Raw genomic sequence first — 57,149 nt, forward strand, 5'->3', positions numbered from 1 at the left:
TCGCCCGGTCGTACCCCACGAGGTCCATCTTGTTCACCGCCAGCACGAGATGCCGGATGCCGATCAGATGCGCCAGATAGCTGTGCCGCTTGGTCTGCGTGAGGATACCCTTGCGCGCGTCGACCAGAATCACCGCGAGATCGGCGGTCGACGCGCCGGTGATCATGTTGCGCGTATATTGCTCGTGCCCCGGCGTATCGGCGACGATGAACTTGCGCTTCTCGGTCGAGAAATAGCGATAGGCGACATCGATCGTGATGCCCTGCTCGCGCTCGGCGGCGAGCCCGTCGACCAGCAACGCGAAGTCGATCTCCTGGCCTTGCGTGCCGACCTTCTTCGAATCGCTCTCCAACGCCGCAAGCTGATCCTCGAAGATCATCTTAGAGTCGTACAGCAAGCGTCCGATAAGCGTGGATTTTCCGTCGTCCACCGACCCGCAGGTGATGAAGCGGAGCAGGCTCTTATGCTGATGCTGGAGCAGATAGGCGTCGATGTCCTCGGCGATGATGTCCTGCACCTGATAGGCGGACTCTTGGGCGCGCGTAGCCATCAGAAATAGCCCTCCTGCTTCTTCTTCTCCATGCTCGCCGAGCCCGCGTCGCGGTCGATCGCGCGGCCCTGGCGTTCGCTGGTGGTGGTCAGCAGCATTTCCTGGATCACTGCGGACAGAGTGCCGGCCTCGCTCTCGACCGCGCCCGTCAGCGGGTAGCAGCCGAGCGTGCGGAAGCGGATCGAGCGCTCGACCGGCACCTCGCCGGGTTCCAGGCGGAAGCGATCGTCGTCGACCATCAGCAGCATGCCGTCGCGCTCGACCGTCGGGCGCGGTGCGGCGAAATAGAGCGGGACGATCGGGATGTCCTCGAGCTGGATGTATTGCCAGACGTCGAGTTCCGTCCAGTTCGAGATCGGGAAGACGCGGATGCTCTCGCCCTTGGCTTTCCGCGCATTATAGAGGTTCCACAGCTCGGGACGCTGCTTCTTCGGATCCCAGCGATGATGCGCCGCACGGAACGAGAAGACGCGTTCCTTCGCGCGGCTCTTCTCCTCGTCGCGCCGTGCGCCGCCGAACGCCGCATCGAAGCCGTGGAGATCGAGCGCCTGCTTGAGCCCCTCCGTCTTCCACATATCGGTGTGGAGCGCGCCGTGGTCGAACGGGTTGATCCCGCGCGCCTCGGCCTCGGGGTTCTTGTAGACGAGCAGTTCCATGCCGCTCTCCGCCGCCATCCGGTCGCGCAGATCGTACATCGCCTTGAACTTCCACGTCGTATCGACATGCAGCAGCGGGAATGGCGGCGGCGACGGATAGAAGGCCTTCCGCGCGAGATGCAGCATCACCGCGGAGTCCTTGCCGACGCTGTAGAGCATCACCGGGCGCTCGCACTCGGCGACCACCTCGCGCAAGATATGGATGCTCTCCGCCTCGAGCCGCTGGAGATGCGTGAGCGACACGGGGCCGGTATCTGGAAGGTTCGTCATCCCCCTCGACGTAGGGCGTCGGGGGCGCGCACAGCATCGTATTTCTCGCCCGCCCCAAAGATCGAGCATTAGCCCCCGATCGGATCCATCATCAGCGGGGCGTGGCGATCCACCAGCGTGGCACTCGCCGTGTTGAGGCCGATGACCTCGACCTCGCGGCCGTGGCGGCGTAGCTTGCCGACGACATCTTCAAGCGCGGCGACTGCCGTGACGTCCCAGAGATGCGCGTTGGTCAGATCGATGCGGACGGCGCGGGCTGTCTCGCGGAGGTCGAAGCGGTCGGCGAAGATGTCGGCGCTGGCGAAGAAGATCTGCCCGCTTACCCGGTAGATGCGCGTGTCGCTTGCCGCGTCGTGATCGATCGCGACGTCCATCAGCCGAGTGACCTTCCACGCGAAGAACACGCCGCTGAGCAGCACGCCGACCCCGACGCCGAGCGACAAATCGTGAGTCGCCACGGTGACGACGACGGTGGCGACCATCACCACGCTCGACATCTTGGGATGGCGCGCGAGGTCGCGGAGCGAGCCCCAGGAGAAGGTGCTGATCGACACCATGATCATGATCGCGACCAGCGCCGCAACCGGCACCTGCGCGACCCACGGCCGCAGCGGGACCATGACGATCAAGGAACACACCCGCGACCATCGTCGAGAGCCGCCCGGTGCCGCCGTAGCGGACATTGCCGACGGTCTGACCGATCATCCCGCACCCGGCGATGCCGCCGAACGCGCCCGCCGCGATGTTGGCGAGGCCGAGCCCGGTGCATTCGCGCGCCTTCGAGCTGGTGGTCTCGGTGAGTTCGTCGACGACGCTGGCGGTCATCATCGATTCGAGCAAGCCGACCGCGGCCATCGCAAACGCATAGGGCGCTACGATCCGCAACGTGTCCCAGGTCAGGGGCACGTCAGGCAGCCCGAACGAGGGAGCGAGATCCGGCAGGCGGCCGAGATCGCCGACGGTCTTGAGCGGCATCGGGACCCACATCGCGATCGCGGTGAGCACGACGATGCAGATCAGCGGCGACGGGATCGCGCTGGAGATGCGCGGGACTAGGTAGATGATTGCGAGGCCGCCGGCGATCATCGCATAGGCCTGCCAGCTGACGCCGACCATCTGCGGCACTTGCGCCGAGAAGATCAGGATCGCGAGCGCGTTGACGAAGCCAGCATGGACCGACTTCGACACGAACCGCATCAGTATGTCGAGCTTGGCGAGCCCGAACGCGATCTGGAGTGCGCCGGCGAGGATCGTGGCGACGAGCAGATATTGCAGGCCATAGGCGTGGACGAGCGCAGCGGCGACGAGTGCGACGGACCCCGCCGCGCCGGAGATCATCGCGGGGCGGCCGCCTGCAAACGCGATGACGATGCCGATCACGAATGAGGCGAACAGGCCAACTTCGGGATCGATGCCGGCGACGAACGAGAAGGCGATGACCTCGGGGATCAGCGCGAAGGTGCCGACCATACCGGCTAGGACGTCACGGCGCGCAGCCGTGGGGCCGCTGAACCATTCGGCCCGGTAACGAGAAAGTGATGTCATGTGTAAATCCGCAAAGGACGCGAGAACCGCGGCGATTGCGCGGGCGGTTCTTTAATGAAGGCGTCGGTGCGTTGTCCGGCGGATCGGCGGCCGGAATAGCCACCCGGAATTGCACCGGGTCCAAGCGAGTGGAGGTGCGTTAGCGTAGGGAGTGCTGCAATGCAACATGCTAGGTGGAGAGACTCGCCACCCACATACCTCCGTCATGCCGGGCTTGTTCCGGCATCCACCGTTCCAGGTAGCCAGCGGTGTGAAGTTCGCGGAACCGTGGTCCCCGGAACAAGTCCGGGGTGACGGTGCGCTCCGGTCGTCTTCACCTAAGCCCTCCTAAAGTAGCCTCTACGTAAACAGATCCACCACCTCGGCCCCCTCGCCCACCGCCCGCAACAAAAGCGTCCGGTGACAATGACACGGGTCGCGCTCGTAGCAGAGTAGCGCGCTCGGCTTCTCCGCCGCCAACCCCAGCATGATCGCGGCTTGTGCCTGAGCCTCGGGGAGTTCGAGTTGCTCGTCATACACCGCGGTCAAGGTCGCCACATCGCCCTTCTTCGCCGCATCGCGTCCCCGCTTCGGCGTGCCGAGCGCCTTCAGATGCACGTAATCGATCTCGGCTTCGCGCAACGACGCGGCCAGCGAGGTCTTCGAAAACCCCGGCCGCCGCGACAACGGCAGCGCGCGGACGTCGATCACCCGCTCCACCCCCGCCGCCTTCAGCGCGCCGAGGAAATCGGCCATCGTCGTGGCTTCATAGCCGATCGTGAAGATCTTCGTGGGATGGGTCATGAAGGCGAAGTGGTATTGCACCGCTGGCACGACAACCGCTGACAGACCAGGCGTCCCGCGCTATCTGACCGGAATGACCCACGATATTCACGTCATCGGCGGCGGCCTCGCCGGTTCCGAAGCCGCCTGGCAACTCGCCGAAGCCGGCCTCAAGGTCCGTCTGTCCGAAATGCGCGGCAGCGGCGAAGGCACGCCCGCGCACCAGACCGACGGCCTCGCCGAACTCGTCTGCTCGAACAGCTTCCGCTCGGACGATGCCGAGAGCAACGCCGTCGGGTTGCTTCACCAGGAACTGCGCACGCTCGGCTCGCTGATCATGCGGCAGGCGGACATCCACCGCGTCCCCGCCGGCTCGGCGCTCGCGGTCGATCGCGACAATTTCTCGAACAGCGTGACGGAGGCGATCGACCGGCATCCGAACATCACGCTGGTCCGCGAACGCGTCGACGCACTGCCCGACGGCCCGACGATCATCGCCACCGGTCCGCTGACGGCCGCCTCGCTCGCCGCCGGGATCGGCGCGGAGACCGGCCGCGAGGCGCTTGCGTTCTTCGACGCGCTCGCCCCGATCGTCCACCGCGATTCGATCGACATGGACACCGCCTGGTTCGCGTCGCGCTGGGACAAGGGCGAGGGCAAGGATTACATCAACTGCCCGATGAACAAGGACCAGTATCTGGCCTTCCACCAGGGGCTGGTCGACGGCGAGAAGACCCCATTCAAGGAGTGGGAGAAGGACACGCCCTATTTCGACGGCTGCATGCCGATCGAGGTGATGGCGGAACGCGGCATCGACACGCTGCGCTATGGTCCGATGAAGCCCGTCGGGCTCGACAACCCGAAGACCGGGCGTTGGCCGCACGCGGTCGTCCAGCTTCGGCAGGACAACGCGCAGGGCACGCTGTGGAACATCGTCGGCTTCCAGACCAAGCTCAAGCACGCCGACCAGGTCCGCCTGTTCCGCACGATTCCCGGTCTGGAGAACGCCGAGTTCGCGCGGCTCGGCGGGCTGCACCGCAACACGTTCATCCGCTCGCCCGAACTGCTCGACGAGACGCTGCGGCTGAAATCACGCCCGAACATCCGCTTTGCCGGCCAGATCACCGGGTGCGAGGGGTATATCGAAAGCTGTGGGATCGGCATGCTCGCGGGGATGTTCGCGGCGGCCGAACTCACCGGCAAGACATTGACGCCACCGCCCTACGCGACCGCGCTCGGCGCGTTGCTCGGGCACATCACCGGCGGCGCGGAGGCCGAGACGTATCAGCCGATGAACGTGAACTTCGGCCTGTTCCCACCGATCCCCGGCCGGACCAAGAAGACCGACCGCAAGAAGATGTACACCGACCGGGGCCGTGCGGCGCTCGCAGAGTGGCTCAAGTCTCCTCCCCAACAGCCTGAACCGGTGGACAATTCACCCGAGCTGGCCCCTTCCGCTTGACCGCCGTGGTGGCAAATTCGGGCGCGGTCATCGCCCCGGATTTGTTACGGTCCGCGTCGGCGAACTTGGTCGTCGCCTTCACCGCCCACTCGTCGAACGAGAGCTTGCCGTCGCCGTCCACGTCCAGCCGCGCATAAGCCTTGCGCCGCTGAACGAGATATTCCTCGCGCGTGATCTGCGCGTCGCGATCCTTGTCGTAGCGATCGAACCGCTTCTGCTCGCGCGTCTTGGCGGTCGCCTCGGGCGCGGCATCGGGTAGCGGATCGGTTGGGACCGCCGCGCTGCCCGCTTTCGATATCGGTTGTGTAGGCAGCAGCGGCCTGGGCCGCGCGCTCCCGCTGAACAGCATGAACCCTGCGACGATCAACGCGATGACCGCCGCCCCGCCTGCCAGATATCGCCACATCGCTGCCGCCCCCATTGCCCAAGCCTGCACGCTAGGCCCCGGAGGCGACGATCCCCATCCGATTGGTCAGTATCCGGTCAGTCTGTGCCACGCCAACCGCCCGACCCGCTTCGGGCTGCCGGGTGGCGGCGGTGGATCCGACACGTCGAACCGCGCCGATAGCGCCATCGCCCCGAGCGCCCGTGCCCTGCCCGGCCAGCGACCCCGCAATGCCGCGTCGAGCGCCAGCTCCGCCCTCGCACGTGCCAACTGGCGGCTAGGCGCGTCGGTCAGCCGCTGCGACAGATCGGCCATCGCCCAGCCCTCGCCTGCGAGCCCAACGCGCGCATCCGTCACCGACAGCAATGTGCCGGCCAGTTCGAACACTCTGCGCCCCCGATCGCGCGCGAACCGTTCGACGGCCGCGGCATCGAGCACCGGCTCCAGCAGAGCCTCCCACCCATCGGTCATCGCCGCCAGCATCGTCCCCGATACCCCAGCGGGCAGCACGCACGCCTGGAGCGCGGTCAGCACGGGCTCGGCCGGCGCTGGCGCACCATCCAGTCGCTCCAGCGCCTCGTACCACCACGTCAATCGCATCTGGCCAACCAACGGCTCCCGCGTCGTCCGCAGGATCGCGCCGAGTGTATCGTCGAGCGCGAACAGGGCGTCGAGCGCGGGGCGCACCGCGGCGTCGGCATAGCTGAGCGCCAAATGGTGATCTAGGTCGGGTCGGGTCATGCCTGGCTCGATAGCGCACGGCCAGCCGATCCGCACCCCCACCGATCAGCGGTTGGCACGGTTAATAGCCGGATAACCATGTTCCTTGAGCAGCGCTTACCGGGTCGTGGCGCAAGGAGAGGCGACACCGATACCGTCTGAACCCCACCGCACCTTACTACCCGCATCGAGTCAGGACAGCATGAGCGCCAAGCACGGCCTAAAACGACAACGGCCGACGACCTTTCTTGGGCGGCTGCGTACCGATGTCCGCGGCAATACCTTGATGATCGTCGCGTTCGCGATGATGCCGTTGATCGCAATGGTCGGGTCGGGCCTGGACATGGCACGCGCTTACGTCGCGCGCGACCGCCTCCAGCAGGCGTGCGACGCGGGATCGCTGGCGGCGCGGCGCTTGCTGTCGGGTACCACCCTGACGCCCGCCGTCGAAACCGAAGCCACGAATTACTTCAACTTCAACTTCCCTCAGGCATCGTTCGGCACGGCTGCGTTCATGCCGGTCGTTACCGTACCGTCGATCGGCACGGTGAAGATCACCGCTGCGACGACGATTCCGACGACGGTGATGAAGCTATTCGGCTTCTCCAACTTGAACCTGTCGACGAGCTGCTCCGCGACACAGGATTTCGTCGGGACCGACATCATGCTGGTGCTCGACATGTCGGGTTCGATGAACTGTCCGACAAACCGGCCAAACGACGCATGCGGCGAGATTGAACAATATAATTCGAAGATGCAGGCCCTGCGCGATGCGTCGGAATCACTCTACGACACGCTCCAGTCGGCTCAGGATCAGCTGCATGCCAACAACCTCCGGCTCCGTTACGGGTTCGTGCCCTATAATGCGACCGTGAACGTCGGAAAGCTCGTCTACGCGGAGAATCCGAACTACATTCGCAGCAGCGCTCCGTATCAATCGCGAACGATCACAACGGGCTGGTTTGGCGCTTACGCGACCTACGGGCAGATGACGCTCGACACCTCGTTGTTCAAGACGGGCGCGCTGGTCAATACGCCTGGCACATATCCGACAACCAAATCCCGGTGGGCTGGCTGTATCGAGGAGCGCCAGACCGATAATGTCACGATCGATGGAGGATCCGCAACGACCGCGCCTGCCAGCGCTTGGGACCTCGACATCAACATGCTGCCGACCTCAGATGCCAGTCGCTGGGCACCGTGGTGGCCCGAAGCAGAGTTTAATCCAAGTTCAAATCCGGCAGGTCAGTACACCGACGAAAAATATTGTGCGAGTGCCGCAAGTCGGCTGAGGGAATACTATAACGACAAAACTTCGTTCATGTCCTATATCAACAATCTGAAGCCTTTGGGCGGCACCTATCACGATATCGGCGTTATATGGGGCGCGAGATTTATATCGCCCGATGGCATATTCGCATCCGCGACACCTGAAACAAACGATCAAAACGACCCCGACAATCCCAAGAAATTGCGTGGGTTCAGCGTTCCGCAAATACATGATCTTCATGACCGACGGCGATCTTTCGCCGTACCTCAACGTATACACGACCTATGGCGCCGAAGAGCGCGACAAGCGTGTGCTTGGAACGTCAGCTGGCAATGCTACGCAGCTCGCGGCTGAGCAGTTGCAGCGGCACCTCCAACGCTTCCGCATGGCCTGCAATGCGGCCAAGAGTCAGGGCATTCAGCTCTACGTCATCGCATTCTCGACCACGCTGACCTCCGACATGCAGAACTGTGCTACCACGCCGGCGATGGCGTCCGGCATCACGACCGCGCCCGCACTGATCGCGAAGTTCCAGGAGATCGGCAGCAAGATCGGGTCGTTGAGGATAAACCAGTGATCGCGACGTCGTCGAGGCTCCACGCGCTCAGGCACGACAAGCGCGGTGCGACGATCGTCGAGTTCGCGCTGATCGTACCGGTGCTTATCGGACTGCTGCTCTCGATTCTCGAAATCGGGTATCAGGGGTATGTCACCGCTGTCGTCCAAGGTGCGCTGTCGAAGGCATCGCGGCAGGTTACGGTCGGCAACAAGACGGCCGCCGACGTAGTGACGACCATCAAATCCGAAGTTCAGGCGATTGTCCCCGCGCAATATGTGACGGTTTCGACCCGGCGCTATTACAACTTCTCGAACGTCGGCAAGCCGGAAAAGATCACGTCGGACACCGATCCCAAAGGCGTGTTCAATCTTGGCGACTGTTTCGAAGACGCGAACAACAACGGTGTTTATGACGCAACGCCGGGCGACACCGGCGTCGGCAGTGCTGACGACGTAGTTTATTACACGGTCAACGTTGCTTATCCGAACCTGACCCCGGTCGGCGCACTGCTGTCCTGGGGAGCGACCCGCAGCGTTGCCGCCACGACGGTAATCCGTAACCAGCCTTTCACCTCGCGCGCAGAGCCGACGAACATATGCACCAAGGTGACATGAGCCGTCTCCAAACCCTCGCCCGCCGGTTTCGAGCAGACGTTCGCGGCCTTGCGATGATCGAGTTCGCGATCGTGGCACCGGTCCTGCTCACGCTCGGACTAGCCGGCGCAGAGATCCACACATGGCGGTCGCGGTGATGCGCGTGAACCAGATCTCCACGGCCATCTCCGACAACGTCGCACGCGTCCGAGACTTGATCGACGAATCCGACGTCAACGAGGCATTGCTCAGCGCGAAATTCATCGGTGGCGGTATCGATTTCAACGCCAACGGGCGCGTGGTGGTCTCCAGCGTCGAGCCGAACGGCGAGGAAGCACCGAAGGCCGGCCAGTATATCCGCTGGCAACGCTGCACCGGCGCGCTGAACATTGCTGACTCGCAACCGAAATACGGTACGGAAGGCAAGGGCCAGAACGACAACACGCTGCCCTATATGGGTAGCAGCACGCGCAAGATCGTCGCCGGTCCCGGCTCCGCGCTGATCTTCGTCGAGGTGACGTACCGGTATCAGCCGCTGGTCTCGTCACGCTTCTTCGGTACGCCGACCCTGCGTTCCGAGTCCGTGTACAACGTTCGCGAGCGCAATACGCAGGTCCTGGCGACGGTACCCGGTACCACAGCGAGCGTTTGCACGACCTACGCAGCGTGAACGCACCGGCCGGATGTTCCGGCCGGTGCGTCGGGATTACTTGCAGGTAACCTTCTTCACCGCCGTCACGACCTTCGCGACGTCGACCAGCATCAGCTTTTCGAGGTTTGCCGCATAGGGCATCGGGACGTCTTCGTTGGTCACGCGGAGCACCGGGGCGTCGAGGTCGTCGAAGCCGTGCTCCATCACTACCGACACGATCTCCGAGGCGATCGAGCAGGTCGCCCAATTCTCCTCGACGATGATCATGCGGTTGGTCTTGGCGAGGCTCTTCAGGACTGTCTCGGTGTCGAGCGGGCGCAGCGTTGCGCAGGTCGATCACCTCCGCGTCGATGCCCTCCTCGGCCAGCTTCTCGGCGGCTTCGAGGCTGATGCCGACGCCGATCGAGTAGCTGACGATCGTGACGTCCTTGCCCTCGCGGACGATCCGCGCCTTGCCGATCGGCAGGACGTGGTTGTCGAGCTTGGGGACGTCGAAGCTGCGGCCGTACATCAGCTCGTTCTCGAGGAACACGACCGGATCCTCGGTGCGGATCGCGGCCTTGAGCAGGCCCTTCGCATCCGCCGCGTCATAGGGCGCGATCACGATCAGGCCGGGGACGCTCGCATACCACGCCGCGAAATTGTGCGAATGCTGCGCACCCACGCGCGACGCAGCGCCGTTGGGACCGCGGAACACGATCGGGCAGCGCATCTGGCCGCCCGACATGTAGTTGGTCTTGGCGGCCGAGTTGATGATGTGGTCGATCGCCTGCAACGCGAAGTTGAAGGTCATGAACTCGACGATCGGGCGAAGGCCACCCATCGCCGCGCCCGCGCCGATGCCGGCAAAGCCGTATTCGGTGATCGGCGTATCGATCACGCGACGGTCGCCGAACTCGTCGAGCAACCCCTGCGTGACCTTGTAAGCGCCCTGATACTGCGCGACTTCCTCGCCCATCACGAAGACGCGGTCGTCCTCGCGCATTTCCTCGGCCATCGCGTCGCGCAGCGCCTCGCGGACGGTCGTCTTGACCATCTCGGTGCCCTCGGGGATCGCCGGGTCGGAGATACCGACCTTCTCGGCCGACGCGACGAGCGCTTGCGTGCCGCTCTCGGCCTTGGCGGGCGAAGACCCTTCCGGAACTGGCGGTGCCTTGTCGTCTGACGGCGTTTCCTTCGGCGCGGCGTTGGCTGCGTCGCCGGAGCGCGCCTCGGCCGGCTTCGCAGCCTTGGCGTCACTGGCGCTCTCACCCTCTTCGAGGATCGTCGCGATGACGGTGCCGACCTTCACGTTGTCGGTGCCCTCGGGCACGGCGATCGAGCCGATCGTGCCTTCGTCGATCGCCTCGAACTCCATCGTCGCCTTGTCGGTCTCGATCTCGGCGAGGATGTCGCCCGACTTGACGCTGTCGCCTTCCTTGACGAGCCATTTGGCCAGCGTGCCCTCTTCCATCGTCGGGGAGAGCGCGGGCATCTTGATCTCGATCGCCATCAGTACTTCTCCACCAGAACGTCGGTGTAGAGCTCGGCAGCATCCGGCTCCGGGGTCTGCTCGGCGAAATCCGCGGCTTCGTTCACGATTTTCCTGATTTCCTGTTCAAGGGATTTGAGATCCGCCTCGGTCACGCCCTGCGCGTTGAGCAGCTTCTTCATGTGATCGATCGGATCCGACTTGTCGCGAACTGCCTGGACCTCGTCGCGCGTGCGGTACTTGGCGGGATCGGACATCGAGTGGCCACGATAGCGATAGGTCTTCATCTCGAGGATGACCGGGCCCTTGCCCGCGCGGACCCACGCCAGCGCTTCCTCGGCAGCACCGCGGCAGGCGAGCACGTCCATGCCGTCGACCTGGATACCGGGAATGCGGAAGCTCTCGCCGCGGCGATACAGCTGGTCCTCGGCCGAGGCGCGGTTGACGCTGGTGCCCATCGCGTACTGGTTGTTCTCGATCACGAAGATGATCGGGAGCTTCAGAGCTCGGCCATGTTGAAGCTCTCGTACACCTGGCCCTGGTTCGCGGCGCCGTCGCCGAAATAGGCCATGCAGATGCCGCCGTCGTTCGAATATTTGTGCTTGAACGCGAGGCCGGTGCCGAGCGACACCTGCGCACCGACGATGCCGTGGCCGCCGTAGAATTTATGCTCGGTCGAGAACATGTGCATCGACCCGCCCTTGCCCTTCGAGATCCCCGAATTGCGCCCGGTCAGCTCGGCCATGATCACCTTCGGGTCGATCCCGTAGGCGAGCATGTGGCCGTGATCGCGGTAGCCGGTGATCACCGAGATCGGTCTCGCCGTTGAGCGCGGACTGAAGGCCGACAGCGACGGCTTCCTGGCCGATGTAGAGATGGCAGAAGCCACCGATCAGGCCCAAGCCATAGAGCTGGCCCGCTTTTCCTCGAAACGGCGGATCAGCAGCATCTGCCGATACATTTCGAGCAGTTCGTCTTTCGACGCCTCGTACGGCTTGGGTTCGGCCGGTCGTTCGCGGTTCGTAATCGGCGGTTCGGCGATTGCGCGTGCTGGTGGGGGTCTTGGCCACGATGTGGGAAACCTCGTTTTCCGTAGGGGAGTTGAGGGAGCCTATAGGCGCGGACGGGGCGGAACATCAATTCCCGTCTGGGGTATGTTGGTTTTGGGGGCTTGGGATGGAGGCTTCTCCGTCATGCCGGACTTGTGCCGGCATCCACGGTTCCGCGTTCTCTTAGGCCGATGAGTGTGCGGAACGGTGGGCCCCGGAACAAGTCCGGGGTGACGGAGTGTGTTTGGCAAGACAGCTGCCGTTTCCCTGTTCTCCCGCGAAAGCGGGAGGACAGGGGGACGAGCGAGCCACTATCCCCACCCCAAGCAAAGCTCCGGTTGCCCTCCCCTCGCGCCCGAGCCTAAAGCCCATCGCAATGGCTCCCACGACAGACCCCAACCAGCATCCCTTACGGATCGCCAATTTCCGCGCCTATTGGCTGTCCCGCTTCACCGGCACGATCGCGGTCAGCGCGATGTCGATCGTGATCGGGTGGCAGGTCTACAATATCGCCCGCGAGACGATGGACATCCGCCAGGCGGCCTTCATGCTCGGCATGATCGGGTTCGCGCAGTTCGTGCCGCTGTTCCTGCTCACCCCGATCACCGGCCTCATCGCGGACAGCTTCGACCGCCGCTGGATCGTCCGGGGCACGACGACGCTGCTGGTGCTCACGGCCGCGACATTGTGGTTGCTGACGTGGACCGGCCACCTGACGCTCGGCGTGCTGTTCGTCGCCGCGGTCGCGTTCGGCGTGGCGCGCGCCTTCTCCGGCCCGGCGTATTCCGCATTGGCCCCGAACCTCGTCCCCCGCGCCGTGCTCCCGACCGCGATCGCGATCAGCTCGATCGCGTGGCAGGTCGGCACGATCGCCGGTCCCAGCGTCGGCGGGCTGCTCTACGCGATCCACCCCGAGGTCGCGTACGGCGTCGCCACGCTGCTATTCCTCGTGGCGCTCGTCTTCATGTTCATGATCAGCCCGGTACCGCAGCCCGCGACGCAGACCGATCACCGCCCGCTTGCCCGGATCATCGAGGGCTTCACCTATGTCCGCCGCAACCGCCTCGTCCTCGCGACCATCACGCTGGACCTGTTCGCGGTACTGCTCGCTGGCGCGACCTCGCTGCTGCCGGTGTACTCGCGCGACATCCTCCACGTCGGATCCCAGGGGCTGGGCGTGCTCGCGGCCGGCATGGGCATCGGCGCGGCGATCACGGCCGTGTGGTTCTCGGTGCGCCCGATGAGCACCAATGTCGGCGTGAAGATGCTGATCGCCGTCGTCGTATTCGGCCTCGCGATCCTCACCTTCGGCGTCGCCACCCCGATCGTCGACCTGCTCGGCATCGCGCCCGGCACGATCGCGGGCTTCCCCATCCACCCGGCCTTCGTCCTCAGTCTGATCGCGCTCATCGTCGCGGGCGGCGCGGACATGATCTCGGTCTATGTCCGCCAGTCGCTGATCCAGCTCCATACGCCGGATGCGATGCGCGGCCGCGTGAGCGCGGTGTCTCAGCTTACCATCTCGGCCTCGAACGAGCTCGGCGAATTCGAGAGCGGGGTGATGGCGTCGCTGCTCGGCCCGGTCGGCGCGGTGGTGTTCGGCGGCGTCGGTGCTATTGCGATCACGATCGGCTGGGCGCGATTGTTCCCGGAACTAGGCCGCGCGAAAACCTTTGATCCCCAGAGATCCTAGAGACCGAACCTCAGCACGGAGAAGCCAAGCCATGAAGGCCAACTCGATCCTCGACACGATCGGCAACACGCCGCACGTCCGCCTGTCGAAGCTGTTCCCCGATTCCGAAGTCTGGGTGAAGTCCGAGCGGTCGAACCCCGGCGGGTCGATCAAGGACCGCATCGCGCTCGCGATGGTCGAGGCCGCGGAGAAGGACGGCCACCTCAAGCCCGGCGGTACGATCATCGAGCCGACCAGTGGCAACACAGGTATCGGCCTGGCGCTGGTCGCCGCGGTGAAGGGCTACAAGATCGTCCTCGTCATGCCCGAGAGCATGTCGATCGAACGCCGTCGTCTGATGCTCGCATACGGTGCGACCTTTGACCTGACTCCGCGCGAGAAGGGCATGAAGGGCGCGATCGAGCGCGCCAAGGAACTGGTCGAGCAGACCCCCGGCTCGTGGATGCCGCAGCAGTTCGAGAACCCTGCGAACATCGCCGTGCATGTGGCAACGACGGCGCAGGAAATTCTCGCCGACTTCCGTGATACGCCGATCGACGTCATCATCACCGGTGTCGGCACCGGCGGCCATATCACCGGCGTCGCCGAGGCGCTGAAGAAGGAATGGCCGTCGCTCAAGGTCTACGCGGTGGAGCCGGCTGCTTCGCCGGTGATCGCTGGCGGCCAGCCGGGGCCTCACCCGATCCAGGGGATCGGCGCGGGGTTCATCCCGGTGAACCTGCATACCCAGGCGCTCGACGGCGTGATCGAGGTCGATGCCGCGGTGGCGAAGGACATGGCGCGTCGCTCGGCTACCGAAGAAGGCATGCTGGTCGGCATCAGCTCGGGCGCGACGCTCGCGGCGATCCTCCAGAGCTGCCCGATCTGCCGGACAACGTTCGTGTTCTCGGGTTCAACTACGACACCGGCGAGCGCTATCTGTCGGTTCCGGACTTCCTGCCAGAACAGTGAAGACCGATCTTTCCGCGCGCGGCACTCGGGTGCTGCGCGCCACTCTCGTCGGCATTTCCGCGCTGGCGATCATCGGGCCTGCGCTGGTCGTCGCCAACGCGCCCACGATCGTTCACGTCTCAAAGCGGGTGAAGCTCCCGCCCGGTCAGGTCGTGCCGCAAGCCGAGGTGCCTGAAGTCGAGCCCGTCAAGTTCGTCGACCTCAGTCCGAGGACGCGCGCGCGTTCAATGCGACGGTGCCGTTTTCGACGGCCCCCAACCCGGCCGCACGCCCGTTCCGCTTTGCCGGCGGACCTGAAGATTTGGCGCGCGCCACCGATTGTATGGCGGCGGGTATACTGTACGAGGCCGGCGACGACACGCTCGGCGAACGTGCGGTCGCGCAGGTCGTGCTCAATCGCCTGCGCCATCCGGCCTTCCCGAAGACCGTGTGCGGCGTCGTGTTCGAGGGGCAGGACCGCGCCACCGGTTGCCAGTTCAGCTTCAGCTGCGACGGTGCGATCACGCGCTGGCACCCGACCGACGATGCCTGGCGTCGGGCGCGAGACGTGGCCACTGCGTCGTTGTCCGGGGCGGTGTTCAAACAGGTCGGCTATGCCACGCATTACCATACCGACTGGGTCGTGCCGTACTGGCAGTCGAGCCTCGACAAGATCGCCGCAGTGAACACGCATTTGTTCTTCCGCTGGTCCGGCTGGTGGGGCACACCCGCGGCGTTCGGCCGTCACCCGGAAACGGTCGAGCCGGTGATCACACAGCTTGCCGACCTGTCCGACGCGCACAAGACGGGCGCTGCGCTGGCCGAGGCGGATGCCGCACTGGCGGAAGCGTCGATCGCTATGGGGTTTGGCACGGCGGGGTTTGGCACGGCTGCCGAGGGGCGTCTGCGTCCGTGACGCCGCTCGATGGCGATACGATCTTCGTGACGTTGCCGCGCAACCAGAGTGCCGACGGCTTGACCCTGCTTGCGGCCCAGGCGTGCGGCGACAAACCCTTCTGCCGCTACATGGCGTGGACCGACGGCACGAAGATGGCGACCGCGATCCCGCTGGAGCCCGCGCAGACGGCCGCATTGAGTTTCAGCTATTTGCGCGATCGGGCGAGCAACTACGAGCGATCGCTGTGGAACTGCCGTCAGTTCAAGCGCGCGGATCCGACCCAGTGCATGGTGGCGCGGGCGGCGATGACTGCCGTACCACCGCCACCCGCCGTTGCGCCGAACGCGCCTGCCGCGGCCATCGAACTGAACGGCGTTCGGCGGAAACCGAACCCCGCCGCGCCGCCGGTAACGGCAACCCCAGCGTCGGCCGCGCCGATCACCAAGTAGTCCGATCAGGCTCCCCTCCCTGGAAGGGAGGGGTTGAGAGTGGGTCGGCCAGCTGAGTCACTACCGTCTGGAGCTTGCGGAAACCAACCCACCCCTGCCCCTCCCTTTCAGGGAGGGGAGCAAGGGCCCCGATCAAGCCGCCATGAACATCTCGGGCGGAAGCGCCATCAGCGACTCCGCGCCCCCTCGATCTTCCGACGCAGCGCGCCGGCATCCGGCAGGATCCGCTCGGCATAGAAGCGTGCGGTGACCAGCTTGGCGTCGAGAAACGCAGCCTCGCCCTCGCCCGCCGCCTTCAGCTTGGTCGCCGCGACCGCCATCCGCAGCCACATGACGCCGACCGCTACGATCCCCATCAGGTGCATGTAGCTGACCGCGCCGGCACCGACGTTCTCAGGGTTCTTCATGCCGTTCGCCATGAACCACATCGTCGCCGCCTGAAGCTGGCCGTTTGCCTTCTCCAGCGCCTCGGCGAACGCCGCCGTCGCCGGATCGCCCTTCGCCGCCGCGACGTCGTCCGCCACCAGCTTGAAGAACGCCTGGATCCCGCGACCGCCATTCTGCGCGAGCTTGCGCCCGACCAGATCCATCGCCTGCACACCGTTGGTGCCCTCGTAGATCATCGCGATCCGCGCATCGCGGACATACTGCTCCATGCCCCATTCGGCGATGTAGCCGTGGCCGCCATAGACCTGCTGCGCGTTGGTCGCGATCGCATAGCCCATGTCGGTGCCGTAACCCTTGATGACCGGGGTCAGCAGCGAGATCAGGTCGCCGGCGAGCTGACGCTCTTCCTCGCTCTCGGCGTTGTGCTCGAGATCGGCTTGGAGCGCGGTCCACAGGATCAGCGCGCGCAGACCCTCAGTCAGCGACTTGCCCTCCATCAGCATGCGGCGGATGTCGGGGTGCACAAACAGCGTGTCCGCCTTCTCCTGCGGCTCCTTCGGCCCGGTCAGGGCACGACCCTGGCGACGATCCTGCGCATACTGAACCGCGTTCTGGTACGCGACCTCGGCCACGCCCAGCCCCTGAAGCCCGACGCCGAGGCGCGCGGCGTTCATCATGATGAACATCGCCGCGAGGCCCTTCATCTCCTCGCCGACCAGCCAGCCGGTCGCCGAGATCATAGTTCATCACGCAGGTCGAATTTGCGTGGATGCCCATCTTGTGCTCGATCGAGCCGCAGGTGACGCCGTTGCGCGCGCCGAGCGACCCATCCTCGTTCACCATGACCTTCGGCACTACGAACAGCGAAATGCCCTTCGAGCTGTCCGGCGCGCCCGGCGTCTTGGCCAGCACGAGGTGGATGATGTTCTCGGTCAGATCATGCTCGCCCGAAGAGATGAAAATCTTGGTGCCGGTGATCGCGTACGAGCCATCAGCCTGCGGCTCGGCTTTGGTGCGGATCAGGCCGAGATCGGTGCCGCACTGCGGCTCGGTCAGGTTCATCGTCCCGCCCCATTCGCCGGACACCATCTTGGGCACGTACATCGCCTTCTGCGCGTCTGAACCCTTGGCGATCAGCGCGGCGATCGCGCCGTGCGTGAGCCCTGGATACATCGCGAACGCCATGTTCGACGAGATCATGTATTCCTGGAACGCGGTCGACACGACGTGCGGCATCCCCTGCCCGCCATACTCCGGCTGGTTGCCGAGCGTCGCCCAGCCGCTCTCGACATACTGCTTGTACGCCTCCTTGAAGCCGTCCGGCGTCGTTACCGAGCCGTCCTCATGCCGCGTGCAACCCTGCTGATCGCCCGACAGGTTCAGCGGGAACAGGACTTCGGCGACGAACTTGCCGCCCTCTTCGAGCACCGCGTCGACGACGTCAGGCGAGGCCGCATCGAAGCCGGGGAGATTGGAATAGCGTGGCAGGCCAACGACATGCTCGAGGACGAAACGCGTGTCGCGGACGGGGGGCGTATACTGGGGCATGGTTTATCCTTGCGGGGTGTCTTGGGCGCGGCTGGCTTCGAGAAGGGCCACGAAACTGGTGAGTTCATCGATGGCGAGATCGATGTCGCGCTTCTGCGCGGTCAGCAGCGCGATCCGGGCTTGGCTGCGCTCGATCACGACCTGGCGCTGCGCACGGCGACCGTCCCCGAGATCGTAGAGATCGATCATCTCGCAGATCTCGCCGAGGCTGAACCCGACGCGCTTGCCGCGCAGGATCCACGCGAGACGCGCGCGGTCGCGGTGCGAATAGATGCGCTGCGTGCCGCGACGCTCGGGCGCGATCAGCCCCTCGTCCTCGTAGAAGCGCAGCGCGCGCGCAGTCACGTCGAACTCGGCCGACAGGTCGGAGATCGTGAAGCTCTCACGGTCGTGCCGCGGTTCGATTACCGCGTAGGACTCGGGAGAAACCGGGGAAGGAGATGCTCGTGTCGCCATCCCCGAACAAGTAACTCTCGTTTACGTCAACGTCAATTAGCGCAAAGCAACTTCCCGGCAGATGATTGCCCACCCGTTGAGCGCAACGTCGAAGCCTCCGAGCGCGATTCGCTGATCCGATCGACGGTCAGCGCAGCGAGCGAGGCACGGCCGGTGCAGAGCGACTCGCAGGCCTCGGGCATTTCGGCTGGGAAGACGATTCGGTCTCCGTCAAACTTCGCGTCGAATTTGCACGTGCCGAACACGACCTTGAGTGCGTCGCCCGAGCGCTCGACCGTGCCCGACGCGGTACAGCCCTGTGCCTCGCCATAATCGACGCTGACCCCGGTCCGGGCAATCTTGTCCGTCCCGACGACGCAGACCCGGTCGGTATCGCGCGCCCAGGATCCTTGCAGCGGCGCGTTCGGATCCGGCACGATCCCCGCCGTCTCGGCCGCCGCCTCCAGCCGAGCCCCCGCGCTGTCCGCCACGACATTGGACGGCTCTCGCCCACATCCGCCCAACACTAAAGCGAGCAGCAGCGCCCGCCTCATCCAGCTGGCACCAGCTTATCTCCATCGATCCGCCGGAAGAAACAGGTGCGTTCACCGGTATGGCACGCCGGGCCCGCGGCATCGGCGATCACCCACACCGCATCCTGATCGCAATCGATCCGCAGCTCGGCGACGCGCAACACGTTCCCAGACGTCTCGCCCTTCTTCCACAGCTTCTCGCGACTCCGCGACCAGAAATGCGCCTCGCCGGTTGCCTGCGTCTGCGCCAGCGCCTCCGCATTCATATGCGCGACCATCAGCACGTCGCCCGACACGCGGTCGGTGACGACCGCGGTCAGAAGCCCGGCGGAATCGAATTTCGGATCGAGCGTCAGGCCCGTGTCGCGGCTGTGTGTCATGCCCCGGATATACCCGAAACCCGGCGCGATGCGACCAGCGGCACGCAATGTTATTACAAACAGGCGACAAGCCCGCCAACCGCTCGTATAGGGCAGCTTCCGCACGACGTGAGATCCGGCATGCAGACGACCAATCCTTTCGATGACGACAAACTCCGCGAAGAATGCGGGGTGTTCGGCGTCTCCGCCACCGATGGCGCGGCCGCGCTCGTAGCCCTGGGGCTGCACGCGCTGCAGCACCGCGGGCAGGAAGCCGCCGGCATCACGACCTTCGACGGCGCCAATTTCCACACCCACCGCGCGATGGGCCACGTCGCAGGGAATTTCGATCGCGACGACGTGATCCGCGCCCTCCCCGGCACCGTCGCCTGCGGCCATGTCCGCTATTCTACGACCGGCGAGACGGCCTTGCGCAATGTCCAGCCACTCTACGCCGAGCTGTCGACCGGCGGCTTCGCGATCGCGCATAACGGCAATATTTCCAATGCGATGCGGCTGCGGCGCGAGCTCGTCCGGCGCGGTTCGATCTTCCAGTCGACCAGCGATACCGAGACGATCATCCATCTCGTCGCGACGTCCAACTACCGGACGCTGCTCGATCGCTTCATCGATGCGCTGAAGCAGATCGAGGGCGCCTATTCGCTGATCGTGATGACGCCGGAGGGCATGATCGCCTGTCGCGATCCGCTCGGCATCCGTCCGCTCGTGATGGGCAAGCTCGGCGACGCGGTGATCTTTGCCTCCGAGACGGTCGCGCTCGACGTCGTCGGCGCCACCTTCGTCCGCGCGGTCGAGCCGGGCGAACTGGTCATCGTCCAGGGGGCCGAGATACGCTCGATCCGGCCGTTCGCGCCGATGGCGGCGCGGCCGTGCATCTTCGAATGGGTGTATTTCTCGCGGCCCGATTCGATCGTCGACGATCACTCGGTCTATTCGGTGCGGAAGGCGATCGGCGCGCAGCTCGCGATCGAGATCGCCGGTCGATGCGGATCTCGTCATTCCGGTGCCCGATTCGGGGACGCCGGCGGCAATCGGCTATGCGCAGCAGTCGGGCATTCCGTTCGAACTCGGCATCATCCGCTCGCATTATGTCGGCCGCACGTTCATCTCGCCCGGCGACAAGGTCCGCCATCTCGGCGTGAAGCTCAAGCACAACGCCAACCGTGCGCTGATCAAGGGCAAGCGGGTCATCCTGGTCGACGATTCGATCGTCCGCGGCACGACTTCGCTGAAGATCGTCCAGATGATGCGCGAGGCGGGCGCCGCCGAAGTGCACATGCGGATCGCCAGCCCGCCGACGCGGCATTCGTGCTTCTACGGCGTCGATACGCCCGAGCGCGCAAAGCTGCTCGCGGCTAAGCTGGATCTCGGTGGCATGACGGGCTTCATTCACGCCGACAGCCTGAACTTCATCTCGATCGACGGCCTCTACAAGGCGCTCGGCGAGGCGAAGCGCGCGGATGTCCGCCCGAAATACTGCGACGCGTGCTTCACCGGCGACTACCCGACCACGCTGACCGACCATGACGAAGGTTCGGAAGTCGACCAGTTCGCGATGCTCGCCGAACGCGTCATCTGATATCCCCGGAGCGATTATGACGGACAAGCCTCTCGACGGCCGGCTAGCCCTGGTCACCGGTGCGAGCCGCGGCATCGGCGCGGCGACCGCGATCGCGCTGGCGGCCAAGGGCGCACACGTCGTCCTGACGGCGCGCACGCCCGGCGGTCTCGAAGAGGTCGAGGCGACGATCCACGCGGCTGGCGGTTCGGCGACGATCGCCCCGCTGGATCTGGCGGAGAGTGAAGCCATCGGGCGCTTGGCGACCGCGATCGGCGATCGCTGGGATGCGCTCGACATTCTGGTCCTCAATGCTGGCATGCTCGGCTCGCTGTCGTCGGTCCCGGCGATCGATCCGAAGGAAATGGCGCAGGTCCTGACACTCAACGTCAGCGCGCAGGCCGCCCTGATCGCGGCGTTCGATCCGATGCTGAAGAAGGCGAAGTCGGCCCGGGTGATCGGCGTAACCTCCAGCGTCGGCCGCAAGCCCCGCGCGTATTGGGGCCTCTACGGCGCGTCGAAGGCCGCGTTCGAAACGCTGCTCGGCGCGTATGGCGACGAGATGGCGGAGATCAGCGCGATCCGTACCGCGATCGTCGATCCCGGCGCGACCCGGACCAAGATGCGCGCGCGCGCCTATCCGGGCGAGGATCCGAACTCAGTCAAAGAGCCGACGGTGGTAGCGGACCGGATCGTGGCGCTGGCGATCGAAGGCTTCGAACCCGGCCATTTCGAGCGGGTGAACTAACGGGATCCTCCCCCGCCAGGGGAGGTGGCTGGCGCTTGCCAGACGGAGGGGAGGTAAGCGACCACGTAGGCTCCGTGTCCTCCCCTCCGTCGCCTTTGCGCCACCTCCCCTGGCGGGGAGGATTTTAGTGCTTCACCAAAGTAACCTGCGCGACATCGATCCCGCCGCCGAGAAACCCGCCCTCGCAATACATCAGATAGTAGCGCCACAACGCCACGAACCGCGCATCGAACCGCGCCGGCAAGCGCCCCTCCGCGACTGCCGCATCGAACGCCACGCGCCACCGCCGCAACGTCTCAGCATAGTGCAACCCGAACCCGCGCCGATCCTCCCAAACCAACCCACGCGCCTCCGCCAGCGCGCGAAACCGCGGCTCGGACAACAGCATCCCGCCCGGAAACACATAACGCTGGATGAAATCGACACTCCGCGAGTAGGAGTCGAAGATCGCATCGTCGATCGAGATATACTGCAACGCCGCACGCCCGCCGGGCTTCAGCGCGCGCGCGATCGCGTCGAGATACACCGGCCAATATTCCTCGCCGACCGCCTCGACCATCTCGATGCTCGCCACCGCGTCATAGGTGCCGGTGACGTCACGGTAATCGGTCAGCGCCACGCGCACGCCGTCGAGCCCAGCCGCCGCGATCCGGTCGTCGATCTGTCGCTTCTGCTCGACCGACAGGGTGAGCGCATGCACGCCGACCCCCGCCCGCGCCGCCATCTCGGCGAAAGACCCCCAGCCACAACCGATCTCCAGGATCGTATCGCCCGCCCGCGCCCCGGTCCGATCGAGGATCGCACGCAGCTTTCTACCCTGCGCCGCCTCATGCGGTTCGGCATCGTCGAACGGCTCGGCGAAGATCGCGCTCGAATAGGTCAGGCTCGGATCGAGCCACGTCTCGTAGAAATCGTTGCCAAGGTCGTAATGCGCCGCGATGTTCCGGCGCGAGCCGGTCAGGTCGTTCCGCCGCATCCTGTGCCACGCCCGCGCCGCCAACCGCACCACGCCCCTGACCGCGCCGAGCCCCCCAACGACCGCCGGTTGCGCATGAACAGATCGAACAGCGGGACCGGATCGGGGCTCGACCAGTCGCCTGCCGCCCAGCCCTCATACCAGCCGACCGACCCCGCCGTCGCGAGCCGGACCAGCGCGCGCCAACGATGGACGGTGACGACAGGCAAAGGCCCAGGCGCGCATCCGCCGATCAGCCGTCGCGTGCCATCGGGCAATCGCGCGTCGATCCCGCCGCTCTCGAGCCCCGCGTCGATCCGGTCGAGCAATCGGTGGAACACCGGCGCGACGACGCGCGCAACCGGGGAAACCTGCGTGGAGGGCGCATCATCGAAAGCGGGAACGGCAGTCATCGCGGCGCTCCATGCAACAGGGGCCGCGGCTAGGAAAGAGGCGGCGGTCTGGAAACGGCTGGAAGGCGATGCCTGCGTTACGTCAGGACCACAACACGCTCCCCTCCCTGGAAGGGAGGGGTTGGGGATGGGTAGGCCGGTTCGTGCCACTGGTGGTCCATCATGCGGAACCCAACCCACCCCCAGCCCCTCCCTTCCAGGAGGGGAGTAGACGTGGCCCTACCGCGCGTGCCGCCCCGCCTCGAGCGCTCTCTCTCGCCCTTCACGATGCCCGATGATCTTCGCCGGATAGTCACCCGGCCGACACCCGGATTCCTCCGGATCGTGTATCGCCGCCCCGGAGACCTTCGCCAGTTCCGGCACCCACTCCCGGATATAGTCCCCCGCGTCGAACTTCTCCGACTGCGACAACGGCGCCATGATCCGCCCGAACATATTCGAGATCCACCCCGGTCCCGGCCACCCACTGCCAGTTCACCGCATTATTCCCGTAATCCGCATCGACCAGGCAGTCCCAGAACCACCGTTCTCCCTCGCGCCAGTCGATCAGCAAATGCTTCACGAGGAAGCTCGCTGTGATCATCCGCACGCGGTTATGCATCCACCCGGTCGCCCAGAGCTGGCGCATCCCGGCGTCGACGATCGGATAGCCGGTCCTGCCCTCCCGCCACGCCTTGAGGTCCGCATCGGCGGCCTTGCCCGACCGCCAAGGGAGCTTGTCGAACTTCGGCCGCCCGTTCGTATCGCCGTAATCCGGCATCGTCAGTACCACGCCATCGGTGAAATCCCGCCATGCGAGTTCCTTGCGGAACGTCGTCGCGTCGCCGTGCCCGTCGACCGCATGCCACACGGTACGCGGCGATATCTCCCCGAAATGCAGATGCGGCGACAGCCGCGACGTGCCCTCGATCGACGGCATGTTGCGATCGACGTCATACGCCTCGACGATCGGCGCCATCGCCTTCGCATTCTTCAACGCCTGCGCCTCGCCCGGCGTCCAGTCCTTGAACCCCGTCGACCAGTCCGGCTTGGTCGGCAGCAGGTCCCAGTCCTCGAGCTTCTCGCTCTTCGGCCACTTCGACGGCGCCGGGATGGTCCGCGGTACAGGCTCGGGCTCGCCCGGCGGCATCATCTGGTTGAGCGCCTTCCAGAACGACGAATACACCTTGAACTGCCCGCCCGACCCCGTCTTCACGTCCTCGACGCGCGCCAGATGATTGCCGTCATGCAGGCACAATCGATCGCCAAGCGCGGCCTCGGCCTTGCGCCACCACGGCTCGTAATGCCGGATCGCATGCACCTGCCCGGCGCCGGTTTCCTCCATCAGCGCCGTCAGAACCTCGACCGCGTCCCCGCGCCGCAAGATCAGCTTCGATCCCTTGTCGGCCAACGCCTTGCTGAACGCGTCGAGCGTATGATGCAGCCACCAGCGCTGCGCCCCGCCCATCTTCCATTTCCCCGGCGCATCGTCGTCGAGCACATAGACCGGGATCACCGGTCCCGCATGCGCGGTTGCGATGAGCGCGGGTTGATCGTGAAGGCGGAGGTCCTGGCGCAGCCAGAGCAAAGAAGGTGTCGTCATCGCGCGTTCAATGCACCAACCCGCAGTCCGGCGTCACGCGCAGCCGCAAAAGTTTCGCCGAGCGTCATGATCGCGGCGACGTGCCGTTCCGCGATCGCCAGCGCATCCTCGCCGTATCCCCCGCCGACCGTACTCGCGAGCGGCAAGCCCCGCGCGATCGCGAGGCTGCCGACCAGCCGCTCGCGCTGTGCCAGACCGTCCAAGGTCAAAGACAACCGCCCAAGCCGATCGCCATCAAACGGATCCACCCCCGCCTGATACAGGATCAGCTCCGGCCGAAACTCGTCGAGCAACGGCACCAGCGTCGACTCCAGCGTCGCCAGATAAACCTCGTCGCCGACCTTGTCGGGCAGCGGCACGTCGACCGTTGATCGCGCTTTCCGCACCGGGAAATTTTTCTCCGCGTGGATCGAATAGGTCGCGATCTCCGGCCGTCCCGCCAGCAGCGCCGCGGTCCCGTCGCCCTGATGCACGTCGCAATCGACCACTAGCACGCGCGCCACGCGGCGCTCGTCGATCAACCGCGCCGCCGCCACCGCGAGATCGTTGAACACGCAGAACCCGGCGCCGGTATTCGACAGTGCATGATGGCTCCCGCCCGCCGTATTCGCTGCAAACCCGTGCTCCAGCGCGAGGCAGGCCGCGAGCCACGTCCCGTGCGGCACGATCGCCGCGCGCGATGCCACCGCCTCCGTCACCGGGAACCCGATCCGCCGCTCCTTCTCCTTCGGCACGTCCGCGCGAAGCACCTCGGCGACATAATCCTCGTCATGCACCGCCTCTAGCCACGCAGTCGGCGTCGTCTCGGCGCGATGCCATGCGACGGCATCGCCTTTGTCGAGCAGCAGGTCGCGGATCAGCCCGTTCTTGTTCCAACGGTAGGTCGAACGCGCAGGCGCTGGCGTGACATAGTCGGGATGGTGGACGACATGGATCATGCTCCGTAGGTAGGAGCGCGATGCCCGAGACCCAAGCTGCCCGAGCCCCAAGTACCTGCGTTGCGGAGACTATTTTGACCGACGTTTCGACCCTCCCCTACCGTCCCTGCGCCGGCATCATGCTGATCAACGCCGAGGGCAAGGTCTTCGTCGGCCAGCGCAATGATTCGCCGCTGGAGGCATGGCAGATGCCGCAGGGCGGGATCGATCCCGGCGAGGACGCCGAAGCCGCCGCGCTGCGCGAACTCGGCGAGGAAACCGGAGTCACGCCCGACAAGGTCGAACTGATTGCGGAGGCCGCCGGCGAGTTCGTCTACGACCTCCCCCAGAACTGCTCGGCAAGGTCTGGAAGGGCAAATGGCGCGGCCAGACGCAGCGCTGGTTCCTGTACCGCTTCCTCGGCACCGACGCCGACGTGAACATCGCCACCGAGCACGAGGAATTCCGTGCATGGCGCTGGAGCGATCCCGCCGACCTGCCGCGGCTGATCGTGCCGTTCAAGAAGGCGCTCTACGAACAGGTACTCGCCGCCTTCGCGCCACATCTCGGCGCAACCGGCCAGCGCTGAGCAGTTCCCAATATGCTGCACTGCCGCTACGGAACGGCTGTGCTTCGCTTATCCCTTCTCCTTCTCGCCCCGCTGCTGCTGGCGAACGCGCCCGATCCGCAATCGGTGATGATCCCAGAAACGATCCGCGCGATGCTCGATGCGGCGCTGGAGTCGGGGAACGAGGCGGACGTCAACACGGTCGCAAAATACGCTCGCGCCGCCGATCCGCTCAGCGGCGACGCGGTGTTGGCGATCGCCGAGAAGTGGAAGGCCGACCGCGCAGCGCAGCGCACACAGGTTATCCGCCAGGCGAGCTTTCTCGACTTGTGGAGCGGTAAGGCGGAGGTCGGCGGCTATCTGACGACGGGCAATTCCGACACCGCGGGCGGGACGGCGGTGCTGGACCTGAACCGCGAAGGTCTTCGCTGGCGGCATAAGTTCCATGCGCAGGCCGACTATCAGTCGAACCTCAACATCACCACGCGCGAGCATTACCTCGCTTCGTACGAACCCAATTACAAGGTCGACGATCGCGCGTATATCTACGGCGTCGCCCAGTATGAAAGCGACCGCTTCCTGGGCTATTTCAACCGTTACTCGACGTCGGTCGGTGCCGGCTACAGCGTAATCAAGACCGCGGGCACTAAACTCGATCTCGAATTGGGGCCTGCGTATCGCGATACCGAGTTCACCGACAATACCGTGCAAAGCAGCATCGCGGCACGTGGCACCGCGAACTTCAGCATCCGCATTCTCAGCGGACTGTCGGTCAGCCAGGTCGCGTCCGCCTATGTGCAGCGCTACAACAGCACGCTCAGCGGTACGACGTCGCTCAACGCAAAGCTGATCGGGCCGCTATCCGCCGCGCTGTCATACAGCGTCCAGTATGAAAGCGAACCGCCGGTCGGCTCGGTTTCGACCGACACCACCAGCCGCGCATCGCTGGTCTACAGCTTCTGACGCTGTTCCCACGCGCGCCCGGCCTCGCTAGGGTTAGGCGATGAGGGGACTTTCAACGATAGAGCGCGATGCCGTCGACACGGCGAGCGCTGCACCCATGTTGGCCCAGGTCGAGACGTGGGCCGCTATCAACAGCGGCACGCGCAATCTGACGGGGCTCGCGACGATGGCGGGATTGCTCGGCGATGCGTTCGCGAGCCTGCCGGGCGAGATCACGATGGTCGAGCCGACCCCGGTCGACAGCGTTGGTGCGCAAGGCGTGGTCTCGGCGATCGAGCACGGCAAGCACCTGCATCTCGTCGTGCGTCCCGACGCGCCGGTCCGCATGCTGTTCACCGGGCACATGGATACGGTCTACCCGGTCGATCACGCGTTCCAATCGCTCCAGTGGCTCGAAGACGGCCGGCTGAATGGCCCCGGCGTCGCCGACATGAAGGGTGGCCTCGCCGTCATGCTGGCGGCGCTCCGGGCGGTCGAAGCCAGCCCCTCGCCGCCCGGATCGGCTATGACGTGGTCATCAACTCGGACGAAGAGACCGGCTCCTTCTCCTCGGCCGCGCTGCTGGCCCGCGCCGCGCACGGCAAGGTCGCCGCGCTGACCTACGAACCGGCGCTTGCCGACGGTACGCTCGCCGGTGCGCGTGGCGGCACGGAAACTTCTCGATCATCGTCCATGGCCGCAGCGCGCATGCTGGTCGCAACCCGGAGGACGGCCGCAACGCGCTGGTCGCAGCGGCCGACATCGCGGTGCGCCTGTCGAAGGTGCGCGGGCCCCGCCTCGCCGTGAACCCGGCACGGATCGAGGGCGGCGGCCCGAACAACGTCGTGCCCGACCTCGCCATCCTGCGCATCAACTTCCGCCCCGCGACGCTCGACGAGATCACGCGCGCACAGTCGCATATCGACTCCGCCGTCGCGATGGTCACTGCCGAGCATGACGTCCGCATCGAGGTCCATGGCAGCTTCAATCGCCCCCGAAGCCGATCGACCCGGGCGCCGCGCGGCTGTTCGATCTGGTCAAGGCATCGGGTGCGGACCTCGGCCTCGACATCGCCTGGAAGGCGACCGGCGGCGTTTGCGACGGCAACAACATCGCCGCCGCCGGCGTGCCGGTCGTCGACACGATGGGCGTTCGCGGTGGCGCGATCCATTCGACCGACGAATTCATGATCCCCGACAGCCTGGCCGAGCGCGGGGCGCTGTCGGCCGTCACCATTTTGCGTATCGCGGAGGGCCGCTTGTGAGCTTCAGGATTCGAGCCGCGGTCGATGCCGATCTCCAGCATCTCTACGAAATGGCCAAGCTCACCGGTGGCGGCTTCACTAACCTGCCGCCCGACCGACGCGCGCTGACCGCCAAGCTCGAACGCAGCCACGCCGCCTTCGCGCGCACCGATGGCCCGGTCCAGGACGAGCTGTTCGTCCTCATCCTCGAAAACATCGAGACGCAGGAGGTGCGCGGCACCTGCCAGATCTTCACGCAGGTGGGACAGAGCTACCCGTTCTACAGCTACCGGATCGGCCAGCTCACCCAGCATAGCCGCGAACTGAACCGCACTTTCCGCGCGGACATGCTGACCCTCGCCACCGACCTCGAAGGCGCGAGCGAAGTCGGGGGCTGTTCCTCCATCCCGGCGAACGCGCCGGTGGCCTCGGGCTGCTGCTCGCACGAAGCCGCTACCTCTTCATCAAGATGCACCGCGCGCGCTTCGCGGACCGGATCCTCGCCGAACTGCGCGGCGTGATCGACGAGGCCGGCGGCTCACCGTTCTGGGACGGCCTCGCGGGCCGCTTCTTCGGGATGAATTTCCAGGACGCGGACCAGTTCAATGCGATCAACGGCCACCAGTTCATCGCCGACCTGATGCCGAAACATCCGATCTACACCGCGATGCTGACCGAGAGCGCACGCGCGGCGATCGGCCTGCCGCATCCTTCGGGTCGCGCAGCCATGCGGATGCTGGAGAACGAAGGCTTCGCGTTCGAGAATTACGTCGACATCTTCGACGGCGGCCCGACCATGACCGCACGCACCGATCAGGTCCGGTCTATCGCCGACGCGCGGACCAGCAGCGTGGTGGCGATCGACGGTGACGACGGCAAAGACGCCTTGGTTGCGGCAGGCCATCTCGCCGACTTCCGCGCGGCGTTCGGCAAGGTTCGCGAGACCGACGACGGCGTCGTGCTAGCCGAGGCTTGCGCGCGCGCCCTGGACGTCCGCGAAGCCGACCGCGTCACCCATGTGCCGCGTCTCTGACAGCCAGAAATCCGCACTCGATCGTCGGGTTAATTTACAGTTAACCACGCCGGCACCGACCGAAACCGCGCAGAACCGCCACTGGTACGTATCTTGCTGAGATGCCCGCCATGTGGACCCGCTTTACTCGCCTGTTCGTCATCAAGACCAAGTTCGAGGCTTTCCTCGTGATCTACGGCCTCGGCCTCGGCGCAGTGGAGCGTGGGATGCACTATCTCCAGCAATACCCCGGATATGGCGGCTGGCTCCTGTTCGCGGCGTGCCCGATCGCCGTTTTCATGGCGGGCGGCCGGATCATCGATTCGGTTTCCCATACCCGCGACGATTGAGTTCGGGCGCTAGATCTTCTGCTGGGCGAGATGCAGGTACCGGCTGGAAAAATCGGCGAGTTCGCGCAACGCGTCCCATTGGGGAAAGCTGATCCTGCGCCGGTTACGGCTGATCAGGCCATCGGCTTCGAGCGACTTGATCGTTCGGTTCACATGTACCGCGGTCAGGCCCAGTGCATCGCCAAGCTGTTCCTGGCTCATCGGCAATTCGTAATCGCCCGCTCCGGTCAGCCCCTGCATGTCGAGACGGATGGCGAATTCGCATAGGAAATGCGCCAGTCGCGACCGCGCATCGCGGCGCCCGATGTTCAGGATCCATTCGCGAAAGATCGACCCCTCCACCAATGTGTTGACGAAGATCGCATTGCCGATCGAAGCACGTTTGCGGGCCAGGTCACGCAACGCCGTCCTGGGGATCGTTGCGACCTCCGCGCGGGTCAGCGTCTGGACGTTGTGGTCGGCGACGTCGAGGAACAAATGCTGGAAATCGAGCGCATCGCCCGGGATATGCAGCGAGACGATCTGGCGCATCCCCGAACCCGTCAGCTTCTGGCGATAGGCGAACCCGGACAACAGCACCGCACATTGCTCCGGCGCGTCGCCCTCGCGAACCAGATACGAGGACGGCTCGTAGGTGCGGAGCGTATAGGGCAGCGCGAGCAATGCCGCACGGTCGTCTGCGTTCAGCGTCGCATGGGTTTCGAGCTTGCGCACCATCAGGGCCAAGGGACTGGATGTCGAGATCATAGCGTATTCCCGCAAATATCGGGGCGGGAGCACATGCATCTCTCGGTCGTCAGGGCCCAAAAAACGGCTAACGATGAACGGCAATAACATAGTCCGAACAAAGGCGTTTAGATATATGTCAGCACTGAACCGCAAACATGGATCAGGATTTAAGTGTAAATTTCAGTTCAGACGTGCCCGATATCGAGCACGCGGTCATCCGGATCACCTAACCAACGTATAAATCAAGCATTCGTTGTCAGATCGCGAGTGATGCAGGCGCCATCGGCAGGGAATCCTTGATGATTCGACGACCGACTTCGACCTGCGATCCGATTTTGACGAGCGCGGTCTGAAGGTTATCGATACAGTCACTGAGTTTTGCGCCGAGCAACGCATTATCCCCTCGTCGGCGATTCGAAGCGCTTCTTCGATAAGAAAAACCATCGATTTCAGCCGCGCGATCGTTTGCACCTTGCTATGCATAGAACCCCCCAATATTGCGTCATCTACCTATGCTCGCGATTAGAGCGAAAAGCCAATTGCAATCGAGGAAGGTTCGGCGTCTTCGATTGCATGCCGCTACGGACGCGGCGGTCCTTTCCAGCGCTGGACGAGGCCTGCCATCACCAGATCGACCGAATCCATCTCAGCGGCGATGCGCTGATGGAGAAACCCCGCGGCATCCCGGAACCGGCGGGCCAATGCGTTGTCCGGCACGATCCCGAGCCCGACCTCGTTCGACACCACGATGATCCGCCCTTCGAGCCGACCGATCGCATCCAGCAGCGCATCGGTCCGCGCCGCGATCGGCGCATCGTCGAGCAGCAGGTTGGATACCCACAAGGTCAGGCAATCGACGAGCAGGACGGTATCGATCGCGTCGGCGGCAAGCAGGGCGTCGGGCAGCGCCAGCGGTGCCTCGATGGTCTCCCACCGGTCGTCGCGATCGGCGCGGTGGCGCGCGATCCGATCGGTCATCTCGCCATCGAACGCCTGTGCGGTCGCGACATAGACGAGCTTGAGTTGCTGGGCCGTCGCGATCGCCTCGGCGGTTTGCTGCGCATGACGGCTCTTGCCCGAGCGCGCGCCACCGAGCACGAACAGGCTCTTACCGAACGCCGCTCCAACTGATTGCACCATGTCATGTCCTTCGTGCTTGCGGCCGCCACCCGGAATGACGATGACGCCGCGAAGATCAAGCAAAAGCCCATGGGACTGACGACGGAATGAAGGCCCTGCGCATCCATGGTGGACGGATCGACATCGCCGCCACCTGCTATCCGGGTGCGCCTCAGCCGTGGCTCGATCTGTCGACCGGCATTAATCCATGCCCCTGGCCCGCCGACCGCGCGCCACCGGTCGATCTGCAACAACTACCCTCCCCGGCCGCCATCCGCGATCTCGAAGCGGCCGCGGCGGCGATGTTCGGCGCCAGCGTGGATCGGGTCGTCGCCTTGCCGGGCAGCGAGATCGGCCTTCGCGCGCTCGATAGCCTCGACCTGCCGTCGCCGGTCCGCTTCGTCACGCCCAGCTACTCCACGCATGAGGATGCGATCGGGGGTGCGACACCGATCCCGCGCGACGCGATCGACACCGATCCGCGACGGCACGCTCCTGTTGGCCAACCCGAACAATCCCGACGGTGCCCTCGATACGCCCGATCGACTGTTGCGGATCGCCCGGTGCGGCACGTGGCTGGTCGTCGACGAAGCCTTTGCCGATATCGCACCGGCGTTCAGCCTCGTCCCGCGTCTCGATCCCGACGACCGGGCGATCATATTCCGTTCGTTCGGCAAGTTCTTCGGGCTCGCGGGCGTGCGACTGGGCTTCATGATCGCGCCGCCCGTGCAGGCGGAAGCGATGCGGCGTCGTTTGGGCAGTTGGCCCGTCTCCGCGCTCGCGGTCGCCTACGGCACGGCGGCCTACCGGGATACCGCGTGGATCGCGGAGGCTCGGCGATCAATCGTCGCGCGCGCCGGCCGGCTTGACACGCTGCTCGGCCGGCACGGTCTGCAAAGCCTCGGCGCGTGCCCGTTGTTCCGGCTGGTGGAAAGCGACGATGCCCCAGCGGTTTTCGAACGCCTCGCGCGATCGGGTATCCTCACGCGTCCGTTCGATCATGCGCCGCGCTGGCTCCGCTTCGGCGTGCCGGGGGACGACGCCGCATTCGACCGCCTCGACCGGGCTCTTGCCGATGGCTGAGCCGATCGCAGCGCTGGCGATCCTGGTGGACGTGGTGATCGGCTGGCCGCCGGCGCTTTATGCCCGGATCGGTCATCCGGTCGGCGGGTTCGCGCGCGTGATCGGCTGGGCGGAGACGCGCTGGAATATCCCCGCCGCATCGAGCGCCCATCGTCGCGCCGCAGGAATCGCGACATTGGCCTTGGTCGTCGCCATCGCGATTGGAGTGGCGTGGGCGACGACGCTGCTCGCCCGTCACGCGCTGGGCTCGGCGGCATGGATCGCGATCGGCCTCATGGCCGCGCCGGGGCTAGCGATCCGCAGCCTGTACGATCATGTCGTTCCGGTGGCACGTGCGCTGGCCGCGAGCGATCTCGAGACTGGCCGCGCGCGCGTCGCGATGATCGTGGGCCGTGACGTCGCCTCGCTCGACGAAGCCGGCGTCGCACGCGCAGCGATCGAGAGCCTTGCCGAGCGTGTGTGACGGCGTCGTCGCACCGCTGTTCTGGCTGCTCGTCGCGGGGCTGCCGGGACTGTGGGCCTACAAGGCGATCAACACGGCCGATAGTCTGATCGGGCATCGCGAGGAACGTTGGCGCGCGTTCGGCTGGGCGGCAGCGCGGATCGATGATGTCGCGAACCTGATCCCCGCGCGGCTCAGCGGCGTGCTGCTGTGCCTTGCCGGGCTCGGCGGATGGCGGACGATGTGGCGCGACGCGGGGAATCACGCGTCGCCCAACGCTCGGCTGGCCCGAAGCGGCGATGGCCGGCGCGCTCGGCCTGCGGCTGGCCGGGCCGATCGCCTATGACGGGGTCAGCGTCGCCAAGCCGTATATCGGTGACGGCCGTGCCGACGCGACCGCCGTCGATCTTCGCGCCGCGCTCGGCATCTGTCGCCGGGCGTGCGCGCTGCTGTTCGTCATCGTCGGAGGGATCGCATGGGCGCTCTGATGCTTCAGGGGACCGGCTCGGACGTCGGCAAGTCGGTGCTGGTCGCGGGGCTATGCCGCGCGTTCGCCAATCGCGGGCTGTCGGTTCGCCCGTTCAAGCCACAGAATATGTCGAACAACGCCGCCGTCACCGCCGATGGCGGCGAGATCGGCCGCGCGCAGGCGACGCAGGCGATCGCCTGCCGGGTCGAACCCAGCGTCGACATGAACCCGGTGCTGCTCAAGCCTCAGGGCGACCGCACCTCGCAACTGATCGTCCGCGGGCAGGTGCGCGGCACGCTTCGCCGCAGCGCGCTGGCGCGAGGGACGCGAGGGATTACTGGTCGACGTGCTCGACAGCTTTGAGAGGCTGTCGGCAGGCTGCGATCTCGTCGTCGTCGAAGGCGCGGGCAGCCCGGCGGAGATCAACCTGCGCGCCGGCGACATCGCCAACATGGGGTTCGCGCGGGCTGCCGACGTCCCCGTGGTGCTGGTCGGCGACATCGACCGCGGCGGCGTGATCGCGGCGATCGTCGGCACGCGCGCGGTGATCGATCCGGCAGATGCGGCGATGATCCACGGCTTCCTGATCAACAAGTTCCGCGGCGACCCGGCGCTGTTCGACGACGGCTATCGCGCGATCGAAGCGCGGAGCGGATGGCGCGGCTACGGCGTCGTGCCGTGGCTGGCCGACGCGGTACGGTTGCCGAGCGAGGACGCAGTGATCCTCGAACGCCCCGCCGCCAGTGCCCAACGCCGCGTCACGATCGCCTGCCCGATCACGCCGCGGATCGCCAATTTCGACGACCTCGATCCGCTTCGGCTCGAGCCCGGTGTCGCGTTGGTGATGGTGCCGCCGGGCACACCGATCCCGGAGGTCGACATGATCGTGCTCGCGGGATCGAAGGCGACGATCCCCGACCTCGCCTTCGTTCGCGCGCAAGGCTGGGACATCGATATCCGCGCGCATCACCGCCGTGGCAAACCGGTGCTCGGGCTCTGCGGCGGCTATCAGATGCTCGGTCGCAGCATCGCCGACCCTGACGGGATCGAGGGCCGGCGGGGCGCGTCGACGGGCTCGGGTTGCTCGACATCGACACGGTCCTCACCGGCCGCAAGACGCTGGAAAGGGTGCGCGGCCGGACGCAGGGCGCGGCGTTCGAGGGCTATGAGATGCACATGGGTGCTACCACCGGCCCCGCGACCGCACGCCCGGCCGGCCACCGCGCCGATGGCAGCCCCGAAGGCGCGACGAGTGCAGACGGGCTGGTGTCGGGCAGCTACGTCCACGGCCTGCTCGCGCTCGCGGAGCAACGCGCGGCGTGGCTTGCGCGGCTCGGCGTCGCGTCCAGCGGACCCGATCATAGCGCGTCGATCGATGCCGCGCTCGATGCGATCGCCGCAACGCTCGAGCGGCATGTCGATCTCGATGCGCTACTTGCGCTAAGCGAGCGCGCCGGCCATCGCCAACGCGACTAGCAGCCCGATCTCGACGATTTCGATTCCCGCGCCATGCGCGTCGCCGGTCACGCCGCCGAGCGTCTGCCGGAACCATGCCGCGACGCCGAGCACGAGCAGCGGGAAGGCGATGAGCGCCGGCTCCCCAACTGCGGTGAGCGCGAGCAGCAGGCCCCATCCCAGCAGATCGCGCGCGCGTACCGCGCCGACAACCGCAGCGCCGAGCCCGCTGGGCCGCAGTGGCGGCAACAGTCTCGCCCATGCCAGCGGCCCCATCCTCGCCGCGAACGGCACAAGGACCAGCCCCAATCCACCCCTACGGCATGCAGCAGCACGAGCTTGGCGAGCATCTGACCGGCGATCGCGACGACGCCGAAGCTCCCGATATGCGGATCGGCCATGACAGCAAGCAGGCGCGTCCGATCGCCATGCGCTGCGCCCAGCCCGTCGGCGAGGTCGGCAAGCCCGTCGAGATGCAGCGCCCCCGTCACCGCGATCCAGGTCAGCAGGGCAGCACAGGCCCCCATCCACGGATCGACCAGCGCACCCAGCCATCCGGCCGCAGCGACGATCAGGCCGATCACGAGACCGACGATAGGGTAGAACCGGATCGCCGCGGCGAAATCCGCTGGCCCCATTTCGACCCGCGGCATCGGCAGGCGGGTCAGAAAGCCGAACGCGATGATCAGCCCTTTCACGTAGCCAGCCCGACGATCTGCACGGTCCGCGTCGGGCCCGGCCAGATGCGCAGCGAGGCCAGCGCGGCATAGGGCAGGTCGAACGCCCAGATCTGCCGTCGATCGAACCCGCACAATTCCGCGAGCGCCGCCCGGATCGCGCCGCCATGCGTCACCACCAATGTCGAAACCGGCGGCATCGCGGTCAACGCCTTCGCGACCCGGTCCTGCAACGCGGACCAGCGTTCGCCATCCGGCGGTGGTGACGCATCGGGATCGTCGTAGAATGCGGCCAACTCGGCGGGGTATATCTCGGCTGGGCTCAAACCGTCCCAGGTGCCGAAGTCGAGTTCCCGCCAGCGTGGATCGACCTCGACCGAAACGCCGCGCGGCTCACCGATCGCCGCCGCACAGACACGCGCGCGAACCAGATCGGACGCTGCGATCCGTTCCGCCGCGATGCCCTCCGCGCGTGCGACGCAGGCGGCGATCCCCGCCTCGGTCGCCGGGTCGTCGGTCCGTCCGAGCATTCGCCCCGCCACTTCGGGCGCCCCGTGCCGCATCAGGTGCAGCATGTACGCGCTCACGCCGCCGAAACGCCCGCCTCGGCGAACGTCGCCATCTCGGCATGCACGGCCAGCGCGGCTCGAACCAGCAATGTCGCGGTCGCAGCGCCGCTGCCCTCGCCCAGCCGCATCCCGAGCGACAGCAATGGTTCGATGCCCATTCGCTCAAGCAGAAGACGATGCCCCGGCTCGGCCGACACGTGCCCGGCAAGGCAATGCGCGAGAATGTCGGGGCACGCCGCCGCCAACGGCGCCATGGCCGCACAGCAGATAAACCCATCGAGCATCACCGGCAGGCCCGCCAGTCGCGCGGCAACCACCGCACCTGCAATCGCTGCCAGTTCGCGTCCGCCGAGCCGCCGCAAGATCTCGAACGGTGTGGTCAGCGCGTCCCGGTGCAGCGCGACCCCAGCTTCGACGACGGCGATCTTCCGTGCGATGCCCTCGCCATCGACGCCGGTACCCGGCCCTACCCAGTCGCTCGCCGACCCGCCGAAGCTCGCCAGACACAGCGCCGCGGCGGTCGTCGAATTGCCGATCCCCATCTCGCCGAGCACCACCAAGTCCGGCGCATCCGCGACCGCTGCCGCGCCAGCGTTGATCGCGCCGAGGCACTCCTCCTCCGACATCGCCGGGGCTTCGGTGAAGTCTGCGGTCGGCCGGTCGAGATCGAGCGATACGATCTTCAGCTCAAGGCCCGCCGCCCGCGACAGAGCGTTGATAGCCGCGCCGCCATGCTCGAAATTGGCGACCATCTGCGCGGTCACCGACCCGGGGAACGCGCTGACACCCCGCGCCACGATGCCGTGGTTGCCCGCGAACACAACCGCGCTACTGCGATCGAGCCGCGGCAGCGGGTTGCCTTGCCATCCGGCCATGAAGACCGCGATATCCTCCAGCCGTCCGAGCGAGCCCGGCGGCTTGGTCAGTTCCCCCTGCCGGGCGATCGCCGCGGATCGCGCCGTCGCGTCCGCCTGCGGCAAGCCGCGCAAGGCCGCCAGAAACGCGGCGGGCGTCGCGAATGCGGTCATTCGACGACAAACCCGGCGGGCGGCGTGCGGGTGATGAAATGGCCTTTCACGCCTTGCGGCCATTGCTTGAACGGCACCTGCCCGAACGCGCTCTCGCCGTAGAGCCGCGCGTAATCGAGGATCGCGCGCGCGGAATCCTCGGTCGGTTCGAACCGGCCGAGCACATAGCCGACCTTGGCGGGTGCGCGCAGGTGGATCGTGCAGAAATCCTGGCACGCGAACAGGCACGGCATCTCCTGCACCGCGACGTCGGCATAGGCCGGATCGCTTGCCTGCACCGTCTTCAGCGCCTGCGCGAGCCGCGCGCCGCCGCGCTGGCCCTGCTCGTCATCTCGCGCGTCGACGGAATGGCGGCATGTGTTGCACGCGACCACCGCGACGCCGTCTTCGACCGGCTTCAGCATGTCCGTTCCCGGACGGTAGTAACATGATGTGAACTTGGCATAGTTACCCCTTCGGACAGTCGATCCCGCATCGCGCGAGGGGCAAAAGGCGCACGCCTCCAGCCTCCGCGCGACGCGAAGCGATGTCGTCGCTCGGGGTGTTACCCGTCCGTTCGGCGCACCCTGGCCGGACGAAAGACGACCGCGACGGGCAGGTCTCCTGGCTCGCGGGTCAACGCCGTCCGCGCCGCCTTCTCGGGAGTATCCCAATCGGCATGAGGCACGATGGCTCGCCGCGTACAGTTGCAGGGGCAGCCGGGTGTTTCCGTTCCCATTTTCATTTCCCTACGCGTTGCCGCATCGGGAAAACCTGTCGCAGATCGAGCGATACGCGGGCGGTGCGTCGCGTGCAATACACGCCATCTCACCAAACCCTCCGTCATGCCGGGCTCGTTCCGGCATCCACCGTTTCCCAGGCTCGACAGGTTGGATTGCGCGGGACGGTGGCCCCCGGAACAGGTTCGGGGTGACGGAATGGGTGCCGTGCCGAAGCGTCAGAACTCCACGCCGGCCTGCGCCTTAATCCCGGACCGGAACGGATGCTTCACCTGCGTCATCTCGGTTACCAGATCCGCCCGCTCGATCAGTGCATCCGGCGCGTTCCGCCCCGTCACCACGACATGCGTCATCTCGGGCTTGGCCGACAGCACCGCCAGCACCTCGTCGACCGGCAGATACTCATACCGCAACACGATGTTCAGCTCGTCCGCCACGACCATCGCATAAGTCGGATCCGCGATCATCCGCTTGACCTCGTCCCACGCCTCGCGCGCCACCGCGATATCGCGCGCACGATCCTGCGTATCCCAGGTGAACCCCTCGCCCATCGGCTTGAATTCGCACAGGTCCGGGAACGCATCGAAGATCGCCTTCTCGCCGGTCGCCATCGCACCCTTGACGAACTGCACCACGCCGACTTTCCGCCCGTGCCCGATCATCCGCACCGCCATGCCGAACGCGGCGGTCGACTTGCCCTTGCCCTTGCCGGTGTGGACGATGATCAGCCCCTTCTCGATCGTCTTGCTCGCGACGATCTTATCGTGGACCTCCTTGCGCTTCGCGCTCTTCGCATTCTGCTCGTCGTCGGTCCGCATGATCATGTCCTCTCGCGCTCGCGCCCAGTACTGCCGATGGCGGATCGCGCCGCGCGGCGCTAGAGGAGCGGGCATGCTCCGCATCACCGATCTCAAGCTCCCGCTCAACCACGCCGACGAAGCGCTCCCCGCCGCGATCCGCGACCGGCTGCGCGTCACGCCGCGCGACCTGATCCGCTACACCATCGCGAGGCGGGCGCACGATGCCCGCGACAAGATGGACATCCAGCTCGTCTATTCGGTCGACGTCACGCTGAAGAACGAAGACACCGTCCTCACCCGCTTCCGGAAAGATCGCCACGTCCAGCGTACGCCGGATACAGGGTACCGCTTCGTCACCAAGGGCGGCCCGAGCTACACCGGCCCCCGCCCGGTGGTCGTCGGCGCCGGACCGTGCGGCCTGTTCGGCGGCCTGATCCTCGCGCAGATGGGCTTCCGCCCGATCATTCTCGACCAGCGGCAAGGTCGTCCGCGAGCGGACCAAGGACACCTGGGGCCTCTGGCGCAAGAGCGTCCTCAACCCCGAATCCAACGTCCAGTTCGGCGAGGGCGGCGCCGGCACCTTCTCCGACGGCAAGCTCTGGAGCCAGATCAAGGACCCGCGCCATCTCGGCCGGAAAGTCCTGACCGAGTTCGTCAAGGCCGGCGCGCCACCCGAGATCCTCACCGAAGCGCACCCGCATATCGGCACATTCCGCCTCGTAACGATGGTCGAGAGCATGCGCGAGACGATCGAGGCGCTCGGCGGCGAATACCGTTTCTCGACCCGCGTCGACGGTCTCGACATCGTCGAGGAGGCCGGCACTCGGCAATTACGCGGCGTCCACCTGAGCAACGGCGACTATCTCGAAGCCAACCACGTCGTCTTCGCGGTCGGCCACAGCGCTCGCGACACGTTCGAGATGCTCCACGCGAAGGGCGTCCACGTCGAGGCGAAACCCTTCTCGATCGGCGTGCGCATCGAGCACCCGCAATCGTGGATCGACGAAGCGCGCTTCGGCCCGTGCGCGGGCCATCCCGATCTCGGCGCGGCCGCGTACAGCCTGTCGCACCACTGCAAGAACGGGCGGACGGTCTACAGCTTCTGCATGTGCCTGGGCGGCACGGTCGTCGCCGCGACCTCCGAAGAGGGCCGCGTCGCTACCAATGGCATGAGCCAGTATTCGCGCAACGAACGCAACGCGAACTCGGGGATTGTCATCGGCATCGACCCCGAGCGCGATTATCCCGGCCATCCGCTGGCGGGGATCGAGTTGCAACGCCACTGGGAATCTACGCGCCTATGTCGCCGGCGGCTCGAACTACAAGGCGCCCGCGCAACGCATCGGCGACCTGCTCGCTGGGCGCACGTCAACGGCGCTCGGCTCGGTGATCCCGTCGTACAAGCCGGGCGTGCACATGACCGACCTCGCCGAATGCCTGCCCGAGTTCGCCATCACCGCATTGCGCGAGGCGCTACCGGCGTTCGGCCGCGAGATCCCCGGTTACGATCATCCTGACGCCGTTCTGACCGGGGTGGAGACGCGCACCTCCTCCCCAGTGAGAATCACACGCGGCGACGATTTCGTCAGCCTCAACACCGCCGGCCTGTTCCCGGCGGGCGAAGGCGCTGGCTATGCAGGCGGGATACTCTCGGCAGCGGTCGACGGCATCAAGGTCGCGGAAGCGGTCGCGTTGAGCTTGATGGCCTGATTGCCAGGATCAACTTTCAGATTACGGCCCCGGCGAAAGCCGGGGCTCAAGTGGGGAAAGTCGTTGGCGACGGCTGCACTCCGTTACTGCAACCTCTCCATCTGGGCCCCGGCCTTTGCCGGGTGGTTATCGTGGTTGATCGCGATCGCCAAAGAACCGTCCGCGAAGACGAACAAGTCACTTCTTCTGGTCAGGCCTCGTCTTGATCAGCCAGGCCCGCGGCAACCCCGTCGGCTTCGCCACCCCGTCCAGCCGTCGCGCGCTGACCAGCGTGACGCGCTTCAGGATCATCTGGTCCTTGAACGCGTCCATTCCACCGCCGGTCGGCTTTGCAAGGATACGTTTCACCACGTCCATCCCCCGACGACGTGCCCGAACGCCGCATAGCCCGGATAGCCCGCGCGCGCGTCCATCGCCGGCGCCGGGCCGACCGTTATGAAGAAATTGCCGCCCGCCGACGCCGGGGTCATCCCGCGCGCCATCGAGATCGTCGCGTTGAGATGCTTGATTCCGGTCATCGCGGTCGTCTCGAGCGGGAACGGCGGCAGGATGCGGCGGGCGTCGGTGCGGATCCCCCTGGATGAAGCCAAGCTTCGGCGACGATTTCTGACGGCTCGCGCGGTAGAAGTCGGTCCCGTCGAACCGCCCGTCATCGACATAGGCCAGAAAATTCGCGGTCGTCTTCGGCGCATGGCGGGTGTCGAGTGCCAGCAGTATCGGCCCCTCCGACGTCACGAAGCGGACACGGACGATGCCGGGTTTCGGTCCTGCTCGGTTCGCCTGCTGCGCGGATCCCGCCGTGGCGAGCGCCGCAACGGCCATCAGCCCCATCATCACACGCCGCATGTTCGCTTACTCACGCCTTTACCGATGAGGGTCGGCTAGCGGTCGGGGTCGGGTGAAGCAAGCGAGGGTGATCGGGTGTGAGGTTGGATCGACGGTCGTTGCCGCGTTGAGCAACACCACCCCGGCGCAGGCCGGGGCCCAATGGGGACGGCAATAACAAAGTATCGCCCGCCATTACTGCGGCCTTGCCGATTGGGCCCCGGCCTCCGCCGGGGTGGTGGTACACGCGGATAAACCGACGCAAACAAAGCCTACCCCTCGTTAAACATACCGCGGAATAGGCCCCCATTGCGGCGTCTGGTCGGGCAGGTCGACCATCGTCTCGTCGACGAAACACCAACCCCATCCCTCGGGCGGATCATAGCCCTCGATGATCGGATGCCGCGTCGCATGAAAGTGCGCGGTCGCGTGGCGATGCGGGGAATCGTCGCAGCATCCGACATGCCCGCATGCCCGGCACAGCCGCAGATGCACCCATTCGCTCCCGATCCGCAGGCAGTCCTCACATCCTTTGGCGCTCGGTGTGACCGACCGGATAGTATCCCTATGCGTGCAGCCGTAACTCATGACGCCTCCCGTTCGGCCATGTCGGCGAGCGCGACATGGACCTGCGCGACCACCGCCGCCCCCTCGCCGACCGCCGCCGCGACTCGCTTGGTCGAGCCAGCGCGTACGTCGCCGATCGCGAACACGCGCGCCCGGCTCGTCTGCAACGCGAGCGCCGCTTTGCCCGTGACGATGAACCCCTTGTCGTCGGTATCGACGCAGCCTTGTAGCCAGCCGGCATTGGGATCGGCGCCGATGAACAGGAACAGGTGACGCATCGCGCAGGGCTTGGTCGAGCCATCTGGCTGGCGGAACACAGCTCCGGTCAGCCCGGTCGCGCGGTCGCCTTCAAGGCCTACGATCTCCGTGCCGACATGCAGGGTGACGTTGGGCAGCGCCGCGATCCGGTCGATCAGGTACTTCGACATCGTCGCCGCCAGTGCCTGTCGCACGATCAGATGAAGATGTTTCACGCGAGGGGCGAGGAAGACCACGGCCTGCCCCGCCGAGTTGCCGCCGCCGACCAGCGCGACCTCCTCGCCCTCGCACAGCCGCGCCTCGATCGGCGATGCCCAACAGGACACGCCTGCGCCCTCGAACATCGCCAGATCGGGGATGTCGGGTCGGCGATAGCGCGCGCCCGACGCGACGATCACGGTCCGCGACCGGACTCGCTTGTCATCCGGCAGCGCCAGCACCAGCGGATCGTCCGCCGGCCGCGCCTCATCGCAGGCGAGCCGCGCAACCTCCAGCGGCACCGCGATCTCCGCGCCGAACTTCAGCGCCTGGTTGAACGCGCGACCCGCCAGCGCCTGCCCGGAGATACCGGTCGGAAACCCGAGATAATTCTCGATCCGCGCGGACGCCCCCGCCTGCCCGCCGATCGCGCGCTCGTCGAGCACGACCACCGAAAGTCCCTCGGACGCCGCATACACCGCCGCCGCCAGCCCCGCCGGCCCCGCCCCGACGATCGCGACGTCGTACACGATGTCCGGATCCAGATCGGGCGTGATCCCCAGGCACGCCGCGACCTCGACGTCCGTCGGTCGCTTGAGCACCGTCCCGTTCGGACAGACCACTAGCGGCAGATCGCCGCGCAGCACGCCGATCCGGTCGACCAGCGCGCGGCCTTCCTCGTCCGACGCCGCGTCGAGCACGATGTTCGGATAGCCCGACCGCGTGAGGAACCCCTGCAACCGGACGATGTCCGGACTGCCGGGCACGCCGACGATCACCGTGCCGCCGCTGCCCTGCTCGATCAGCCCGACGCGGCGGAGGATCAATGCGCGCATCACGATCTCGCCGACGTCCGCCGAACCGACCATCAACGCCCGCAGATGCGCCGGATCGAACGGCAGCGCGGTGCAGCCATCGGGGCCGGCGCGCCCGCCAGCGAGAGACGGGCGTCCGGCGAGCTGGTTGACCTCGCCGGTCAGCTGCCCCGCGCCATGCGTGGTGATCGCCGCCTCGTGGCTCAGCCCGTCACGCCGGACGACGTCGATCGATCCCGCCAGCACCAGCCAAGCCGGCGCCCCCAGTTCGCCGATCGCGTAAACCTGCCCCCGCCGCGAAGGTTCGCGCGGGACCGCTCGCGAACCGCTTTGCCGTTTCGATCTGCTCGGCGTCGAGCACCGGAAACATCTGGTGCTCGCGCGAGGCGACGCTGTCGTTCGGAATCATCGCGGCACCACCGGTTCGAGACCGAGCAACAGCGTCGGGATCAGTTCGGACACGGTCGGGTGGATCGGCACCGCCCAGCGCAGCGCCGACACCGGCTGGTCCGCGTTCATCATGTCCAGGATGCCGTGGATCGCTTCGTCGCCGCCCGTCCCGAGGATCGCCGCGCCGAGGATCCGCTGTGTCTCCGCATCCGCGACGATCTTCATGAAACCCTTGGTCTCGCCCTTCTCGATCGCGCGCCCGACCCGCGTCATCGGCCGCGTCGAGACCAGGATCGGTCGCCCGCTCTTCTCCGCCTGCGCCTGGGTCATCCCGACCCGGCCGAGCGGAGGATCGATATAGAGCGCATAGCCGACCAGCCGCTGGCTCAGCGTCCGATCGTCACCGTCGAGCAGGTTCGCAGCGACGATCTCGAAGTCGTTATACGCGGTATGCGTGAACGCGCCGCGCCCGTTGCAGTCGCCCAGCGCCCATATGCCCGGCACGTTGGTCTGTAGGAATTCGTCGACGACGACATAGCCCTTCGCATCGGTCGCGATCCCGGCGCGGTCGAGCCCGAGATCGTCGGTATTCGGCCGCCGACCGACCGCGAGCAGCACGTGACTGCCGACCACGACCGGCTCGCCCGCCGAGCAATCGACCGATACCGCGACGCCGGCGTCGTGCGCCGCGAAGGCGATGCAGTTCGCCCCGGTACGCACCGTTACGCCCTCGTCCTCCAGGACCCCGTGCACCGCATCGGACACGTCGGCATCCTCGTGCGCGATCAGCCGCTCGCCGCGCTCGACCACCGTCACCGCCGCGCCGAACCGGCGATACATCTGCGCAAATTCTAGCCCGATATAGCTCCCGCCGACGACAACGAGATGCTCGGGCACCGTCTCCAGCGCGACCATGTCGGTATTGTCGAGATGCGGAACGTCGCCGACCCCGGGCATGTCGGGCACGCTCGCCCGGCCACCGACGTTGAGGAAGATGCGCGGTGCGGACAGTTCCTCGCCGTCGACCGCGATCGTCCCTGGGCGGGTAAACCGCGCATGACCCCGCAGCAGGGTAAGCCCCGCCATCCCCTCCAGCCACGTCTCGTTCCCGGTCCGCGCGTCCATCACGACTTTCCGCGCCCGCGCCGCTACCGCCTGCATGTCGATCTCGACTTCTCCGATCCGCACGCCGAACTCCGCAGCCCGGCGCGCCAGATGCGCGGCGTACGCGCTGGCGACGAGCGTCTTGGTCGGCATGCAACCGGTATTGACGCAGGTGCCGCCAACCAGCTTCCGCTCGATCAGCGCGACGTTCATTCCGGCCGCGGTCAGCCGCCCGGCGAGCGGTGGTCCGGCCTGCCCTGCGCCGACGATGATCGCATCGAACCGGCGCATCAGAACGACGAGACCATCAGCACCGCACCGAGGATCGCGACCGCATCCTCGACCAGCGCCGCCGGACGATCGTTACAGAACGCCGCTGCTATCCTCGCGCGTAAACCCGCGACGATACCGATCACCAGGGTGAGGAGGTCGTGGACGAGCGGTGGAACGAGCATGGCAGTCTCCGATCCGTTATGGCCATGATCGTCCCACGCACCGCCATCGCCGTCAAACCGTTACGCGCCCGATCTGGCTCCGAAACGCAGTCCCCGACGGACGTCGACGGCGTCCGCGCCGTTCGGTTGCGCTATTTGGCCGCGGTCGCCTCGATCTCGACGAGGAACGCTGGTCCGGCCAGGGCGGCTACTTGTACGGTTGAGCGTGCGACCGTGTTCGGGTTCTCCGCCGTGCCGAAGAACATCCTGAAGGCATCGTTCATGCCGGCAAAGTCCATCTTGCCGCCGAGCTTGGGATCGCCCGCGACGAACACGGTCAGCTTGATGATGTCGCGCATCGCATAGCCCTGCGCCGCCAGGATCGTCTTGATCTTGGTGAACACGCTGATCGTCTGCGTCTTGGTGTCGCCGAAATCGGCGATCGTTAGCTGCGCCGAGGAGTCTTGCTGGCCGGGTCGATCGGTGCGGCCAGCTGCCCGCTCAGATACAGCATCTTGGCGCCCGCCGGGACGGTGACCCCCTGGAGGATCAGCCCCGGGGCGTGTTGGCGTGGCGGACGATCGCGGTTTCCAGGCGTCTGCGCGCTCGCGACCGATGCACCTACCAGGGCCGTGAACCCGGTCGAGACGGTGAACAGGGCGAGCGATGTAACGAAGGTCTTCGACATGGATATCCTCTCGTGAAGACCGGGCGCCGAAGGGATCCGGCGCCCGGCAGATGATCAGAAACTGACGTTCATGCGTGCATAATAATAGCCGCCGTTGATCCCGTACGGGCTGAACGTCAGCGGCGCGTCGAGCTGGTTGCCGCCGCCGACCAGCGTGTTGTTGGTCGTCCCCGGCACCAGGCCGAGCGTCGGCGGCCGCTTGTTGAAGACGTTGTTCGCCCCGATCGACAGTTCGAGCTCGTCGGTCGCCTTGAAGTTCAATTCGACGTCGCCGATGAACGCGGTGCCGATCTTCTGCGTATAGAACGTCCCGCCGTCCGGGCTGTATTTGGACGAACTCTTTCCGTAGACCGTACCCCGCAGCGTCATCGAGAATTTGTCGATCGAGTAGAAGGTCGACCCGATCACCTTCACCCGCGGCGATGCGGTCTCGATATTGGCACGCGCACCGGCGTCGAACAGCGAGATGTTGCCCAGCGCTGCGGGGGCCGTGGCGAGCTTGGTGATCTTGGTCTTGTTGTAATTGCCCGACAGCGTCCAGGTCGCCTTGCCGTAATCGCCGAAATCGCTGGCGTAGCTCGCGACGAGGTCGATGCCGCGCGTCCGGGTATCGGCGCCGTTGGTGAAGATGTTGATGCCGGTCTGGCTGACGGTCGGATCGAGGACGTTGCCATTGGCCAGGATCGCCGCCGTGACGATCGGGAAATTGCTCGCCCCACCCTGCCCGAAGATCGAGCCCGTGCCGAGAATGCGATCCTCGATCTTCACCTGATAGGCATCGATCGTGATCGTCAGCCGCGGAACCGGCCGGATGACCGTGCCGAGGCTGTAGTTGGTCGACTTTTCAGGCTTCAGATTGTCGAAACCGATCAGCTTCGCCGCGGCGGAATTGGCCGGCAGCTGGACGAAGGCCGCGGTTGGCGAGACGTTGGTCGCCGAGTAGAACGACTCCGCCAGCGTGGGTGCGCGGAAGCCGGTCGAGAAGGTGCCACGCAGCGCGAACGCATCCGAGAAGTCGTAGCGCGTCGTACCCTTGTAGATGAACTTGCTGCCGAAATCGGAATAATGCTCGTAGCGCCCGGCGACGTCAACCTTCAGCCCCTCGATCGGCATCAGCGCGACATCGACATAGGCCGCCTGGGATTCACGCCCGTTGACGCCCGCATCCGAAGGCCGGAAACCGGGATAGGATTGCCCGCCCTCCTTGTAGATCGAGGCGGCATCGCCTGAGCCGATCTCGTACACGTTCTTGCGATATTCGCCGCCGAAGGCGAGGTTGATCGGAGCGGCCATCCCCGCCTCGACCTCATGCGTGAAGTCGGCGTTGGCGGTGAATTCGCTCGATTTGAAGAACCCGTTGTAGAACGTCGTCGGGGTGAAACCGGTATCCGCGTAGAGCGACGCGTTGGCGGAATCGATCGTGTAGATCTCGTTCTTGTCCTGCCCGAACGTCGTCGACAGGTCGTAATGGAAGCCGCTGACATCGCCGCGCAGACCGCCGGTAAACGCCATGTCCTCCTCGCGGATCTTCTCGCGTGGCGAGAAGCCGTTGACCGGGCTGTCGCCGTCGGGATCGAAATAGGTCGTCACGCCGCCGACGGTACGCGACACGCGGGTCGGCACGCGGACATTCTCGTAAGCGCTGGCGACCCGGCGCGAATAGGTGCCGAAACTATAGGCCTCGACCCCGCCGAAATCATATGCCGAGTTGTATTGGAGGTTGGTCAGCCGCGACTGCGCATCGCCGCTGATCTTGTTGACGTAAGGAAGCCCGCCATCCCCGGATACAGACTCTGCTGGACCGCGGTGATCGACGGCGAGGACGTGCTGGTCAGCAGATTGCCGTTGATGTCGGTGACACGGCGATCGAGCCCGCCGACCTGCGTGAAGTCGTGATAGCGGTAGAAGCCGGTGACGTTGATGAAGCCGGCATCGCCGAGCCTGGTCGCGAGGTGCAGCGTGCCCGCATAGGTACGCCCGCCGGTGTCGTAATTCTCGCCAGCGGTGATGTAACCGTCGCCGCCCTCCTTGTCGTCCTTGAGGATGATGTTGATGACGCCGGCGATCGCGTCCGAACCATATTGTGCCGCCGCGCCGTCCTCGAGCACTTCGATCCGCTTGATCGAGGAGGGCGAGATCAGATCGAGATCGGCGGTCGCCGCGCCCTGGTACGGTCCGCCGAGGACGGCGAGGTTCGAGGTGCCATGCCGTCGCTTGCCGTTGATCAGCACCAGCGCGTGATTCGGGCTCAGCCCGCGCAACCGTGCCGACAGCGTGAGGTTGGCGGTATCGCCACCAAAGGCCTGCGCGGTAAACGACGGCACGAGTTGTGTCAGGACCTGGTTCAGGTTCGGCTGGCCGACATGGCTCATCAGGTCGGCGTCGAGCACCTTGATCGGTGCGGCGCTTTCGGCGGCGGTGATCCCGGTGGCGCGGGTGCCGGTGACGATGATGTCGTCGCCCGGCGCGCTGGCCTGGGCGGCAACTTCGACTGCTTGGGCATGCGCGGCGACGGTCGACAGGCTTGCGAGTGCTACGGCAAGTGCGCCACGTGAAATGCTGGTAACGGTCTTCATAAGGACTCCCCCTTATTGATGATCGCCGTTCATGCATCTCTCCCAATCGCACGATGATCTCAGTCATCGTTGCGTGATCGATCATTCCCGCAATCCATGATTGCGAACTATAGCCTCCGATATTGTTGGTGTTCGATATTCACAGGATTGCGAGGAAACGGATCAGATGCAACCGATTCGACCTCAATCTGAAACCATATTGTCGCAATTCCGGGTATCGTTACTTCAAAGCAACGATTGCGACTTGGTTTCGACGGTCATGCTGCGCGGCTTCGACGTTCGATGCTCGCCTGTGCCGCCACGCGTTGGGCCAGTGCCATCACCTGGCCCTGCGCGGACTGAATACCGCCCTCCTGCCAGCCCGGCGTCTGGCTGAGCGCGGCGGAGGCGAAATAGACGCGCCCATCGGGCTTTTGCAGCAGGCGGAACTCGGGCGTGTCGATATGCCCTTCCTGCCGGCCGTTCGCGCTGCCCGCATTCCAGTCCGGCCAGGGCCCCAGGCTGTACGGGATCTTGTGCCAGTTGACCGCGAGCCCATTGACCAGATCGGCGCCATGCCCGGGATGCAGCCGGTCGACGACGCCGCGTGCGAACGCGATCTGCTCGGCAATCGGTCGCTTCGCGAACTCCGCAGCGGTCGGGCCCGACGAATAGCAGCCGAGCAACATGCCCCGCTCCGAATGCAACCCGGCCGAGGGGTACCAGATCAGCGTGGTAGGGCCGCCCACGAACGAGATGCCGCCATAGATTTGCTCGCGCTCCCAAAACCGCGGGCTTTCGAACGCCACCTTGTTCGAATGATCGTACACCACGCCGGCGATCGTCTTCTTCAGCGCGGGCGAAAAATCGGTGTCGATCGCCGCGAGCACCGGGAACGGGATCGTGCAGATGATGTAATCCGCCTTCACCGTATCGACGACCTCGCTCGCCTTGTCGCGGTACACCACCTCGACGCCGCGCGGCGTGTGGCGGATCTTCGTCACCTCGGCACCGCGGATCGCAGGACGGCGCAGGTTGCGATCGAACCCCGCATGGATCCGGTCCATCCCGCCGACCGGCTCGAACATCGTCGCCTGCATGTAGAGATTGTCTTCGAACAGCGTCATCGGCAGCCGTTCGTTGGCGAGCAACTGGTCGAGCGCCACCGCGCTGCCTGCCGACGAGAAGGTGACGCCAGCCCCGGCGCTGTGCCGAACCCCGATCGCTCGGTGCCGGCGAAACTATAGTCGGTGCCGAGATCGCCATATGCCTTCAGGAACGGCATCAGCTTCTGCTTGTCCGCGGCGGTCACCGCCTGATCGAGCGCACCCTGGTTGAGCGCCTTGGCCAACAACTCGGCGATATGACCGCGCATGTCGTTGATCGCGGTGCGCATCCGGATCTTGCTGCCGTTCTCGCCCATCACATAGGCCGAACGGCTCGAATTGACCTCGACCTCCAGCGGCACGTCGAATTTCTTGGCGTAGCCGATCAGTCCCTGGTGGAAACTCGGGATGCGCGCCGGCCCGGCGTTGAAATAGATGCCGTCGGAGAATTTGGCGGTCTGCGTCGCCTCGCCGATCATCTCGATCTTGTCGCCGTCGCGCACCGTCCAGGCACGTCCGCCGACCCGGTCGCGCGCCTCCAGCACGGTCACCTGAAACCCTGCCTGTTCGAGTTCGTAGGCGGCGGTCAGTCCGGCGATCCCCGCGCCGAGAACGACGACATGGACGCCCTTACCGAGTGTCGGCGTGAGTGTCGCAAGCGCTTCGGCATGCGACGTTCCGATCAATCCCCGTCAGTCCCAACGCCTGCATGGCGCCGAGCGTGGCACCCAGCCCGCCGATCAGGCCAAGTCTTCCAAGAATAGTCCGGCGCGTAATTGCTGTATCGCGTGTAATCATCGAGGCCCTCGAATGCGGCAAACCTCCCCAAAGGTTTGCCGAACGTCAGAAACACCGCCGGGTCGAACCGGTCAGCGGCCTCGCAGGATCATCATCCCCTAGTCAGTCACGATGGACGCAGGATAAGGTGCGGAAAAGAACGGATAGTTCCTTTCCACGCGTCATCTCGACACGTTGCATCTTTTGACTGGCTGATTCGGATTGAACATTGCTTCGCGCTGTAACGCAAATGAAATCTTCGTTGACAGTGGCTGAACCGCGTCGCGCCGTTCCGCCTCCGCGCTTGCAGGAAAGCCCGGCCCTTGAATTTGAACTGACCTCCAGCCAACTCTCGCGGCAGTCGTTTCAGCAAGAGACCTGCCACATCTTATGACCACCGAAACCACCCCCGCCGCCGAACCCGCCGCTCCCGTCACCGAAACGTCCGCGCCCGCAACCCACGCGTTCGAGGCGGACGTCGCGCGGCTGCTGCACATGATGGTGCACTCGGTCTATTCGGATAAGACCGTGTTCCTGCGCGAGTTGATTTCGAATGCGGCCGATGCCTGCGAAAAGCTGCGCTACGAGGCGCTGAGCGCCCCGAACTGCTCGGGGACGAAACCCGCACGCAGATCGCCATAACGCTCGATCCCGACGCCAAAACGCTGACGATCGAGGACAATGGCATTGGCATGACCGCCGACGACATGGGCGAAGCACTCGGCACGATCGCGCGGTCGGGCACCAAGGCGTTCATGGACCGCATCGCCGCCTCGTCCGGCTCGGAGGGTGCGCAGTTGATCGGCCAGTTCGGCGTCGGTTTCTATTCCGCGTTCATGGTCGCCGAGAAGGTGGATGTGATCTCGCGGCGTGCCGGGGCAGACACCGCGTCGGTCTGGTCGTCGGACGGCCTCGGTACCTACACGATCGCGCCCGTCGACACCGCCGAAGCGCCGCCGCGCGGCACCCGCGTCGTCTTGCACCTACTCGAGGACGCAACGTCGTTTACCGACCGCTTCACGGTCGAGCGGCTGATCAAGGACCAGTCGGGTCACGTCCCCGTCCCGATCACGCTGCGCGAAAAGCCCGATGCCGAGCCGGTCGACATCGCCGACGGCGCCGCGCTCTGGACCAAGCCCAAGTCCGAGATCAGCACCGAGGACTATGCCGATTTCTACCGCAGCGTCTCCGGCCAGTTCGACGAGCCCGCAATGACGCTCCACTACCGCGCGGAGGGACTGCACGAATATTCGGTGCTCGCCTATGTGCCGGGCGCCAAGCCGTTCGACCTGTTCGATCCCGACCGCAACGGCCGCATGAAGCTGTACGTGAAGCGGGTCTTCATCACCGACGACGCCGAAGTCCTGCCGCGCTATCTCCGCTTCATGCGCGGGTTGGTCGATTCGTCCGACTTGCCGCTGAACGTCTCGCGCGAGATGATCCAGGAGAGCCCGATGCTCGCCGCGATCCGCAAGGGCGTGACCGGCCGCGTGCTGGCCGAACTCGACAAGCTCGCGACGCGCGATGCCGATGCGTACGCCAAGATCTGGGAGAATTTCGGCGCGGTCCTGAAAGAGGGATTGTACGAGGATTTCGAACGGCGCGACGCGCTGCTCAAGCTCGCGCGCTTCAAGACCACGACCTCGGGCGGCGCGTGGCGCTCGGTGGCGGACTATGTCGCGGCGATGAAGGACAACCAGACCGCGATCTACTATGCGGTCGGCACCGATCTCGACCGCCTCGAAGCCTCGCCGCAGCTCGAAGGGTTCCGCGCCCGCGGGATCGAGGTGTTGCTGCTGCCGGACTCGGTCGACGGGTTCTGGGTGACGGCGGGCATCGATTGCGATGGCAAGCCGTTCAAATCGGTCACGCAGGGCGCCGCCGATCTGAGCCTGATCCCGCTGGTCGACGGTGCCGAAGTACCGACTACCGACACCACCCCCGAAGTCGCGGACTTCATCGCGTTCGTGAAGACCACGCTGGCCGACGCCGTGTCCGAGGTGCGCGCGTCGGAGCGCCTCACCGACAGCGCGGTCTGCCTAGTCGCGGCGGATAGCGGCATGGACCGGCAGCTCGAACGCATCCTCGCCATGAGCGGCCAGGCCATGCCCGCCGCCAAGCCGGTGCTGGAGATCAACCCGCGCTCGGCCCTGATCGCCAAGCTCGCCGCGCTCGGCGAGGACGAGACGGCACTGCGCGAGGATGCCGCGCACCTGCTATTCGACGAGGCACAGATCGCCGACGGCGAGCGCCCGCTCGACGCCCGCGCCTTCTCCGCCCGCCTCTCGCGCCTGTTCACCCGCGCGTTGGGGTAAGCGTCGTCGACCACGGTTTCGCGGATTTGCGGAACCGTGGTCCAGCGACTAGTCCGCTCCAAAGACTCAGGAGCAGGATATGTCGCCCATTCTAGACCGCCGCCAGATGCTGACCGGCGGCGCGGCCATCGCAGGCCTGTCGCTCGGCTCGACCGCGGCGTTCGCGCAGAACGACCGGATCGAAAGCCTGATTGCGAAGATGACGCCGGCCGAGAAAGCCGGCCAGCTCAGCTGTTTCTCCGACCAGATCCGGCCGATCGGCGTGCCGTTCAATCCCGGCCTCGCGACCGGCGGTGCGGCCGAGCAGATCGCGCGGATCAAGACCGGGCAGATCGGCATGCTGTTCAACGGCGTCGGCTACGCAGGCGCCAAGGCCGCGCAGGATGCGGCGATGGCCACCCGGCTCAAGATCCCGCTGATCTTCGCGGGCGACGTCATCCACGGCCTGCGCACGGCATACCCGCTGCCGATCGCCGAAGCCTGTGCGTTCGATCCCGACCTTGCGATGCGCACCGCGCGCGCCGCGGCGTTGGAAACCACCGCGCTCGGTATCCACTGGACCTTCGCGCCGATGGTCGACGTCGCGCGCGACCAGCGCTGGGGCCGCGTCGCCGAAGGATCGGGGGAAGATCCGTATCTCGGCATTCAGTTGGCGAAAGCGCGCGTTCGCGGTTTCCAGGGCGACGACCTGCGCGATCCGACGCGCATGGCCGCGTGCGCCAAGCATTTCGCGGCCTATGGCGCAGTCTCGGGCGGGCAGGATTACAATTTCACCGAGATTTCGCCCGCCACGCTGCACGAGGTCCATCTCGCACCGTTCAAGGCCGCGGTCGACGCAGGTGTTGCGACTTTGATGAGCGCGTTCAACGACATCGACGGCGTTCCTTCCAGCGGGAATCACTGGCTGATGACCGATCTCCTGCGCGGCGAATGGCGGTTCCGCGGGATGGTCGTCGGCGACTACACCGCGGACGAGGAACTGATCGCGCATGGCTATGCCAAGGACGGTCGCGACGCCGCGAAGAAGGCGTTCATGGCCGGCATGGACATGGCCATGCAGTCGAACCTGTTCAATCTGTGGCTGCCCGACCTCGTCGAGAAGGGCGAGGTCCCGCTCGCGCGACTGGACGAAGGCGTCCGCCGCGTGCTGCATCTAAAGGACGCGATCGGGCTGTTCGACAACCCCTATCGCTCGATCAGCCAGAAGGCGGAACGCACCAGCGTCTCGACACCCGCGATGCTGAAGCTCAGCCGCGAGGCCGGCGCGCGTTCGATCGTGCTGCTGAAGAACGACGGCAACCTGTTGCCGTTGAAGAAGAACCCCGGCCGGATCGCGCTGATCGGGCCGTTCGCGGAGGACCGCAAGAACGTCGTCGGCACCTGGGCGTTCATGGCCGACGAGAAGCTCAATGTCTCGGTCGCGCAAGGCCTGCGCGCGCGTGGGCTGACCGTCACGACGGCGCCGGGGTCGGAGATCGAAGCCCCCTGCCCGGCGGGATCGCTGCCGCCGTCGCCGCTGCGCAAAGCGCGGACATCGTCCTGCTCGCGGTCGGCGAATCGCAACTCATGTCGGGCGAGGCGCAGTCCCGTAGCGAGATCACCATCCCTGCCCCGCAGATGGCTCTCGCCGAGGCCGTCGTGGCGACGGGCAAACCGGTCGTCGTCCTGCTCCGCCACGGCCGTGCGCTGGCGCTCCACGGCGCGGTCAAGGATGCGCCTGCGATCGTCGCGACGTGGTTCCTCGGGTCCGAGAGTGGCAACGCGATCGCCGACGTCCTGTTCGGCGACGTCAATCCGTCCGCCAAGCTGTCCGCCAGTTTCCCAACGAAAGCGGCCAGGAACCCTATTTCTTCAACCACAAGAACACCGGCCGCCCGGCACCGGATACGGGCAGCCAGGAATACAAGTCGCGCTACCGCGAGACCAAGAACGAGGCGCTCTACCCGTTCGGTCACGGCCTGAGCTATACCAGGTTCGCGGTTTCCAACGTCGTCGTACCGGCGCGGATGACCGACACGCTCGCCGTCACCGCCACCGTCACCAACACCGGTGCGCGAGCCGGCGACGAAGTGGTCCAACTCTACATCCACGACCGCGTCGCCAGCCGGACCCGCCCGGTCCGCGAACTGAAGGGCTTTGCGCGCGTCTCGCTGGCGCCCGGCGCATCGAAGCGCGTGACGTTGACCCTGAAGCGCGAAGACCTCCGCTTCTGGGGCGATGGCGATTGGGTCGTAGAGCCGGGGATGTTCGATCTCTGGGTCGCGACCAGTTCGATCGACGGCGAGAAACAAAGCTTCGAACTCGTTTGATGCCTGTTCTGCCGCGAAGGCGGGAACCCAGTATGGGTCCCGTCTTGGCCAGCCAACACCGCTACATCCGCACGACCCGGTTTCCGATCCGCTCGGCCTCCTCCGGGTCGTGCGTGACCATCAGAATCGGCAGGCGCATGACGTCGCGGACATGCTCGATCGCCAGCATGATCTCTTCGCGCCGCGCCCGATCGAGCGACGACAACGGCTCGTCGAGCAGCAGGAAGCGCGGCCGGCTGAGCAGTGCACGGCCGATCGCCACCCGCTGCGCCTCACCACCCGACAGCGTACGCGGCCAGCGATCGAGCAGATGGCCGATGCCGAGAAAGCCGATGATGTCCTCGAACCGTTCCGCCCCGCCGCGGACGCCGTAGAGCAGGTTCGCGCGGACGCGCATGTGCGGGAACAACCGCGCCTCCTGAAACACATAACCCGCGCGGCGACGTTCGGGAGGACGTCGATCCCGTCGCCGAACAGCGTCTCGCCGTCGATCGCGATCCGCCCGCGATCGGGCCGCAGCAGCCCGGCGACCATGATTTAGGACGCTCGACTTGCCCACCCCCGATGGACCGAACAGCACGGTCGCGCCCTCGCCTGCATCGAGCGTCAGCGATATCAGCGCGTCGCCGAGCCGCTTCTCGATAGCGATCTCAAAGGACATGGAGCCCCCGTCCCGCGCGCCGCGTAAGTAGTTCCGACGCGATCAGAGCAATGAGCGACAAGCCAACGGATACGCACGACAATCGCCAGACCAGCGCGTCCGCCCCCGGCTGTTGCAAGGCCGAGTAGATCGCCAGCGGCAAGGTCTGCGTCTCACCCGGCACGTTGGAGACGAACGTGATCGTCGCGCCGAACTCACCGATCGACCGCGCGAAGCCGAGCACCGCGCCCGCCAGCACGCCGGGAATGCTGAGCGGCAGCGTCAGCGTCCAGAATACGCGCCACGGCCCCGCCCCCAGCGTCCGCGCGGCGTTCTCCAGCCGCCGGTCGACCGCCTCGATCGAGATCCGCATCGCCCGCACCATCAGCGGCAACGCCATCACCCCCGCCGCGATCGCTGCGCCGGTCCAGCGGAACAGCACGGTGATCCCGAACCAATCCTGCAACCAGCCGCCGATCGGCCCATTGGGCCCGAACGCGAGCAGCAGCAGCCATCCGGTCACCACCGGCGGCACCACCAGCGGCAGATGGATCGCAGCATCGACGATCACCTTGCCCGGAAACCGGAGGCGCGCGAGCAGCCAGGCCAGCGTGAAGGCGACCGGCAGGGTCACCAGCATCGCTACCCCGCCGACCTTCAGCGACAGTGCGACGATCTCCCATTCGGCCGCATCGAGCATCTAGCGCGCGGAGAATCCGTAGCGCACGAAGATCGCCTTGCCCGCGCGTGAGACGAGGAAGCGCCGGAATGCCTCGGCCTCGGGGTTGGTCGATGTCTTCAGCCGTGCGACCGGATAGGTGATCGCCGGGTGCGTGTTCTCGGGAAAACGCCTGCGATCCGGACCTTGGCGGACGCCTTTGCATCGGTCGCGTAGACGATCCCGAGCGGCGCCGCGCCGCGCTCGATCAACGCCAGCGTCGCGCGAACATTCTCCGCGCGCACCACTTTCGGCGAAACCTGCTTCCAGACGCCGAGCTTCTCCAGCGACGCCTGCCCGTATTTCCCCGCCGGCACCGCGGTATCCGCCATCGCGAGCGGTCCGGCGGTCAGTACGCGAACGAGCGCGGCAGGCGGACGGACCGGGATGCGGACAATGCTGCCCGCCGGTGCCGCGACGACCAGCCGGTTGCCGAGGAACGTCACGCGCGTCGAGGCGACGATCAGGTTCTTCTTCGCCAGTGCGTTCATCCAGTCCTCGTCGGCCGACACGAACAGGTCGGCGGGCGCGCCGGCCTCGACCTGTCGCGCCAATGCCGACGACGCCGCAAACGAGATCGTCGGCTTCGCATGGCCCTGTTTCGCCCACGCATCGGCCGCAGCGGTGAGCGATTCCTGCAACGAGGCCGCCGCCAGCACGAGCGGTGGGCGCCGCTGCGCCTGCGCCGCCACCGGCGCACCGATCAGCGAAGCGGCCAGAACCAGCCGCAGCGAATGTTTCACCTGTGTGGACTCCTCGAACCCGTCACCACCGCTATAGGGCGCAGCGATCGCCCCGCGCTACCGCGAAACGGACGTACGATCCTGCCCTCGAACTCGTTCCGTCGCGCGCCGAACGTTCCCGCAACGGGTGACACGCGCTACGCGTACGCCGAGGCCACCGACAGCCTCTAGGCATGGCCCTTCGCCTCAGGGCTCGTCGACATTCAGTTTGCCCCGCCCAATCAGCTCGTTTCTTCGTCATGCCGGACTGGTTCCGGCGTCCACCGTGCCGCAAAATCGATAGAATTTGGTTTGCGGAACCGTGGACCCCGGAACCAGTCCGGGGTGACGGGGTCAAATCTTGCGAGCCAAATTGAATGTCGATCCGGCCTAGTTCGCCGTCACCCGCCCCGTCCGCGCCAGCTTGCCCCAGCCGACCAGCG

General features: G+C 65.9%; 41 protein-coding genes, 22 pseudogenes, 1 riboswitch and 1 other annotated feature (2 of these 65 running past the window's edge). Of the genes and pseudogenes, 24 read left to right on the forward strand and 39 right to left on the reverse strand.

The window, feature by feature from the left end:
* The 4 genes and pseudogenes from cysN to AC0IX7_RS05920 form a co-directional block, all read right to left on the reverse strand.
* Positions 1-550 (reverse strand): annotated as a pseudogene (gene cysN, locus AC0IX7_RS05905) (sulfate adenylyltransferase subunit CysN) (it extends 1,363 nt beyond the left edge of the window).
* Positions 550-1,476 carry a sulfate adenylyltransferase subunit CysD gene (gene cysD / locus AC0IX7_RS05910; protein ID WP_471810837.1) on the reverse strand — a complete coding sequence of 309 codons (927 nt, stop codon included), beginning with the start codon at positions 1,474-1,476 and terminating at the stop codon, positions 550-552. Before cysD ends, cysN begins: the two are co-directional and overlap by 1 nt.
* A 68-nt stretch (positions 1,477-1,544) precedes the next feature.
* Positions 1,545-3,021, reverse strand: a pseudogene (locus AC0IX7_RS05915) (SulP family inorganic anion transporter).
* Positions 3,022-3,090: 69 nt separating this feature from the next.
* Positions 3,091-3,146 (reverse strand) — a sequence feature (sul1 is cis-regulatory element that is thought to sense ions involved in sulfur or methionine metabolism; They are found in Alphaproteobacteria).
* Positions 3,147-3,360: 214 nt separating this feature from the next.
* Positions 3,361-3,804 (reverse strand): DUF488 domain-containing protein, encoded by a 444-nt coding sequence (locus tag AC0IX7_RS05920; protein WP_471810838.1) that lies wholly within the window; start codon positions 3,802-3,804, stop codon positions 3,361-3,363.
* A 73-nt stretch (positions 3,805-3,877) separates the two neighbouring features.
* Between AC0IX7_RS05920 and trmFO the strand changes: the two genes are divergently transcribed.
* The gene (gene trmFO, locus AC0IX7_RS05925; protein ID WP_471810839.1) at positions 3,878-5,245 is read left to right on the forward strand and encodes a methylenetetrahydrofolate--tRNA-(uracil(54)-C(5))-methyltransferase (FADH(2)-oxidizing) TrmFO; all 1,368 of its coding nucleotides are present in this window, start codon (positions 3,878-3,880) and stop codon (positions 5,243-5,245) included.
* Here trmFO and AC0IX7_RS05930 read toward each other — a convergent pair.
* Both AC0IX7_RS05930 and AC0IX7_RS05935 read right to left on the reverse strand, forming a co-directional pair.
* On the reverse strand, positions 5,181-5,651 hold the full coding sequence (locus AC0IX7_RS05930; protein ID WP_471810840.1) for an EF-hand domain-containing protein: 471 nt from the start codon (positions 5,649-5,651) through the stop codon (positions 5,181-5,183). The genes trmFO and AC0IX7_RS05930 overlap by 65 nt on opposite strands.
* Before the next feature lie 66 nt (positions 5,652-5,717).
* A complete protein-coding gene (locus tag AC0IX7_RS05935; protein ID WP_471810841.1) occupies positions 5,718-6,371 on the reverse strand; it encodes a squalene/phytoene synthase family protein in 654 nt (217 codons plus the stop codon).
* A gap of 106 nt (positions 6,372-6,477) precedes the next feature.
* Between AC0IX7_RS05935 and AC0IX7_RS05940 the strand changes: the two genes are divergently transcribed.
* The 5 genes from AC0IX7_RS05940 to AC0IX7_RS05960 are packed head-to-tail and all read left to right on the forward strand — an operon-like array spanning position 6,478 to position 9,442.
* On the forward strand, positions 6,478-7,974 hold the full coding sequence (locus AC0IX7_RS05940; protein ID WP_471810842.1) for a TadE/TadG family type IV pilus assembly protein: 1,497 nt from the start codon (positions 6,478-6,480) through the stop codon (positions 7,972-7,974).
* A 31-nt stretch (positions 7,975-8,005) separates the two neighbouring features.
* Positions 8,006-8,197 carry a hypothetical protein gene (locus AC0IX7_RS05945; RefSeq protein ID WP_471810843.1) on the forward strand — a complete coding sequence of 64 codons (192 nt, stop codon included), beginning with the start codon at positions 8,006-8,008 and terminating at the stop codon, positions 8,195-8,197.
* Complete coding sequence (locus tag AC0IX7_RS05950; protein WP_471810844.1) at positions 8,194-8,793, forward strand: TadE/TadG family type IV pilus assembly protein; 600 nt, start codon at positions 8,194-8,196, stop codon at positions 8,791-8,793. Before AC0IX7_RS05945 ends, AC0IX7_RS05950 begins: the two co-directional genes overlap by 4 nt.
* Entirely contained in the window at positions 8,790-8,930 is a 141-nt protein-coding gene (locus AC0IX7_RS05955) for a TadE/TadG family type IV pilus assembly protein (RefSeq protein ID WP_471810845.1), read from the forward strand. The genes AC0IX7_RS05950 and AC0IX7_RS05955 overlap by 4 nt, the downstream gene beginning before the upstream one ends.
* The gene (locus AC0IX7_RS05960) at positions 8,915-9,442 is read left to right on the forward strand and encodes a pilus assembly protein (RefSeq protein WP_471810846.1); all 528 of its coding nucleotides are present in this window, start codon (positions 8,915-8,917) and stop codon (positions 9,440-9,442) included. The genes AC0IX7_RS05955 and AC0IX7_RS05960 overlap by 16 nt, the downstream gene beginning before the upstream one ends.
* Before the next feature lie 36 nt (positions 9,443-9,478).
* On the opposite strand, the pseudogene AC0IX7_RS05965 reads toward AC0IX7_RS05960, so the two are convergent.
* Together AC0IX7_RS05965 and pdhA are read right to left on the reverse strand one after the other, a co-directional pair.
* Positions 9,479-10,916 (reverse strand): annotated as a pseudogene (locus AC0IX7_RS05965) (pyruvate dehydrogenase complex E1 component subunit beta).
* Positions 10,916-11,922 (reverse strand): annotated as a pseudogene (gene pdhA / locus AC0IX7_RS05970) (pyruvate dehydrogenase (acetyl-transferring) E1 component subunit alpha). Before pdhA ends, AC0IX7_RS05965 begins: the two co-directional pseudogenes overlap by 1 nt.
* Positions 11,923-12,320: 398 nt before the next feature.
* Here pdhA and AC0IX7_RS05975 point away from each other — a divergent pair.
* The 4 genes and pseudogenes from AC0IX7_RS05975 (at position 12,321) to AC0IX7_RS05990 (ending at position 15,914) form a co-directional block, all read left to right on the forward strand.
* On the forward strand, positions 12,321-13,637 hold the full coding sequence (locus tag AC0IX7_RS05975) for an MFS transporter (protein ID WP_471810847.1): 1,317 nt from the start codon (positions 12,321-12,323) through the stop codon (positions 13,635-13,637).
* Between the two features lie 31 nt (positions 13,638-13,668).
* Positions 13,669-14,588 (forward strand): annotated as a pseudogene (cysK, locus tag AC0IX7_RS05980) (cysteine synthase A).
* A gap of 322 nt (positions 14,589-14,910) precedes the next feature.
* On the forward strand, positions 14,911-15,483 hold the full coding sequence (locus AC0IX7_RS05985; protein WP_471810848.1) for a cell wall hydrolase: 573 nt from the start codon (positions 14,911-14,913) through the stop codon (positions 15,481-15,483).
* On the forward strand, positions 15,480-15,914 hold the full coding sequence (locus AC0IX7_RS05990; protein ID WP_471810849.1) for a hypothetical protein: 435 nt from the start codon (positions 15,480-15,482) through the stop codon (positions 15,912-15,914). The genes AC0IX7_RS05985 and AC0IX7_RS05990 overlap by 4 nt, the downstream gene beginning before the upstream one ends.
* 132 nt (positions 15,915-16,046) lie before the next feature.
* Here AC0IX7_RS05990 and AC0IX7_RS05995 read toward each other — a convergent pair.
* The 4 genes and pseudogenes from AC0IX7_RS05995 to hisI all read right to left on the reverse strand — a co-directional run bounded on the left by AC0IX7_RS05995 (position 16,047) and on the right by hisI (position 19,197).
* Positions 16,047-17,849: pseudogene (locus tag AC0IX7_RS05995) on the reverse strand (acyl-CoA dehydrogenase C-terminal domain-containing protein).
* Positions 17,850-17,852: 3 nt separating this feature from the next.
* Entirely contained in the window at positions 17,853-18,305 is a 453-nt protein-coding gene (locus AC0IX7_RS06000) for a MerR family transcriptional regulator (RefSeq protein ID WP_471810850.1), read from the reverse strand.
* Positions 18,306-18,337: 32 nt separating this feature from the next.
* Complete coding sequence (locus AC0IX7_RS06005) at positions 18,338-18,775, reverse strand: hypothetical protein (RefSeq protein WP_471810851.1); 438 nt, start codon at positions 18,773-18,775, stop codon at positions 18,338-18,340.
* Between the two features lie 59 nt (positions 18,776-18,834).
* The gene (hisI, locus tag AC0IX7_RS06010; protein ID WP_471810852.1) at positions 18,835-19,197 is read right to left on the reverse strand and encodes a phosphoribosyl-AMP cyclohydrolase; all 363 of its coding nucleotides are present in this window, start codon (positions 19,195-19,197) and stop codon (positions 18,835-18,837) included.
* A gap of 120 nt (positions 19,198-19,317) precedes the next feature.
* Between hisI and purF the strand changes: the two are divergent.
* Positions 19,318-20,776: pseudogene (gene purF / locus AC0IX7_RS06015) on the forward strand (amidophosphoribosyltransferase).
* Positions 20,777-20,792: 16 nt separating this feature from the next.
* Positions 20,793-21,503: an SDR family NAD(P)-dependent oxidoreductase gene (locus AC0IX7_RS06020; protein WP_471810853.1), complete on the forward strand. Its 711-nt coding sequence runs from the start codon at positions 20,793-20,795 to the stop codon at positions 21,501-21,503.
* Positions 21,504-21,627: 124 nt separating this feature from the next.
* Here the strand turns inward: AC0IX7_RS06020 and AC0IX7_RS06025 are convergent.
* From AC0IX7_RS06025 to AC0IX7_RS06035, 3 genes and pseudogenes are all read right to left on the reverse strand, one after another.
* A pseudogene (locus tag AC0IX7_RS06025) lies at positions 21,628-22,871 on the reverse strand (class I SAM-dependent methyltransferase).
* A 219-nt stretch (positions 22,872-23,090) separates the two neighbouring features.
* Positions 23,091-24,453: pseudogene (locus tag AC0IX7_RS06030) on the reverse strand (cryptochrome/photolyase family protein).
* Positions 24,450-25,391 carry a histone deacetylase family protein gene (locus tag AC0IX7_RS06035; RefSeq protein ID WP_471810854.1) on the reverse strand — a complete coding sequence of 314 codons (942 nt, stop codon included), beginning with the start codon at positions 25,389-25,391 and terminating at the stop codon, positions 24,450-24,452. The pseudogene AC0IX7_RS06030 and the gene AC0IX7_RS06035 overlap by 4 nt, the downstream one beginning before the upstream one ends.
* A 74-nt stretch (positions 25,392-25,465) precedes the next feature.
* Here AC0IX7_RS06035 and AC0IX7_RS06040 point away from each other — a divergent pair.
* From AC0IX7_RS06040 to AC0IX7_RS06060, 5 genes and pseudogenes are all read left to right on the forward strand, one after another.
* Positions 25,466-25,959 (forward strand): annotated as a pseudogene (locus AC0IX7_RS06040) (RNA pyrophosphohydrolase).
* A gap of 39 nt (positions 25,960-25,998) precedes the next feature.
* Entirely contained in the window at positions 25,999-26,901 is a 903-nt protein-coding gene (locus tag AC0IX7_RS06045; RefSeq protein WP_471810855.1) for a DUF481 domain-containing protein, read from the forward strand.
* A 40-nt stretch (positions 26,902-26,941) separates the two neighbouring features.
* Positions 26,942-28,144 (forward strand): annotated as a pseudogene (locus AC0IX7_RS06050) (hydrolase).
* Positions 28,141-29,156, forward strand: a pseudogene (locus tag AC0IX7_RS06055) (arginine N-succinyltransferase). Before AC0IX7_RS06050 ends, AC0IX7_RS06055 begins: the two co-directional pseudogenes overlap by 4 nt.
* 110 nt (positions 29,157-29,266) lie before the next feature.
* Positions 29,267-29,485, forward strand: coding sequence for a hypothetical protein (locus AC0IX7_RS06060; protein ID WP_471813759.1), 219 nt, complete (start codon positions 29,267-29,269; stop codon positions 29,483-29,485).
* Positions 29,486-29,494: 9 nt separating this feature from the next.
* Here the strand turns inward: AC0IX7_RS06060 and AC0IX7_RS06065 are convergent, their stop codons facing one another.
* From AC0IX7_RS06065 to AC0IX7_RS06080, 4 genes are all read right to left on the reverse strand, one after another.
* On the reverse strand, positions 29,495-30,232 hold the full coding sequence (locus AC0IX7_RS06065) for a Crp/Fnr family transcriptional regulator (protein ID WP_471810856.1): 738 nt from the start codon (positions 30,230-30,232) through the stop codon (positions 29,495-29,497).
* 238 nt (positions 30,233-30,470) lie between these two features.
* Positions 30,471-30,605 (reverse strand): hypothetical protein, encoded by a 135-nt coding sequence (locus AC0IX7_RS06070; protein WP_471810857.1) that lies wholly within the window; start codon positions 30,603-30,605, stop codon positions 30,471-30,473.
* Positions 30,606-30,793: 188 nt separating this feature from the next.
* Positions 30,794-31,354, reverse strand: a complete 561-nt coding sequence (gene cobU, locus AC0IX7_RS06075) for a bifunctional adenosylcobinamide kinase/adenosylcobinamide-phosphate guanylyltransferase (protein WP_471813760.1) — start codon at positions 31,352-31,354, stop codon at positions 30,794-30,796.
* Positions 31,355-31,505: 151 nt separating this feature from the next.
* Positions 31,506-31,739 (reverse strand): hypothetical protein, encoded by a 234-nt coding sequence (locus AC0IX7_RS06080; protein WP_471810858.1) that lies wholly within the window; start codon positions 31,737-31,739, stop codon positions 31,506-31,508.
* 35 nt (positions 31,740-31,774) lie between these two features.
* Here AC0IX7_RS06080 and AC0IX7_RS06085 point away from each other — a divergent pair, with 35 nt between their 5' ends.
* From AC0IX7_RS06085 to AC0IX7_RS06095, 3 genes and pseudogenes are all read left to right on the forward strand, one after another.
* A complete protein-coding gene (locus AC0IX7_RS06085) occupies positions 31,775-32,416 on the forward strand; it encodes an aminotransferase class I/II-fold pyridoxal phosphate-dependent enzyme (RefSeq protein WP_471810859.1) in 642 nt (213 codons plus the stop codon).
* Positions 32,409-33,346: pseudogene (gene cbiB / locus AC0IX7_RS06090) on the forward strand (adenosylcobinamide-phosphate synthase CbiB). Before AC0IX7_RS06085 ends, cbiB begins: the two are co-directional and overlap by 8 nt.
* Positions 33,334-34,803: pseudogene (locus AC0IX7_RS06095) on the forward strand (cobyric acid synthase). Before cbiB ends, AC0IX7_RS06095 begins: the two co-directional pseudogenes overlap by 13 nt.
* A gap of 54 nt (positions 34,804-34,857) precedes the next feature.
* Here the strand turns inward: AC0IX7_RS06095 and AC0IX7_RS06100 are convergent.
* The 5 genes and pseudogenes from AC0IX7_RS06100 to cobO all read right to left on the reverse strand — a co-directional run.
* Positions 34,858-35,435, reverse strand: a pseudogene (locus AC0IX7_RS06100) (adenosylcobinamide-GDP ribazoletransferase); the annotation flags it as partial.
* A 41-nt stretch (positions 35,436-35,476) separates the two neighbouring features.
* Complete coding sequence (locus tag AC0IX7_RS06105; protein ID WP_471810860.1) at positions 35,477-36,046, reverse strand: histidine phosphatase family protein; 570 nt, start codon at positions 36,044-36,046, stop codon at positions 35,477-35,479.
* Positions 36,043-37,056 carry a nicotinate-nucleotide--dimethylbenzimidazole phosphoribosyltransferase gene (gene cobT, locus AC0IX7_RS06110; RefSeq protein ID WP_471810861.1) on the reverse strand — a complete coding sequence of 338 codons (1,014 nt, stop codon included), beginning with the start codon at positions 37,054-37,056 and terminating at the stop codon, positions 36,043-36,045. Before cobT ends, AC0IX7_RS06105 begins: the two co-directional genes overlap by 4 nt.
* Positions 37,053-37,460: a DUF1636 domain-containing protein gene (locus tag AC0IX7_RS06115; protein WP_471810862.1), complete on the reverse strand. Its 408-nt coding sequence runs from the start codon at positions 37,458-37,460 to the stop codon at positions 37,053-37,055. The genes cobT and AC0IX7_RS06115 overlap by 4 nt, the downstream gene beginning before the upstream one ends.
* Positions 37,461-37,632: 172 nt before the next feature.
* A riboswitch (cobalamin riboswitch) is annotated at positions 37,633-37,828 on the reverse strand.
* Positions 37,829-37,993: 165 nt separating this feature from the next.
* On the reverse strand, positions 37,994-38,599 hold the full coding sequence (cobO, locus tag AC0IX7_RS06120) for a cob(I)yrinic acid a,c-diamide adenosyltransferase (protein ID WP_471810863.1): 606 nt from the start codon (positions 38,597-38,599) through the stop codon (positions 37,994-37,996).
* A gap of 67 nt (positions 38,600-38,666) precedes the next feature.
* Here cobO and AC0IX7_RS06125 point away from each other — a divergent pair.
* A pseudogene (locus AC0IX7_RS06125) lies at positions 38,667-40,285 on the forward strand (NAD(P)/FAD-dependent oxidoreductase).
* Positions 40,286-40,462: 177 nt separating this feature from the next.
* Here the strand turns inward: AC0IX7_RS06125 and AC0IX7_RS06130 are convergent.
* The 11 genes and pseudogenes from AC0IX7_RS06130 to AC0IX7_RS06180 all read right to left on the reverse strand — a co-directional run bounded on the left by AC0IX7_RS06130 (position 40,463) and on the right by AC0IX7_RS06180 (position 49,911).
* Positions 40,463-41,131 (reverse strand): annotated as a pseudogene (locus AC0IX7_RS06130) (peptidylprolyl isomerase).
* A gap of 261 nt (positions 41,132-41,392) precedes the next feature.
* Positions 41,393-41,698, reverse strand: a complete 306-nt coding sequence (locus AC0IX7_RS06135) for a UBP-type zinc finger domain-containing protein (RefSeq protein WP_471810864.1) — start codon at positions 41,696-41,698, stop codon at positions 41,393-41,395.
* Positions 41,695-43,357, reverse strand: a pseudogene (locus AC0IX7_RS06140) (FAD-dependent oxidoreductase). Before AC0IX7_RS06140 ends, AC0IX7_RS06135 begins: the two are co-directional and overlap by 4 nt.
* Positions 43,354-44,736 carry an FAD-containing oxidoreductase gene (locus AC0IX7_RS06145; protein WP_471813762.1) on the reverse strand — a complete coding sequence of 461 codons (1,383 nt, stop codon included), beginning with the start codon at positions 44,734-44,736 and terminating at the stop codon, positions 43,354-43,356. The pseudogene AC0IX7_RS06140 and the gene AC0IX7_RS06145 overlap by 4 nt, the downstream one beginning before the upstream one ends.
* Positions 44,733-44,897, reverse strand: a complete 165-nt coding sequence (locus AC0IX7_RS06150; protein WP_471810865.1) for a hypothetical protein — start codon at positions 44,895-44,897, stop codon at positions 44,733-44,735. Before AC0IX7_RS06150 ends, AC0IX7_RS06145 begins: the two co-directional genes overlap by 4 nt.
* Before the next feature lie 131 nt (positions 44,898-45,028).
* Entirely contained in the window at positions 45,029-45,280 is a 252-nt protein-coding gene (locus AC0IX7_RS06155) for a Rid family hydrolase (protein ID WP_471810866.1), read from the reverse strand.
* 41 nt (positions 45,281-45,321) lie between these two features.
* Positions 45,322-45,564 carry a hypothetical protein gene (locus tag AC0IX7_RS06160; protein WP_471810867.1) on the reverse strand — a complete coding sequence of 81 codons (243 nt, stop codon included), beginning with the start codon at positions 45,562-45,564 and terminating at the stop codon, positions 45,322-45,324.
* Between the two features lie 54 nt (positions 45,565-45,618).
* Positions 45,619-47,187, reverse strand: coding sequence for a TonB-dependent receptor plug domain-containing protein (locus AC0IX7_RS06165; RefSeq protein WP_471810868.1), 1,569 nt, complete (start codon positions 47,185-47,187; stop codon positions 45,619-45,621).
* Between the two features lie 101 nt (positions 47,188-47,288).
* A complete protein-coding gene (locus tag AC0IX7_RS06170; RefSeq protein WP_471810869.1) occupies positions 47,289-48,140 on the reverse strand; it encodes a TonB-dependent receptor plug domain-containing protein in 852 nt (283 codons plus the stop codon).
* A gap of 257 nt (positions 48,141-48,397) precedes the next feature.
* Complete coding sequence (locus tag AC0IX7_RS06175) at positions 48,398-49,285, reverse strand: flavin monoamine oxidase family protein (RefSeq protein ID WP_471810870.1); 888 nt, start codon at positions 49,283-49,285, stop codon at positions 48,398-48,400.
* Positions 49,243-49,911 carry a flavin monoamine oxidase family protein gene (locus tag AC0IX7_RS06180; protein WP_471810871.1) on the reverse strand — a complete coding sequence of 223 codons (669 nt, stop codon included), beginning with the start codon at positions 49,909-49,911 and terminating at the stop codon, positions 49,243-49,245. The genes AC0IX7_RS06175 and AC0IX7_RS06180 overlap by 43 nt, the downstream gene beginning before the upstream one ends.
* A gap of 586 nt (positions 49,912-50,497) precedes the next feature.
* Between AC0IX7_RS06180 and htpG the strand changes: the two are divergent.
* The 3 genes and pseudogenes from htpG to AC0IX7_RS06195 all read left to right on the forward strand — a co-directional run bounded on the left by htpG (position 50,498) and on the right by AC0IX7_RS06195 (position 54,626).
* Positions 50,498-52,317, forward strand: a pseudogene (htpG, locus tag AC0IX7_RS06185) (molecular chaperone HtpG).
* Positions 52,318-52,654: 337 nt separating this feature from the next.
* Positions 52,655-54,279 (forward strand): annotated as a pseudogene (locus AC0IX7_RS06190) (glycoside hydrolase family 3 N-terminal domain-containing protein).
* Between the two features lie 44 nt (positions 54,280-54,323).
* On the forward strand, positions 54,324-54,626 hold the full coding sequence (locus AC0IX7_RS06195) for a fibronectin type III-like domain-contianing protein (RefSeq protein WP_471810872.1): 303 nt from the start codon (positions 54,324-54,326) through the stop codon (positions 54,624-54,626).
* A 61-nt stretch (positions 54,627-54,687) separates the two neighbouring features.
* Here AC0IX7_RS06195 and AC0IX7_RS06200 read toward each other — a convergent pair whose 3' ends face one another.
* The 4 genes and pseudogenes from AC0IX7_RS06200 to AC0IX7_RS06215 form a co-directional block, all read right to left on the reverse strand.
* Positions 54,688-55,287: an ATP-binding cassette domain-containing protein gene (locus AC0IX7_RS06200; RefSeq protein ID WP_471810873.1), complete on the reverse strand. Its 600-nt coding sequence runs from the start codon at positions 55,285-55,287 to the stop codon at positions 54,688-54,690.
* Positions 55,277-55,966 (reverse strand): molybdate ABC transporter permease subunit, encoded by a 690-nt coding sequence (gene modB, locus AC0IX7_RS06205; protein ID WP_471810874.1) that lies wholly within the window; start codon positions 55,964-55,966, stop codon positions 55,277-55,279. Before modB ends, AC0IX7_RS06200 begins: the two co-directional genes overlap by 11 nt.
* Positions 55,967-56,727 (reverse strand): annotated as a pseudogene (modA, locus tag AC0IX7_RS06210) (molybdate ABC transporter substrate-binding protein).
* Between the two features lie 369 nt (positions 56,728-57,096).
* Positions 57,097-57,149: pseudogene (locus AC0IX7_RS06215) on the reverse strand (polysaccharide deacetylase family protein) (it continues 3,317 nt past the right edge of the window).

The sequence above is a fragment of the Sphingomonas sp. AC411 genome, from assembly GCF_979253035.1.

Bases quoted from the DNA above. Each gene is read 5' to 3' on its own strand.
- AC0IX7_RS05955 (WP_471810845.1), top strand. From the start codon at position 8,790: ATGAGCCGTCTCCAAACCCTCGCCCGCCGGTTTCGAGCAGACGTTCGC.
- AC0IX7_RS05930 (WP_471810840.1), bottom strand. From the start codon at position 5,651: ATGTGGCGATATCTGGCAGGCGGGGCGGCGGTCATCGCGTTGATCGTC.
- cobT (WP_471810861.1), bottom strand. From the start codon at position 37,056: ATGACCGCATTCGCGACGCCCGCCGCGTTTCTGGCGGCCTTGCGCGGC.
- AC0IX7_RS06195 (WP_471810872.1), top strand. From the start codon at position 54,324: ATGACCGACACGCTCGCCGTCACCGCCACCGTCACCAACACCGGTGCG.
- AC0IX7_RS06115 (WP_471810862.1), bottom strand. From the start codon at position 37,460: ATGCTGAAGCCGGTCGAAGACGGCGTCGCGGTGGTCGCGTGCAACACA.
- AC0IX7_RS05935 (WP_471810841.1), bottom strand. From the start codon at position 6,371: ATGACCCGACCCGACCTAGATCACCATTTGGCGCTCAGCTATGCCGAC.
- AC0IX7_RS05945 (WP_471810843.1), top strand. From the start codon at position 8,006: ATGGCCTGCAATGCGGCCAAGAGTCAGGGCATTCAGCTCTACGTCATC.
- modB (WP_471810874.1), bottom strand. From the start codon at position 55,966: ATGCTCGATGCGGCCGAATGGGAGATCGTCGCACTGTCGCTGAAGGTC.
- AC0IX7_RS06000 (WP_471810850.1), bottom strand. From the start codon at position 18,305: ATGGCGACACGAGCATCTCCTTCCCCGGTTTCTCCCGAGTCCTACGCG.
- trmFO (WP_471810839.1), top strand. From the start codon at position 3,878: ATGACCCACGATATTCACGTCATCGGCGGCGGCCTCGCCGGTTCCGAA.
- AC0IX7_RS05975 (WP_471810847.1), top strand. From the start codon at position 12,321: ATGGCTCCCACGACAGACCCCAACCAGCATCCCTTACGGATCGCCAAT.
- AC0IX7_RS06200 (WP_471810873.1), bottom strand. From the start codon at position 55,287: ATGTCCTTTGAGATCGCTATCGAGAAGCGGCTCGGCGACGCGCTGATA.
- AC0IX7_RS05960 (WP_471810846.1), top strand. From the start codon at position 8,915: ATGGCGGTCGCGGTGATGCGCGTGAACCAGATCTCCACGGCCATCTCC.
- AC0IX7_RS06150 (WP_471810865.1), bottom strand. From the start codon at position 44,897: ATGCTCGTTCCACCGCTCGTCCACGACCTCCTCACCCTGGTGATCGGT.
- AC0IX7_RS06060 (WP_471813759.1), top strand. From the start codon at position 29,267: ATGTGGACCCGCTTTACTCGCCTGTTCGTCATCAAGACCAAGTTCGAG.
- cobU (WP_471813760.1), bottom strand. From the start codon at position 31,354: ATGGTGCAATCAGTTGGAGCGGCGTTCGGTAAGAGCCTGTTCGTGCTC.
- AC0IX7_RS05920 (WP_471810838.1), bottom strand. From the start codon at position 3,804: ATGACCCATCCCACGAAGATCTTCACGATCGGCTATGAAGCCACGACG.
- hisI (WP_471810852.1), bottom strand. From the start codon at position 19,197: ATGACACACAGCCGCGACACGGGCCTGACGCTCGATCCGAAATTCGAT.
- AC0IX7_RS06160 (WP_471810867.1), bottom strand. From the start codon at position 45,564: ATGTCGAAGACCTTCGTTACATCGCTCGCCCTGTTCACCGTCTCGACC.
- AC0IX7_RS06020 (WP_471810853.1), top strand. From the start codon at position 20,793: ATGACGGACAAGCCTCTCGACGGCCGGCTAGCCCTGGTCACCGGTGCG.
- cysD (WP_471810837.1), bottom strand. From the start codon at position 1,476: ATGACGAACCTTCCAGATACCGGCCCCGTGTCGCTCACGCATCTCCAG.
- AC0IX7_RS05985 (WP_471810848.1), top strand. From the start codon at position 14,911: ATGGCGGCGGGTATACTGTACGAGGCCGGCGACGACACGCTCGGCGAA.
- AC0IX7_RS06135 (WP_471810864.1), bottom strand. From the start codon at position 41,698: ATGAGTTACGGCTGCACGCATAGGGATACTATCCGGTCGGTCACACCG.
- AC0IX7_RS06065 (WP_471810856.1), bottom strand. From the start codon at position 30,232: ATGATCTCGACATCCAGTCCCTTGGCCCTGATGGTGCGCAAGCTCGAA.
- AC0IX7_RS06035 (WP_471810854.1), bottom strand. From the start codon at position 25,391: ATGATCCATGTCGTCCACCATCCCGACTATGTCACGCCAGCGCCTGCG.
- AC0IX7_RS06170 (WP_471810869.1), bottom strand. From the start codon at position 48,140: ATGAAGACCGTTACCAGCATTTCACGTGGCGCACTTGCCGTAGCACTC.
- cobO (WP_471810863.1), bottom strand. From the start codon at position 38,599: ATGATCATGCGGACCGACGACGAGCAGAATGCGAAGAGCGCGAAGCGC.